A 56,387-nucleotide genomic window follows, 5' to 3' on the forward strand; every position below is an offset into this window, starting at 1 on the left:
CGTCCGGCAACGCGCCGCCCGTCTCGATCCGCGCGCCCGCCGCTACCGCACGTTCGACCATGGCGTGAATCGAGCGGCGTGACGCGTCGTTCACAAGCGGTCCCATCCGATCGGGGTGCTCTGCGCGGTCGCCGGATTTTGCTGCGCTCATGTGCTGCTTGAGCAGCGCAAGGAAGCGGTCATGCACGCTTTCATGCACGTAGACGCGTTCGATCGCCGTGCACAACTGGCCGCAATGCGTGGTCTTCGAAGCGACCAGATCACGGGCGGCTTTCTCGAGGTCGGCATCCGGCTCGATGATCGCGGGCGTTTTACCGCCCAGTTCGAGCGACGGCTTGGCGATGTTCGCCTTGCAGTATTCGAGCACCTTGCGGCCGGCGCCGACGCTACCCGTCAACGTAATCATGCCGACCGCCGGATGCGTGCAGACCGTTTCCGCGACGGCGTGGCTCATCGTCAGAATGTTCACCACGCCTGCCGGCAAACCGGCTTGCTCGACCGCCCTTGCGATTTCGAACGCGGAAGTGGGAGTGTTATTGCTCGGCCGCACCACCACCGTGTTACCGGAAATCAGCGCGGGCGCAATCTTGCGCATGAGCGTGTAGACTGGAAAGTTGAACGGAATCAGGCACGCCACGACGCCGATCGGTTCGCGGTGCAGCACCAGATTTTCGTCGGGGCTGTCGCTTGGAATCACTTCGCCTTCGATACGGCGCGCCCATTCCGCGTGATAACGCGTGATCTGGCCGGCGTAGATGGCTTCGTTGGTGGCGTCCGACACGCTCTTGCCCGACTCCAGCGCGAGCGCCGCGCCGATCGCCGGCGCGCATTCGCTCAACGCGTCAGCCAGCCTGTGCATATAGACCGCGCGTTCGGCGGACGGCAGTTTGCGCCAGCCTTTCTGCGCGGCTGCGGCGGCATTGACCGCGGCCACCGCGTCTTCCTTCGATGCACCCGCGACGTGGGCAATCAGGGCCTCGGTGGCGGGGTTGTAGACGGGGATGCGTTCGTCGGTGGAGGGTTCGACGAATTGGCCGTTAACAAAATTCCGATCGAGTCGCATGGTCCTTACCTGGTGGCGTAGTGCGAAAAACGCATTGCCGACGGCTATGGATTCCATGCCACCGGAGCATGGGCAGGATTCTTCTCCGCACCGCAAGGGGCAGCAAGCGACTATTTTGAGAACCAAACATGCAAAAAACTCATGTTTAGTCATGGAGGACGGGGAACAGGTTCGGTACGGGGCCTAGCGGCCGATTCGCAGCAAGGACGCCTGACTTTCAAGCAGGATCTGCAATTCGGCGGCATCGGGCTGCGTGCCCCAGTTGCGGGCGCCAGCCACCGAGACAACCGCGATCCACGAATTAGGCGGAAACCATTCGCGCATGACCGAGGCGCCGTGCAGGATCCGCAGCCGGCCGGTTTGCCCACAATAATCGGCACGTAGTTCCGTGCCGTCCAGTTGGGCGGTCACAAGGGGGTGATGCATTCGCTGCATTGATATCTCCCGCAAATTGAAGCTCGGATTGCCGGTCTGCGACGGGTGATGCAGGTAGTGACGGCAGTCTAGGGACGGCGCTCAATTACAGGTGAAACGCGCATGAGAGATTGGTAACGCGAGGTTACGGCGATGACGTAATGAGCAAACGAGGACACCGTTTAGCTGCTTCGCGCTAATGGCACTGCATCCAGCGCGGTCATCAACCCGTATATGAAGCAATGCGACGCAACTCCTGCATCGCTTACCGGGAGATCGAAATGAACAAGGCAATTCTGACCTTCATAATGACGGGCGTGGCTGCAGTTTCGTTAAGCGTGGCGAGTGCGGCGTTTGCCGGCGGCAACGGCAATGGCGGCGCAGGTAATGCGCATGGTGCGGCGACGGCTGGAATGACCTACGGTGGCGACCCGATCGACAGCCCGTGGGTCACCAAGCCCGCCGGCATGACGACGGATCACAGCAACGCGACCATGCCCTCGTCCAGCGACACCTCCAATGCGCCGACGACGCAAGCCAAGATGGATCCGCAATAAGGCGCCGCGCAATTCATCAGTATGACTAAGAATACGAGCGCGCTTTATGATTGCGTCATCCCGCGTAGCCGTCGTCGCCGGCATCTTCTGCCAGCGACGGCTCCCGCCTGCTTTCAGCCGCTTGCAAGCCTGATCAAGCGCCGATCGTCTGGTTGTCAGCACCAACGTGCAGCATGCGTTCAAGCTCCGCCGGCGGTTGCGGACGGCACAGGAAAAAGCCTTGTACGAAGTCGCATTGAACGTCGCGCAGAATGTCGAGTTGCTGCTGTTCCTCGACGCCTTCCGCCACGACCTTGATGCCCAGCTTGCGCGACAGGTCCACGATGCCTTCCACGATGGTCTGGGTTGCCGGATCGCTGACCAGTTTTGACGTGAACGAGCGGTCGATCTTGAGTGTGTCGGGGGCGAAATCGGCCAGATACTTGAGCGTCGAATAGCCGGTGCCGAAGTCGTCGATGGCAATGCGCACGCCCAAAGCCTTCAGCGCGGCAATAATCTTTTGCGCGTGATACGGGTTTTCCATCAAAGCCGTTTCGGTCAATTCGATTTCAAGCTGCGCCGGCGGAACGCCGAATTTCAGCAGCGCACGCTCGACTTCCCAGACGATGCCATCGCCGCGAAGCTGGCGAGCCGAGACATTCACCGACATCCCCAGATTGGCCGCCCCAAGGCCCCGCCACTGCGCCAGTTGACTGAGCGCGCTATTCAGCACCCATGCGCCGACATCGGCGATAAAACCCGTCTCTTCGAGAATCGGCACGAATACGCCAGGCGGAATCAGACCGCGGCGCGGATGCTGCCATCGGATCAGGGCCTCGGCACTGTGGACGGTCAACGTGCGCGGTTCGTGAATGGTCTGGTAATGCAGCAGGAACTGGTCCGAGGCCAGCGCCTCGGGCACGTCGCGTTCCAGCTCGAAATCGCCGATGGTTTCCGCCGCCTCCTTACCCGCGAACATGAAGCAATTGCGCCCAGCCTTTTTCGCGGCATACATGGCGACGTCCGCGCTCGTCAAAAGCGCTTCATGGTTCGCACCGTGTTCGGGATAAAGCGAAATGCCGATCGATGCCGTGACGAACGTGCCCGCGCCGTCGTCGCGGCCGCTGCGTGAGAGATCGACCAGCAAGGCATCCGCCACCGCTTCCAGACCGGTTTTCTCCGCCATACTGCCGATCAGGACAGCAAACTCGTCGCCGCCGAGCCGCGCGATATAGGCATCGGGCGGCAAGGCGTCCTTGATCACGTCGCCAATGCCCTTGAGCAGACGGTCTGCCGCGACATGTCCGAGCGTATCGTTCAGCACCTTGAAGCGGTCGAGGTCGACAAACATCAAACCGAACGGCGTGTGCGCGGCACAGCGTGCTTCGATCTCGCGAAACAGCGCCGCGCGGTTCGCGAGTCCGGTCAAGGAATCGGTGAACGCCGCCCGGTCGAGGGTGGCGATGCGCTCCTGCTCGGCGGTGATGTCTTCCGTGATGCCGATGATACGCAGTACCGTACCGGCTTCATCCTGCACCGGATAACCGGTGCTGCGCAGCCAGCGGATCGAGCCATCGGCTTTCCTGATGCGATATTCGACGCGCCCGTCCACCGAGTGACTGACAATCCGGTCCATCTCGCCGCGCACGAGCGGAAGGTCCTCTTCGAGCACCATCTCCATCCATGCGGACGGATGCTGCAGCAATTGAGCGGGTTCGAGTCCGAACACCTTGAAACAGCCGGCGCTAACGTGGTGAAACGATTTGAAGTCTGCGCCGTAGGAGTAAAACACCAGCGGCACATGAGCTTCCATCTCGGACATGAGCTCGTTCTTCGCTTGCAGTTGCGCCAGCAGATCCGAATGGCTGGTCACATCGAGCGAGGCGCCGGTGACTGCGATCACGCGGCCTTTCTCGTCCTTGATCGGGGTCAGCCGGGTATCCCATCGCTTCGGCCTGCCAGTGGCCGTAGGAGCAAATCCACTAAACGCCGTCCGGCGCCCGGCTAGCGCACCGGCAAAAGCCGTCCTGGCGGCCGCGCCATCCTCGCCGCGCCAGAACGAAAGCCATGGTGCGCCGGCGAGTTGCGCGGGCGATTCGGCATCCATCAGACCGGCGCCGTACTCGGAAATGCGCAGCATGTTGCCGTCGAGATCGATCAGCTTCATGCATTCGCGATTCGCGTCCAGCAACGCGCTAGCTAATTCCGTCGCCGCGGCCTGTTTGGCGCGCTCGTTGGCGAGCGTGCGATAAATCAAGGCAGTAAGCACCGCCCCTGCCGCGCACGCAATGCCTATGACCTTGCCTTGCGGCGCGCCGCTCGCGAGTTGCAGCCATCGAGGTATCAGCAGGCACAGGGAGAGTGCACCGAATCCGGCGCATATCGCCACGCAGGCACAGCGGACGTCGACACGCCGGTGACGCCGGTACCACGTGAAGAAATACGACAGGAAGAGCTGGTTCTGCGGCGCCAAGTTGTCGCTGCTGGCAGCGGACTTGTGCGCACCGCGCGGGGTAGTCGAACTATGGGCGCACGACGAATTCAATTGAAAGCCTGGTCGGTTACGAGTCTTGTGCCGTATGTCGTGAGAGGCGGTGCTGAATCACACCACGTGATTCCGTTAACGGCAAGCGGGTGCGGAAATTGAGGCGCGAGCGGTCCGCCTCCTTTGGATCGCGTCAGATCGCGTAGGAGAACAGAATACTCTGGGAACTCGCGTGGGTCTTAAGCAACCGCGGGCCTGAGGCTTCAAATGCATTCACGGGGCCGGCGTATACGGGACGTAGGGATATCCCTGGGTCCGGCGAGAAGGAAGGGTAAACCATTGTGCGCCGCGCGCAACGGCCGGGTCGATGCGACACGCAGCTTACAACGAGCTGCTATAGCTCCGGATTGGCCAGGTCGGCAGCGACGATGTGTTCGCCGTAAACCTGCGCGGCCGCGAGCGCCTCGACTTTGGTCGGATACGGTCCCAGCTCGGGCGCGCCGTCGAACGGAAACAATAACCGGCCGTCCGTCTTGCGCACCACGTTCAGAACGCCGAAAAAGCGCCGGTAGCCAGCCAGTCGCGAGGACGCCGAGACTTCGAAATCGCTCTCCGAGCGGGCCGGAACGCTGGGGATGAATGCAGACTTGCTCATACGCTAAAACGGGTTCGAGGGAGATACGGGGCGCCGAACGCGCACTGCGTCGGCAGCCCCGGGAAAGCAGCCAGGCCGCCGGTCAGTACGCTTCCCTTTGCCACGGGCCCCAAGCGGCGCCATCGGCCTTCACGCGCGTGTAGGTGGCGCTTTGTCCGGTCGGGATGTCCGAAGTATCGCCGAGCAGCTTTACGTCAGTGGTATGCAGCGCGAACGCCTGCCGTTCATCCGTGTTCACGGTGACCCGCCCAATGGGCTCCAGAGCGTCGCTTTGTGCAGACTCCAACAGCGCGAGATAAGGGGTCAAACGGCCCCAGAACGATGTCAACTCTTCCTGCAAGTAGTGTTTCATGAATTTCCTGGGAGAGTGTGACACGCAGTTTACCCTACCGGAACATTACGTTTACCCAACAGCAATTTGCCTACCATTTTGTCGTTTAGAACACACCTGTGAAACTTGATGATTGGCAGGTTTGATATCAGCGTGGTACAAAGTCATTCTTCGCGTTCGGTCGCGGGGCGAAGACGCGGCAAACGCGAACGCGACATTTAAATTGAATGGATTAAAAAATGGCAACCGGTATTGTGAAGTGGTTCAATGATGCAAAGGGTTTTGGTTTCATTACGCCTGACGGCGGCGGCGAAGATCTGTTCGCACATTTCTCGGAAGTCCAGGGAAGCGGCTTCAAATCGCTGCAGGAAAACCAGAAGGTCAGCTTCGAAGTGAAGCAGGGCCCGAAGGGTAAGCAAGCGGCAAACATCACGCCGCTGTAACAGGCCGGAACTCACGTTCCTCCCTGCTGCAAATGGCCCGCCTCGGCGGGCCATTTGCTTTTGTAGCGGGGGTTTGAGGCGAATCGGGCAGCGTTCGGCCGCTGCGCCGTTCGCCCCGAAAAACCCGCTCACAACTCCAGCAAAGCTGTCTTCATCCAGTCATGCACGGCGTGGCTCAGGTCCTGCTGCGAGGTCTCACGCGATGAAAACTCCGGGCCGACCACCACCCGGATGTGCCCCTTGTCCACCGGCCAGCCCTTCGCCGGCCAGACTTTTCCTGCGTTGTGCACCACCGGCACCACCGGCGCGCCGGTCGCGCATGCAAGGCGAATCCCGCCCGAGGTCAGCCGCAGCGGCGCGTTGTGCGGCACGCGCGTGCCTTCGGGAAAGATCACCACCACGTCGCCCTTGGCGAGCCGTTCGGCACATTCCTTCGTCACGGCCTGATGCGCCTGGCGCGGTGAGCCGCGATTCAGGCTGACCATATCCAGGCCACGCAGCACCCAGCCGAAGAACGGAATGCGCAATAGATCTTCCTTGAACACGAAACTGATGCGCCGCGGAAATAGCGCGAGAAACGCCAGCGTCTCCCACGTGGATTCATGCCGGCACAGGATGATGGACGGCCCCTGCGGCAGATGCTCGAGTCCCTCCACCGAACAGGTGACGCCCGGTGACAAGCGCATCCATGCAACCATTGCACGGCACCATTGCGCCGCGAGCCAATAGCGTCCGGCTCGTCCAACGAAAGGAAACAGCAGCAAAATCAACGCGGAATAGAGCATGCCGCTGCCGAGCAGGCCGAAGATGAAAAAGCATTTGAAGAACTTGGTGCGCATGAAAAGCCGAGTGAAAAAAAGTGGGACCGGGAGATTTCGCGGCGCCATGCGTCGTAGTTGCACGCGAGGCGCGATATTCGTGCGGAGATGTCGCTGCTGGACGACCCGCGTCATGCGACATGACGATGCGACACCAATCTAGTCTGACACAAATAAATTTTTCGCTGCGTCTCGCCGGAAATAATTCCCGCCTCGCACGCGTCCGGAAACGCCCTTAGCCGATTAAAAATCTCTTCACTTTGATGCTCACGTTGCGATAGGCCCACCTCTCTATTCTGTTCCTTACCGAGACGCACATCGCGTAAGGCGCGACAGCCCGGCCCCATCCCTATCGCCTGAAGGAGCAATCATGAAAGCACTGAAAATCGCAGCCCTGCTGAGCATTCTCGCCACCGGCACGGCATTCGCTCAAAGCAATCCGGCCAATGCATCCACTACGGCCGACAATTCCACGGACACCGTGACCATGTCGAACGTGACGCCACAAAACGGCACATGGGTTCCGCCTAACGGCCAGGCCATCGCGCCGAAAACCCGCGCCGAAGTCTATGGCGAACTCGTGCAGGCAGAAAAGGACGGCCAGCTCGCTTACCTGAACAGCACGCTCTACGCGCATCCGTAATGCACTCCGGCTTCATCTCCATCTGACATTGAGGAATCCACCATGAAAACCATCATGCTGGCAGCGCTCATCGGCCTCGCGGCAAGCAGCACTGCATTTGCGCAGACCGACACGGGATCGAACGACCCGCATCAGGGATCGAATTCCAGCTTCACCACCGCCGCGATGACCGACCAAGGCGGGCAATGGGTCGCCCCCTATGGCCAGCCGGTGGCGGGCAGAACACGTGCGCAGGTGTATCAGAGACTCGTCACGGCGAAGGAGGATGGACAACTGTCGTATCTGGACCGCACTGTGTACGCGCATCATTGATGGATTGGCCAGCAGTGCGCACACCGCTAACCAGGTGCACGCGATTTAATTTAGCATTCCTGCCAATTTATCCAGAAGAGCCGCGGCGATAGGGCAAGATGCCCTATCGCCGCTGTCACCGGCCACGAAAAATATTGCATTGCGGGCCGGCCGGGCATTGCGGACTGCCCGCCTCGCTACCGGAACCCGACGTGCCGCCATACGAAGCGTTCGTGATGGAACGCGCGGTCAGCGTACCGGCCGGTCCGGTTTCGCTGTATGACATATCCGTCGCATCCTGCGCGGATTGATTCGCGCTCTGTTCGAGGAAGGCACGGCCGCGTGGTTGCATATCCGTGCCCCTGTCCTGCCCGTTTGCCATGCCGGCCGCCAGCAACAGCCCCGCACTGGTCAACGGCAATACGAAAAGTGATTTCATCTCGATACCCCTTGCATCGGCCACCCATTACTGAGTCCGTTGCCCGGCAGTCCATCATCTGAATGCAGGCTCCTACCTGCCTTGCTACCTAAGTAACGACTCCAATCTCCGGCCTTCGCCGCCAGCCGCCATCCCCGCGGCGCAGCAAAAGCCCCTTCCGACCCGGCTGCGGCGAATCTGACTGCACAGATGGGCCACGCCGCCACTCCGTTATAGATCAAGTTCGCAGGACGTCAACGACCCAGCGACGCCGGCAACGCCAGCGGACACGCCCCGCCGCGTGGGGACAGAAATGCCACCGGACGGCGCACCAGGGTTCATACGCGCGAACACGGCACAATGCGTGCTGAGGTTATATTTCGACATGGCGCGTTCCCCGATCAAATTGGTTCGCTCATCGCGTCAGACTGCCGGAGAGGTAGATGGAGCACGCGTATCTTCACCTGTTGCACCTACTCGGCGGCCACGCACAATGGACGCTGGCGGTCGTATTTCTTGCCGCATTCCTGGAATCGGTCGCTGTCATCGGCACTTTCGTGCCGGGCAGCACGGCGATGTTTCTTGCCGGCGCCTTGGTAGGAACGGGCGCGCTGAACCTCGGTTGGCTGTTTGCCTGCGCCCTGGCAGGCGCCGTCGCCGGCGACGGTCTCAGCTACTGGCTCGGTCGCCGTCACCGCGACAAGCTCGTGCAGCTATGGCCCTTCTGCACGCATCCGCAGATTCTGCAAGCCGGCCACCAGTATTTCGCCTCGCACGGCGCGCGTAGCGTCGTGTTTGCCCGTTTCATTGCGCCATTGCGGGCGATCGTACCGGTCATCGCCGGCATGCTGGGCATGAGTCCGGTTCGTTTCTATGCGATGAATGTGCTGTCCGCGCTGTTGTGGGCGCCTGCGCATATCCTGCCTGGGGTCGTGTTCGGCGCATCGCTGCAACTGGCCGGCGCGGTTTCGTTTCGTCTCGTCGCGGTCATCGCGATTCTGGCGGCCATCGGCTGGCTCAGTTTCCGCGCGATGGAACTGGTCGTCTCGCGCGCCCAGGCGTGGACCAACGCGTCGCGTCTCGAGCTCATAGCCTGGGCGCGCTGTCACCATGGACGAAGGGCCGCTTTCCTCCTGCAAGTGTTGAACCCCGAGCGGCCGGCAATGGGGATCGTTGCCGTCATCTCCGTGCTGGTGCTGCTGTTCGCGGGCCTCTTCTTCGGCTTGTTGAAGGGCGTCGCCAATGGCGACCCGCTGGTTCAGGTGGATCTGTCCGTCTACCGCTTCCTGCAGTCGATCCACTCCACCTGGGCCGACTCCCTGATATCGGGCCTCAGCACCTTGGGCAGTGTCCCGACGCTCGGCGCCGTCGTCGTGACCGTCATCATCTGGATGACGTATGAGCGGCGCTGGCTCGCGATCGCATACTGGCTGGCCGCAGTGGCTTTTTCGCAATTGCTGATCTTCGCGATTCAACTGGCCGTGCGGCGTGCGCCGCCGGGCTATGGCGGTTTCGACGTCTACGCGTTCCCGAGCAATCACGTGGCGGCCAGCGCGATCGTTTACGGCTTCCTCGCATTTCTGCTGGCGCGCCGCGTCGGCAAAATCCAGGGAATCCTAACGACTACGCTTAGCACCGTGATTGTCGTAGCCGTCGCCTTCGCGGGCCTCTACTTCGGACGTTTTTCGTTCTCCGATGCAGTGGGCGGCGCGGCCTTCGCGGCGATCTGGGTCGCCGTCGTCTCGTTGACGGCTGTCTGGCGCAACCCGGCCACGCCTTCGTCGCGCGAGTTCATGCCTGCCGTGATGCTGCTTGTGATCTGCGCGAGCGCCGCGCCGCAAGTGGTGCTGAGCCGCTCGACCAGCGAATCGTCCAACGTCGCGCGCCGTCCCGTGGTCGTGGTCAGCGAAGCACAATGGACCGATACACTCTGGAAGACCTTCGCGTGCTACCGCTCCGACATGTCGGGCGACCGGCGCGAGCCGATCACGGTGCAATGGGCAGCCAGCCGTGAGCAGATCGAAGCGCAGTTGAGCCGTCGCGGCTGGATCGAAGGCACGCAATTTTCAGCGAGGGCGTTGCTTTCGCTCGTGGCGCCCGACCCCGACGCCACCGCCCTGCCGGTTCTGCCCAAGCTCAACAACGGCGAACCCTCCGCCTTGGTGTTCACGCGCGGCCGCGAGGCGCGCGACGAACGCGACGTGCTGCGTTTCTGGTCCACGGACTACGCCGTGCAACGCAAAAGCGACATGCCTGCAGCGCCAATCTGGCTAGGCTCGCTCGTGCACGAGCACATGCGGCGTCCGTCGTGGCCGTTCAATGTGCTGCGTCCGGACCGGCAGATCGATCCGCTTATTTCCGTGCAAGGCGAAGCGAGTGGTTGGCGCGAACTCGAAGTATCGAGTAGCGCCGGATGCGAAGGCGTGCGGGTCACGCTGGTCGATTCGAACGTTAAATGATTTCATGCTAAGGTCTGTCGCGATCTTCGGATCGCACTCGCCGCGCTTCACGCACGCAGGCAATGCCCACGTTCGTGACCTCAGGAGTACTGCAATTGATAGAGTTTCCGCAATCGGAAATTTCGACCTGGGGTGGCGGGGTCGTTTTTCTCAACGTCCTTCTTACCCGCCTGGGCGTACCCATACCCGCTGTACCGGTCCTCCTGTTCGCCGGCTCCGCGATTGCCAGCGGAACGCTGTCGTTCTGGTACGTGTTGCCCGCGGCCGTGCTCGGCGCCTTGATCGGCGACGGCATCTGGTTTACTGCGGGACGCCTGTACGGCCAGCGGTTGATCAACGCGCTCTCGCGGCTCTCGATGTCCGCGGCCGGACATGTGCGCAGCGCCCGTTCGATGTTCGAGCGCTTCGGAGCGCCGATCGTCTCGGTGTCGAAATTCGTTCCTGGACTCGGTCTCGCCACCCCACCTTTGATGGGCACGACACGGGTCGACCCGCGCATCTTCCTCGCCTGGGACCTGTTAGGCGCATTAGTGTGGGCCACTTTCTGGCTGCTCGGCGGCGCCGTTTTTGAAAAGCAGCTTAGCCAGTTCATCCAGACCGTGCGCGCGCATGGCGCAACGGTGATCGACCTCGTGCTCGCCGTTTCGCTGCTTTATTTCCTCTATCGCTGTATCCAGCGTTGGCGTTTCAGGCGCTGGCTGAAGCGGGTCCAGATTACCCGGGAACAGCTCGAAGCAACGCTGCGCACCGAATCGCCGCCCATCATTCTGGACGCACGTCCCGAGTCCGCGCTGCAGGACGCGACGCATCGGATTCCCGGCGCGCAGCGGCTTGATGCCACCTCGCAAGCGGATATCGAGGAAGCGCTGCCGCAGCGCAATCGAGTGGTGTATTGCGTCTGTCACGACGAAGCTACGGCCATGCGAATCACGCAGCAGATGCGCCGCAAAGGGTTTACGCGGATTCGCGCGCTAAAAGGCGGACTCGACGCGTGGGCGCGCCGCGGCTATGCCTTTGACCCGTTCCCGTCACCCGCAAGGGCCGCCGCCCTCGCAGCGCGCGTCAAAAGCCTGCGCGCCGAGACCGAAGCGGTCACATTGCGCGGGGTCGCGCCCAGACATGGTGCATCCGGCGAGAAACGGTAGCGACCCTGGTTGTAATTTGTCATTTTCCTGTGGTACAAAGAAGTGCCGCGTCTTGCCGGTCTTGGCAAAGCGGCACTAACACAACACGTCTTTTTTGGAAAAATCAGGAAAATGGCAACAGGTACAGTGAAGTGGTTTAACGATGCAAAGGGCTTTGGTTTCATTACGCCGGACGGCGGCGGTGAAGACCTGTTCGCGCATTTTTCTGAAGTCCAGGGAAGTGGCTTCAAATCGCTGCAAGAAAACCAGAAGGTCAGCTTCGAAGTGAAGCAAGGCCCGAAGGGTAAGCAAGCGGCCAACATTACGCCGCTGTAAAACGCCGGAACTCAGGTTCCCGCAAACACATTGGCCCGCCTTGGCGGGCCAATGTCGTTTCTGGCGGCCGATTCATTCGGCCAATTCATGCGGCCCGGGCCTCTTGGCCCGAGCCTTGGGCCGATCCGTTACGCGGCGGCGCCCGGCGCTGCCGTTTTGGCAACGGCTTTTCGAACGTAAGCGCGCTTGGCCGTCGGGGCCTTGCTCGCAGCAGTCTTGCTGGCGGCTGCTTTCTTTGCAGTGACTTTCTTTGCAGTGACTTTCTTTGCCGCAACCTTCTTCGCGGCGGTTTTCTTTGTCGCAATCTTTCGACTTGCAGCGGTCTTCGTCGCCGTCTTTTTAGCAACGACTTTCTTCGCCGCGGCTTTCCTGCCAGTTGCTTTCTTTGCCGCAGCCTTACCGCTTGCCGTCGTTTTCTTGCTAACGCCGCTGCCGTTCAGCGCAACTGCCGCAGCGCCATCAATCAGAAAACGCGTGCGGTCTTTAACGTCTTTGATCCATGCAGGCGGGCGCGCATGACCGCTCCACGTTGCACCCGTTTTAGGATCGCGGTACTTGGGCGGCATCTTGCCTTTAGCGCCGGTCGCAAGTTTGGCCGAGCCGTTTGAAAGACGACGCCCACCAAACTTCGCATCGCGTCTTGCCTTTGCGCGTGCCTCGATATCGGCGGTGGTCAGTCCATGTTTGATCATCAGTTCGCGGATCTGATCGACGGCTGCCTGAGCACGTTTGGCAAGCAAGGTTTCTGCTTGCGCCTGGAGTTTCTTCATACGCGCCTGAATTTGTTCGAGCGTGGCCATTAATGCCTCCTTATGTGTGGACAATGCTCGAACTATGCCATGAGCCCATCACAAAGCGCTATGGTTTCGCGTGTAACGAAGTAAGACACAAGGCGCTTCAATGCGCTTAAGCGGGATCTTTAGATGCGCTTAAGGTGACCTTGAATTGAATCGTCATGCGTGCCTCGATCTATCAAACGTCAATTGAATCAAACACTAAAGCGCGCTTGTAGTGCTTATGTGACGGCCTTGCGCAAAAACGCTATCGCATGCGAACGGCCCGCAAAAGGTCGTCGCTAAATGTTTGAAGATCATCCTGCGGACGTCCTTGATGACTCGCGCTCATGGGGCTGATTACTGTTTCATTAATACAACTGACTATGTGACGGCTTGTGTCCGCAAAGGCAATTGAGGCCGCCAACTTCTCCCGATGGAGTCGCGCCAAAGCCCTCGTCGAGGTACCGGCTTCACACGCTATGGCTTCCAAAAAGCGGCTCCATCCAGTCCCGCGACCGACCCGTGGCACAAATAATGCTGACGAGTGCGGGACAAGTACAACATAACTGCGTCCGACGCCCGCCGTGGCGCGCGAACGCAGACGCAAACCACAAGGAACGACCGTGCCAACCGAACCGTTCGAGCCTGAACTCATCGTTGAAGACGTAGCGGGACGCTCCTGGGCAAGGCGGCTAGGACCGGGTCTCGTCAAAGGCGCGGCCGCCGACGACCCGAGCGGTATCGCAACCTACTCGCAAGCGGGCGCGCAATTTGGTTTTGGTCTGTTATGGACCGTCGTACTCACCTATCCGTTGATGGTGGCAATTCAATCGATCAGCTCGCGCATGGGGAGAGTGACCGGCAGTGGGCTAACTGCCAATCTGCGGCGCCATTACCCTTCGCAGGTTCTTTACGCCGCCGTCATGATCCTGCTGATCGCCAACACGATCAACATTGCCGCGGACCTGGCCGCCATGGGTGCGGCCGTGCAACTTGTGATTGGCGGTCCGGTGCAGATTTACATCGTGCTGCTAGGCACCGTTTCGCTGTTGCTGCAGGTCTTCGTTCCGTATGAGCGTTACGCGCGCTACTTCAAATGGTTGCCGCTCGCCCTGCTCGCCTATGTGGCAATTCCATTTGTCGTGCCGATGCACTGGAAAGCCGTCGGCCTCGGTCTCGTCAAGCCGCCCATACCGTTCGCCGGCCACTTTCTGATCACCGTGGTCGCCGTGCTGGGGACTACCATCAGCCCTTATTTGTTCTTCTGGCACGCGTCGCAAGAGGTCGATGAGATTCGCTCGGAGCCGTCGCAAGCGCCTTTATTGCGCGAACCGCAACAGGCAGGCGGACAATTGCGCCGCATTAACATTGACACGTGGGCCGGCATGGCGATGTCGAACGGGGTAGCGTTCTTCATCATTCTTGCGACTGCGGCGACTTTGCATGTGCATCATACGGGCCTCGCCACATTCGCCGACGCCGCGAGCGCGCTTAAGCCCGTCGCGGGTCCATTCGCTTTTCTGCTGTTCAGTCTCGCCGTGATCGGCACCGGCTTTCTGGCTCTTCCGGTGCTGGCCGGGTCTGCTGCTTATGCGGCCGCCGGCGCGATGGACTGGCGCAATCGCGTGGCCTTGCAGGTCAACGTCACCAAGCAGTTTTACGTGGTGATCGCGGTGGCGATTTTCGGCGGCGTCACGCTTACCTTTGCGCATTTCGATCCCATCGACGCCTTATATTGGGCCGCCGTCGTCAATGGTCTCGCAGCCGTGCCGATCATGGTGCTGGTAATGCTCATGTCGACACGCCGTGAAATCATGGGCGATTTCGTCGTAACAGGCGCATTGCGCTGGGTGGGTTGGATCGCGACCGCCATCATGGCGCTCGCGGCCTTGGGCATGTTCTGGCCGGCGTAAAACGCCACGCCTAACCGCCACGCCTAACGCCATGCCTGACGCGTCATGTGTGAGAGTCCGGATCCGCCGCAGCGTCTTCAGCGACAAAAGTTTGATTGCGGCCGCGCCGTTTGGCTTCATAAAGCGCGCGATCTGCAGCCGCCACCAGACTGGCTGCGTCAAAATCCGGACGCGGCTGCCGGGCGGCGACGCCAAGGCTCACCGTCACCACGCCCATATCGCTGGCGTGGTGCGGCACCTGCAGTCCTTCAACCGCCTGGCGTATGCGCTCCGCCACCACGAGCGCGCCGGCGCTGTCGGTCTCCCTGAGGATCAAGGCAAATTCCTCGCCGCCATAGCGCGCCACGATATCCGTCGGACGCCGCGCCGATAGCGCGATGGTCTGTGCAATCGTGCGCAGGCAGTCGTCGCCCCGTTGATGACCGTAGTGATCGTTATAGCTTTTGTATGCGTCGATATCGATCATCACGACTGCCGTCACGGCGGAACCCCCGCTTTGTGCGAGTTGCGTCCACTGGTTTTCCAGTTCGAGGTCGAAATAACGCCGGTTGTAGAGTCCCGTCAGGCCATCGCGAAACGCCAGGCCCTGCAGTTCCAGGCGCTCGTCGGCCAGACGCTGCTCAGCCGTTTTGCGCGCCGTGATGTCGCGCGTCGTCGCGGTAAGCGCTTCCGGCTGCCCCGAAAACGGATCGATCACGGGGCGAAGGTAAGTTTCGAGCCACAGGATCTGACCGTCCGGCCGCCGGTAGCGATTGACCTGGGAGACTTCGCTCGCGCCGATCGCGACGTTTTCGATGGCGGCGGCCAATGCATCGCGATCGTCGGCAATCACCAGATCGGGCAGATACGCGCCGATCACATCATCCGGATTGCGTCGCATGACGGTTTGAGCACGCGGCGAAACATAGGTCAGCGTGCCCTCAAGCGTCATGCTCATGACGATGTCCGTCGCATTCTCCGCGAGAATCCGGTAACGCCGCTCACCCTCGCGCAGAAGTCCGACAAGCAGTCCACGCGACACCTGGGTCGCACTGATCGGCAACGCAATGCTCAAGGCAGCCAGCAAAAAAAGCTGTAGCGAGAAAATACGCGCTTCCATATTCGGATACGGAAACATCCACAACGGTCCGACGCCGCGCATGGTGCACACCACCGCAATGGCGAGGCATAACAGCAGTCCCATCATGACACCTGCCAGGTCCGCCTGAAACGCCAGCAGCACGATTGGCAACAGTGCCCAATAAAGCAGTGGAAATTGGCTTTGTGCAAAGACACCGGTTGAGACCGCGCATACCAGCAGCAGCAGACCGACGTTTTTCAAGCGCCGGTCCGCGCGCAAAAGATCCGCGGCTTCGCCATTCCAGATCACGATCGCGGCGGGCGTGAAGATCACGAGACTCAGCGCATCCGAGACGATCCAGTTGGCAAGATCGGGCAACAGATGGCCGATCAATTGGCCACGCAGCAAAGCAGTAGCAACGAGTCCAGATAAAACCGGTGCGACGGCCACGCTGCCGGACAAAAATCTTACCAGCGCCTTGGGACGCAGCAGTTCCGAAACGGTGCTCACACGCGGCGCAAAGCTGAATGCGACCAGCACTTCAAGCGTGTCGGCCAGCGAGTAGGAGAGCGACACCGCCAGCGTTTCGCCAAACAGATTGGCCACCACGTTGCCGGCAATGCCACCCGCCAGCACCCAGTAGCGTTGCCTCGGCGCCGCGACCATCATCTGGCCGAGCAGCACCGCATTTGCCAGCCAGATGGCCGCGATTTCGCCCGCCATGTTCTTGAGTGCGCCGCTCAACATGCAGGCGAGCATCGTCACCACGAATGCCAGTAGCACACTTGTGCGGGTCGATAGATTGCGCGGCAAACGCGCCGCACCCGGAAATGCTTGCGACTCTCCGACTGGTCCTTCGGACGGCTTCCCCATACGCTCGCTCTCAGTTCTTCTTCTCGGCGTCGGCTCGCGCGGCACGGAAAAGCCTTCCTCGCCGCACGGCCAATACCTCGTTCTTCAAGACGACTTGATGCTTCGTCCTCGTGGGCTGAGTGTATCGATACTGGGACGAATCAGGGAAGCGATGTTCTTCGCAAAACGTGCAGAACACCGCATAAAACAAGAGGTTTTATTCGGATCGATCGCTTGCGGCGACCTGAACGACGGTGCATGTTTGGATCGTGAGTGAGATGCCACGGTGCAAGGCTTGCCGGTTGCAGCGTGCCGTTCAGGTCACTCGTTAGGTGACCTTATGCATTGCGGGTAGAGCGCGCTCCATGAAATGCGGCAGCGCTTCAGGTTTCCTGTTGGCATCTCAGTGTCCGCTGATCAGCCGTTCCGGTGACGACGCCGAAGGCTCGAGATTGCGTTCGGTCGACCACACTTCATGTTGCAGCCAGTCGCGAAACAGGGCGAGTTGCGGCAGATCGCCCTGCTCCGGGCGCGTCACCAGCCAGTACGACTGATGGCCGTCGACATGCACGTTCAGCACCTGCACGAGTTCACCGGTTGCCAGTTCGCGGGCGATCATATGACGGTCGGCAATCGTGATGCCGAGACCGTCGACGGCGGCGCGAATCGCCAGATCGAGCAGATCGAATTCGTAGCCGCCGCTGGTATCCACACCGACGATCCCGGCCGCTTTCAGCCAGTGCTGCCACGTGAGGTAGCGCTGATCGTCGCTTGCGAGAACATGCAGCAGGGTGAACTGATTCAGGTCGATATCCTGCTGTCCCGAATGACGCGCGAGCAACGCCGGCGAGCAGACGGCCACGTGCCGTTCGCTCATCAGCAAACGGTTGTCGAAACCTTCCCACTCGCCATCGCCAAAGCGGATCGCGCAATCGAGCACGCCCGATTCGGCAAGCTTGTCCTCGACGCGCGTCGACAGGCTCAGTTCGAGTTCCGGATGCGCGTCACGCAGACGTGTGAGACGCGGCATCAGCCAGCGGCTGGTGAAAGTGGGCGGCGCGTTGATGCGCAGGCGGTTCAGATGGGTCTTTTCCTGAATGCTGCGCACGGTCAGTTCGATCTTGTCGAACGACTGCTGCAAGGCTTGCAGCAGCAGGCGGCCGGCCGCCGAGAGTTCGAGATGGTGATGACGGCGTTGCAGCAAAGCCTCGCCGAGTTGTTCTTCCAGCTGACGCACCTGCCGGCTAACCGCACTTTGCGTGACGTTGAGCAGCTCGGCGGCGCGGGTGAAGCTGCCGGTGCGGCCAGCTACTTCAAAGGCTTTAAGCGCGTTGAGCGCGGGCATTTTTCGTTTCAAGGGCGTCTCTGATCGGATGCGGCAAACCGGACGGACATTTTACGCGTTCGTCGTCAAAGGCCTTCTGGTTGATCTTCCGCGACGGCGTTTGATTTATTCACACGAATGCGCGCGAAATTTCAACGCCGGAGCGCATCGCCACCATTGCCGCAATTGAAATAGTAGTCACGGCCCGTATGCGTCATCCAAATGACACAGGCCCGCCAGATAAGGCGCAAGCCTACAATGCACATACAAAGGGTCCGAAAGACACATATTCGTCACGAAGTCGACACATTGATGAACCAGCATGAAACGTTGACGCGACTACCTTTGGGACCACGCCATGCCGGAACTTTCGTACCCGCAGACGACCACCACCAATGCCCGAAGCCGCGGCATTGGTCTGATGATCTTTCTCGCTGTAATCGCTCTCGGTGCGGTGTACTGTGCCGTGCATCTGGTGAGTGATCTGCAGTCCGTACAATCCCTCAGTTTTCTGCCTTATCTGTTGCTTGGGGTCGCGTTGCTGATCGCGCTCGGCTTCGAGTTCGTCAATGGCTTTCACGACACCGCGAATGCCGTCGCAACGGTGATCTACACGCACTCCCTCTCGCCCAATCTCGCGGTGATGTGGTCCGGCACGTGGAACTTCCTCGGCGTGCTGACTTCGAGCGGCGCGGTGGCGTTCGGCGTGCTGCAACTTCTGCCGGTCGAACTGATTCTGCAGGTCGGCAACAGCGCCGGCTTCGCAATGGTGTTCGCCCTGCTGATCGCGGCCATCATCTGGAATCTCGGCACGTGGTACTTCGGCTTGCCGTCGTCGAGTTCGCACACGCTGGTGGGTTCGATCATCGGCGTGGGCTTGATGAATCAACTGGTGCACGGCGCGAGCGGCACCAGCGGCGTGGACTGGAATCAGGCGCTGGGCGTCGGCAAATCGCTGGTGTTCTCGCCGATCGTCGGCTTCCTGCTTTCGGGCTTGCTGCTGCTCGTGCTGAAAGCAGTGGTTCGTGTGCCGGCGCTATATGCCGAACCGAAGGGCAGCGAGCCGCCGCCGTTCTGGATCCGCTGCCTGCTGATCCTGACCTGCACGGGCGTTTCGTTCGCACACGGTTCAAATGACGGCCAGAAGGGTATGGGCCTCATCATGCTGATCCTGATCGGCACCGTGCCCACGGCCTATGCGTTGAACAAGGCGGTGACACCCGGCGAAACCCAGACCTTCGTTGCGGTCGCGGAGCAGGCATCGGCGACGTTCGGCAGGTACACCAATGGCGCACCGCCGTCGGCGCATCCGCGTGCCGATGTCGAGGCTTATGTGCGGACCCGTCAGCTGTCGCCCGAGACGCTGCCCGCGCTCCAGCAACTGACCGATCAGATCGGCAAGCAGGTCGGCGCGTCGGGCTCGCTGGCGAGCGTGCCGCAAGACATCGTCGATAACGTGCGCAACAACATGTATGTCGCCTCCGAGGCGATCCGTCTGATCGACAAGTCCAGGCAACCGGCCTTCAGCCCGCAAGACGGCAAGTCGATCGACAACTTCAAGTCGCAGGTCGATCACGCCACCAAATTCATCCCGACGTGGGTCAAGGTCGCGGTGGCCATCGCATTGGGGCTGGGGACGATGGTCGGCTGGAAGCGCATTGTCGTGACGGTCGGCGAGAAAATCGGCAAGCAACATCTGACCTATGGGCAGGGCGCCTCGGCGGAACTGGTGGCGATGCTGACGATCGGCGCGGCCGACGCCTACGGCCTGCCGGTATCGACGACGCACGTGTTGTCGTCCGGCGTGGCGGGTACGATGGCCGCCAACGGTTCCGGCTTGCAGTGGAGCACGGTGCGCAGCCTGCTGATGGCCTGGGTGCTGACGCTGCCGGTTTCGATTGCGCTGGCAGCGGGCCTGTATTGGCTGTTCCTGCACGTGTTTTAAGGGCGCTGCCTGCCGTCTGTCAGGCGGCAAGCAGTCGCCGCCTCAGCCGCCAGCAGGCGCGGCCCATAAAAAAGCGCGGCCCGCGAGCCGCGCTTTTTCATTGCCTCAGATCCCGCAATCGCCCGGATCCTTCAATAAATCTCCGGCACGATCATGCTCGCCGGCACCGGCTGACGGATGTACTCGTTGTTGTAGACGCGCTCGGGCAGCGTAATCACCGGATGCTCGACCTCGTGATACGGCACCTGGCTCAGCAGATGGTGAATGCAGTTCAGCCGCGCGCGCTTCTTGTCGACGGCCTGCACCACCCACCACGGCGCCTCGGGAATATGCGAGCGCTGCAGCATCACTTCCTTCGCGTGCGTGTAGGCCTCCCAACGACGGCGGCTCTCGAGGTCCATTGGGCTCAGCTTCCACTGCTTGAGCGGGTCGTGGATACGCGTCTGGAAGCGGATTTCCTGCTCTTCATCCGTAATCGAAAACCAGTACTTCAGAATCTGTACGCCGCTGCGCGCCAGCATCTTTTCGAACTCCGGCACCGAGCGGAAAAACTCCTCGTACTCGTTGTCCGTGCAGAAGTTCATCACGCGCTCGACACCGGCGCGGTTGTACCAGCTACGGTCGAACAGCACCATTTCGCCGCCGGCCGGCAAATGCGACACATAGCGCTGGAAGTACCACTGCGTGCGTTCGCGGTTGTTAGGCGCCGGCAATGCCGCTACCCGGCACACGCGCGGATTCAGACGCTGCGTGATGCGTTTGATCGCGCCGCCCTTGCCCGCCGCATCGCGGCCTTCGAAGATCACCACGAGACGGTGGCCGGTGGCGACGATCCAGTCCTGCAGCTTGACCAACTCGCCCTGCAGACGGAACAGCTCGCGGAAGTAGCGCTTGCGGGCCTCGCGATGTTCGGCCGAGAAGGACGCGTCGCCGTCGCTGATGCGGTCGTCCACTTCCATTTCGAGCTCTTCGTCGTATGCGTCGATGAGATCCTCTTCAAAACGGCGTTGCCGTTCGACCATCGTGGCCATATCGGCTCTTGGATCCTGCTCTTTCATCGCGACTCTCCTGGAAACGGGAATGGTAAGCACACACGCCGGACGCAGCGGCGACCGCCCGATTATCGACGGTCGAGGTGTCACTGTTGTTACCGGGGCGCCATGGATACGGCTCGCGTCCGCCGGACCAGAACGCACATGACAGCCCGGTCTCACAAGCCATCATAGCGGGATTTACGCGCCGGGAAATTCGCCTGAGATGACGACGCGGCGACGCGGCGACGCGGCGGCTTCGCGAATCCGTCCGGGAGATTGCCTCGCAGAATCTGGCGTCGGGTGCGCCCGGCTCGAACGGATCGTCAAGGCTGCCCGTCACTCCATCTTGAAATTGCCTCCTTAGTCCCGCAATTAGGCTCCCATTCTGTCCGGAGCTTCGTCATGGGAAGCCGTCCCCGTTTTATCGATGACCTGTCGCGCGCCGCGTCCGAGCCCGAGTCCGATACGCCGGCCGGCGCCGCCGCGGCCGTCACCCCGTCCGCGCTGGACGACGACGTCCTGCTCGACGCCTACTCGCGCACCGTGATCGGCGCGCTGGAGCGGGTGCAGCAGGCAGTCGTGTTCATTGCCGTCGAGCACCGCACGCACGCCAATCCCCAAGGCCGTGGCACGCGCGGCGGCACCGGTTCGGGCTTCCTGTTCACGCCGGATGGCTACCTGTTGACCAACAGCCACGTCGTACACGGCGCCACGCAGATTCGCGTGACCCTCGCCGACGGCAGTCAGTTCGACGCCGATCTGGTCGGCGACGACCCCGGCAGCGATCTCGCCGTGCTGCGGATCGGCTCGGCCGAACCGCTGCCGCACGTCGAACTCGGCGAATCGGGACGAGTGCGCGTCGGTCAGATTGCGATTGCGGTCGGCAACCCGCTCGGTCTGCAGCAGACCGTCACCACCGGCGTGGTGTCCGCGCTCGGCCGCTCGTTGCGCTCGAACTCGGGGCGCATGATCTACGACGTGATCCAGACCGACGCGGCCCTGAATCCGGGCAATTCGGGCGGTCCGCTGATCAATTCCGCGGGCCAGGTGATTGGCGTGAACACCGCGATCATCCCCGGCGCCCAGGCCATCTGCTTTGCCACGGCTATCGATACCGCCAAATGGGTCATCATGCAGATCTTCGCGCATGGGCGGGTAAGGCGCGCGTATATCGGCGTGGCGGGCACCACCACGCCGCTGTCACGGCGCGTGCAGCGCTATTTCGGCCTGAGCTCGCAGACCGGCGTGCGCGTGATGGAGATCGTCAAGGGCAGCCCGGCCGCGCTCGGCGGACTGCGCACGGACGACACGATCGTCGCCATCGATGCCTTGGCCGTCGATGGCGTCGACAGCCTGCAGCGCGTGCTCGATGCGTCGCGGATCGATCGTCCGGTCATAGTGGCCGTGCTGCGCGGCGCGCAACGGGTCGAATTGACACTGACGCCGGTTGAACAGGCCGGTTGAAAAAAACCGCAGAAACCCAGCAGTGTCACGGCGATTTTCTATACTGAGGGAACCGACCCTCGGATTGCGGTAACCATGGGAGAGACCGAATTGCCAGGCAACTATCAGGTGCGAGTCACGCGCGACCCCGCCGGCCAGGATGAGGCGGGCGTGCCGCGTATCGCCAGAGCGCCCGCACGGGTGGAGATCGCCGCTTCGCGGCGCGAACTGGTGTTTGCCGATTACGACGCCTTGCAGCAGTTTATCGACGCCTGCATCAAGGCTCGTGAGGAGGCGTTCGGCGTGACATCCAACCCGGGGGTCTCCGAGGCCGACAAGGAGGCGTGGGCGCGCTTCTTCGGGCGGTTTACGGAGTTGTAAGCGCGAGCGCGGCGCGCTTGCCAATTTGCTTGCCGACTCGCCTGCCGCGAAATATTACGGTGCAGGCGTCACGCACATCACAGCGCCCGCACCGCTACGACTTCTTCAAGCCCTCACTGAACCACTCGCGTCACACCGCGGCCGCGCGGATCGGCTACGGGCTCGGGTGTATCGCCATCCACCTTGATTGCCTGGATGTCGCCGCTGAAATCCTGGCCCTTCAACGTATAACCCTTCGCCTCGATCTGCTGCGCGAGTTCGCCGTCGATCGGCTTGTACGGCTCCCAGAAAATCGTGTTCGGCGGCAACAACTGATGGTGGAAGCGCATCGCGGCCACCGCGTCGGGCAACGGCATGTTGAAATCGTAGACGTTGTTGATGACCTGGAAGATCGACGTAAAGATGCGCGATCCGCCCGGCGTGCCGATCACCAGCGACACCTTGCCGTCCTTCGTCAGAATGGTCGGCGTCATCGACGAAAGGGGCCGCTTGCTCGGCGCGATCGCGTTTGCATCGCTGCCCACCACGCCGAACATGTTCGCCACGCCCGGCTTGGCCGAGAAGTCGTCCATTTCATCGTTGAGCACGATGCCCGTGCCGTCCACCACCACGCCCGAACCGAAGTAACCGTTGATGGTGTACGTGTTCGAGACCGCGTTACCCCACTTGTCGATCACCGAGAAATGCGTGGTCTCGGCCTTCTCCGGCATCGAGGTGCCGAGCCCCGGCTGCACGCTCCTGGTATCCGACGGCGCGTTCGGATTGACGTCCGCCGCGCGCTTGGCGAGGTAGCCGTCGTCGATCAGTTGCGCGATCGGCACCTTGTAGAAATCCGGATCGCCCAGGTACTGCGCGCGGTCGGCGAACACACGCTTTTCGATTTCCGCGATCAGATGCACGTACTGCGCGGAATTGAGCGGGACGTCCTTGAAGTCAGGCGCGATGTCCGCTTTCATCTTCAGCAATTGCACGAGGCCGATGCCGCCCGAGCTCGGCGGCGGCGCGGTGATCACGTGATAGCCGTTCCAGTCCGCCTCCACCGGCTGACGCCACACGGCCTTATAGTCGTGCAGATCCTGCTTCGTGATCAGACCGTGTCCGCGCATCGAAGCCGCGATCAGGTCGGCTGTCTTGCCGTCGTAGAAGTCTTTGGCGCCGTCGTTGGCAATCCGCGTCAGGACCGCCGCGAGATCGGGCTGCTTGAAGTTGACACCCTGCTTCAGATTGCCGAAGTAGGTATCGAAGTTGGTCTTGCCCGCGAAATCTTTAGCGGAGGCATCGCGGCGCTCCTGCAATTGCTGGCTGACTTCGAAGCCGTCAGTGGCGTACTTGATGGCCGGTGCCAGCACCTGCTTCCACTTCAGCTTGCCGAACCGGCGTTGCGCTTCCCACATGCCTTCAACCGTGCCCGGCACGCCTACTGCGCGATAACCGAACAGGCTCATGCCCTTGACGACCTCGCCTTTGTCGTCGAGATACATATTGCGTGTCGCGGACAGCGGCGCCTTCTCGCGATAGTCGAGGAAGTAAGGTTTGCCGTTCACATAAAGCGTCATGAAACCGCCGCCGCCAATATTGCCGGCTTCCGGATACGTCACGGCAAGCGTGAAGGCAATCGCGACGGCAGCATCCACGGCGTTGCCGCCTTCCCTGAAAATCTGCTCAGCAGCGTCCGCACTGAACTTGTCCGCCACCGCAATGGCCGAGGCGTTGAGGACGGCGGGTTGAGCGGCAGTCTTCGCATACGCGGGCGCGGTTTCGACGAAACCGCTGGACACCGCCACGAGTGCTGCGACAGCAACCGCGCTTGCGGACAACTTTAGTTTGTGCAATGACATTGACTCTCCTCCAGGACCATTCTTAGCGGTGAAGAAAACAACTGCTTTTCGCTTATAGCATGCGAATCGGTGTTTTGCGAAGCGGCCGGCGGCAGTCCTAAATGGCTGCGGATCTGCTCCCGCGCAGCGAATTCACGCGGCCTGAAATGGCTACGTGCTTCGCGGGCGACTCATAGCGCCTCATAAGCGCCGCCTAAATCGCTTCCTAAGCGCGCCCGCGGCCGCCCCTGGCGATTTCATCGCCGCTGCCCTGCGGCAAGCGTGCGGTCACCGGAATCGAGCCCAGTGAGAACATCCCCACCACCAGAAACGCGGGCCAGAAATCGGACCATACAATCGACGAATGCCCCTGCAGATGATGCGAAATCTGCAGGACGAGACCGCCTATCGTCACGCCCAGTCCCAGCGAAATCTGCTGGATCACGCTGGCGACGCTGGTGGCGCGGCCAATATCGCGGCTGGGGATATCCGCATAAGCGAGCGTGTTTAACGACGTAAATTGCAGAGACGGAAAGAAGCCGCCGAACAGTACGATGCACCAGATCGCCCAATGCGGCATGCCGGGAAAAAACATTCCGTAGATGGCGATAGCCAGACCCGCGAAGCACGCATTGACCATCAACACCTTGCGGAATCCGAAGCGCCCGAGCACCCGCGAGGCCACCGTCTTCATGAAGATCGAGCCGAAGGCCGACGCACAGGTGATCGAGCCCGACACGAAGGCCGTCATGCCGAGCCCTTCCTGCAATGCCAGCGGCAGCAGGAAAGGCACGGCGCCCAGACCGATGCGAAATAGCGAACCGCCCAGCACGCTCGCGTGAAAGCTCGGGATGCGCAGCAGCCGCAGATCGAGCACGGGCAATTCGACCCGGCTCGCATACAGCCAATAAATCGCCAGCAAGGCCGCGCCGAGCACCGTCATGCCGAGCGACAGCCTGTTCGACACCAGTTCCCCGCCGATCAGCGACATGCCGAGCATAAACAGCGAAGCCCCGCCGGCCGACAGCACGAAGCCGGCCCAATCGAGCCGCCCTGGATGCTCCTCATGCATGTTCGCGATGTGCCGGTTGGCCAGCCAGATGCCGAGCACGCCAATCGGGATGTTGATGAAGAAAATCAGCCGCCAGTGCAGGTAGGTCGTGATGAAGCCGCCGAGCGGCGGCCCAAGCACCGGCCCGAGCAAGGCCGGCACCGTGAGATAGTTGACCGCGCGAATAAATTGCGACTTCGGCAACGAGCGGAAAATGATGATGCGTCCCACCGGCACCATCAGCGCGCCGCCAAGGCCTTGCACGAAGCGGGCAAACACAAACGTGCCGAGCGAGGTGGACGCCGCGCACATCAGCGAGCCGGCCATGAAAATGCCGATGGCCGTGCGAAATACCGTGCGCGAGCCGAATCGGTCGGCCACCCAGCCGCAGATAGGAATGAACACGCCGAGACCGATCACATAACTCGTGATAGCCAGCTTGAGGGTGATGGGACTCTGACCGAGATCGCGCGCCAGAACGGGCAGCGACGTCACGATGACGGTACCGTCCACGTTTTCCATGAACATCGCACACGCGACGATCAACGGGACGATGAATGTACCGAGAGCAAGAGGCATTGGCAGGACGACGGATGGCAAAGCCGTCGGCAGAAAGCCTCGATTATGGCATCGACGCGGCAACAGATGTTGTCAGATTGGCTTAAAGCGGCAGCATCAAGTGCTGCCCGAGAGGTGGCCTGTCTGCGCAAATGTATGCCTGGACTTACGCAGACAGGCCGTGTGGATGCTCGACTCTCGACGCGCGGTGCTTACGGAAAACAGGCAGGTGCGTCGCGTCGATCATCGCATTCAGCCGGCGAGGTCCGCCGGCAACTTTCCGCCATTCGCGGCCAGGGCGGCCATGACCTGCTTGTGCAACCAGATGTTCATGCTGGCGGAATCGTTCATGTCGCCGCTGTATTTCAGTTCCGTGGCGAGTTGCTTGCGATGGTCGAGACTGCTGTCGATGCCAAGGGCCTTCATCGTATCGACAATCGAAACGCGCCAGTTCAGGGTCTGTCCGCTTTCGCTCACGAACTGGTCGAGGATGGCGGCGACGTCCACATCCGCCAGCGGCGCGGGCGCCGGTGCAGCGGCGGGCGCGGCGGCTTGCGCTGCCGCTTGCGCGACGGCGGGATCCGGCGTGGGCTCCACTGCGGGGGGCGCCTGGTCCGGTTTCGCTTTGCCGAACAACTTGTTCACAATCGTGCCAAAAATACTCATATCGAAACCTCCAAGGGGTAAATGGCGAGCGGCAAGACCACCGCTGCGCAGTGCATGCTTTCAGTATGCTAGGAGAAATTTACCCGGCGCACGCGGCCAATTGGTCAAGAAAGGTCAAGGTTTCGATGAATGTCCGGCAAGCACTGAGGATGGCGTTTAAGGCTTGGTTTTTAAACGTTTTGCGTAGTGTTGTGCGATTGTTGTGCGATTTGCGCGCCGCCGTGTCGAGGCTTTGGCGACACGCATGCTGATATGCACGCAAGAAAATCTTTGCTCGGGCAAGGCTTGATATTTAGTTAGTTTTACCAGGCAATTTGCGGCGACTGCGACATGCGCGCGTCGCAGCCGCCGCATGTGCCGTCACAACGGCACATGCGCATCACATCAGGAGCAAAAGCGGGGAATCAGCGCGGTGCGGTGACCAGCGGCTGCAACTGCGGCAGGATCTCGGCGCGGGCGCGCACGACATCGTTCGGGAAGTCGATTTCGATCCACGGCGAGCCGGTCACGTCTGCCGTATCGAACACCTGGCTGCGTTCCAGCAACAGGTCGCGCACGGCTTCTTCGTGCGGCAGGTTCGAACGGCCACTATCGATGTAGCCCGCCACGATCTGCGCGAAGCGCTGCGCGGTTTCCTCGCGGAAGCGGAAGAAGCCAACCGATTCGCCGATCGTGTCGTATTCGAGGTTCACGGCGAGCTGCTTGCGCAGTTCGACCGGCACGCCGTCTTTCAGGCACAGCTTGACGGGCTCGTCGCCCGCCTCGAAATCGCGGTCGATCAGCAGGCGGTTAGCCGTCTCGCCGGCCACCAGCGCGTTCAGGATGCGCTCGTCGTACAGCACGTCGGCGTCCATCAGCAGGATGTCGCCGCCGCGCGTCAGCGCATCGGCCACGGTGTGCACCGTCAGCACGCTGCCCAGGTCGAAACGCGGGTTGATCACAATCTCAACCGGGTGCGGCCAGTTGATGCGTTTCAGCTCGGCTTCGACCAGCCCAGGCTGAAAACCGAGCGCCAGTACGACGTCCGTGACGCCGGCAGTTTCGAGCATCTGCAGATGCCGTTCGAGCAGGCTCACGCCGTCGAATTGCAGCAGACACTTCGGAAACTGTTCCCCCGGCGGGAGCTGGAGTCGCAGGCCAAGGCCCGCAGCGAGAATAATGGCACGCATGCGTGGTCCCTTTCTAAAAAGTAGGGTTAATCGACAGCCGGCACACGCGTCGCGCGCCGACGCTGCCAGTTTCTTTCACTGAAATGCAGGTACAACAGGCCCGGCAGGCCGAGCAGAAGCTCGCGGGCGCGTTTGGCGAGCGAAAGCGCCAGCGCGGCATCCGGAGGCAGGCCGACGAGCGGCGCGAGCAGCAGATAGCCGCCCTCCTGCACGCCGAGCGAGCCGGGAATCGCAAACGCCGCGCCGCGAATCGCCTGACCGAGGCTTTCGAGCAGCAACGCGTCGATCCAGCCGACCGGATGGCCGAGAAAGCGCAGCGCGAGCCACACCTCCCCCGTGCCGACGATCCAGCCCGCGAGGCTCAGCGCAAAATTCGCCAACACCCGCCCGCGCTCGCGGTAAAGCGCCTGCACGGCGCCGTCGACGGCATCGGCACGCATGGTCAGGACAGACCAGTCGCGCTTGCCGAATACCTTCGAGACCACCCGCAGGAGCCGCCCGAACAGACCGCGCCGCTGGGCGAAGAAGAACAGGACGATCATGCCGGCGAGTATAGCGGTGGCAATAAAAGTGGCGGTGCGCAGGTCGTGCAGCGAGCCTTGCGCCGCGTAAGCGCCGAACAGCAGCAGGCCAAGCACCGCAAAGACGATCTGCGCGAGCGCCTGCATCGTCGTGCTGACCGTAATTGCGGCCGCCGCGTCGCGCATGCGCATGCCGCGCTGCGAGAGCTGCCGCACGATCACCACCGGACCGCCGATCTGACCGGCCGGCAACAGGCTGTTGACCGATTCGCCCACCCAGCGCGCCAGCAAGGCGTCATGGGCGGCGACCTTGTCACGGCGCCGGTCGATCAGCACCGCAATGGCCGCCGAATCCAGCACCAGCGGCACCACATGGAATGCGGCCACGAGCGCAAGGCCCCAGCCGGCGGTCATCAGCGTGGAGGTGACCGAGCCGAGTCCCTGCCAGGCGAGCAGCGCGACGAACAGCGCAACGCCGATCGACAGCAGGATCATGGCCGCGCGAGTCATTTGCGGGCCCCTTTGCCCTGGGTCATCTGACGGAACACCTGGCGAAAGCCGAAATATGCGATCGCGTCTTTCATGTTCGAGATGAAACGGCGCCACGGGCGCATGTTCGGATCGGTGACGTATTCGAACGTCAGCGAGACGCGAAATTCGTTGGCGCCGGCGGGCGTGACGCGGTGACGCAGCTTGTCGCCGTCGAAAAACACCAGCCCGCCGGGCGGGATCTGCACGGAGCCGGGTACGTCGGCGACGTCCGGGTTGCGGGTATGCAACTCGTAGTCGAGACGGCACGACGAGTCATCGATCACGCCAAGCAGCAGCGTATAGCGGCGGCCGTCGTAGTACGACGTGTCGTAATGCCAGCCGATATGGTCACCGGGACGCGTGTAGTAGTACAGCGCGTAAGCGTGCGGGTCGTCGGGCGGGGACAGCATCAGTTTGTCGCCGCTCAACCGCTCCAGCCAGCCGATCAGCTCTTTCGAGCGATACAGCTCGGCAATGAACGGCGCGAGACGGTCGATCGTATGACGGCTCACGCTGCCGCCCTGCTTGTGTCCCGGCAGATAGTTGCGATTCACCTCGTCGAGCAGCGCGCGGGCGCTATGCACGAGTTGCGCGGTGACTTCGGGCGCGAGGAAATCCTCCATGTAGAGGAAGGCGCCCTGCCCGGCAAAGTCTTTGGCAAGGCGCGCCACGTCGAATTCACGCGTGCGGGCGGCCACGGCACGGTCGGCCTCGGGGGCGGGACCTGGCGCCTCTGCGGGCGCTGGCGCGGCGGATAAGGGGTCGGACGAGGCTTGAGCCATCAAATCATCTTCGGCCTGCGTACTCATGGACTAACCTGCATGGGACTGGTTTCGGCGGCCGGCAGCGCCGTGCGGCGCTGCGCCCGGCGGAAGTCCACGATCACCCAAAGGGCAAAGAGCGGCGCGCCGATCGACGCGGTCACCACAAACGGTGCGACGATGCCGGCCAGGGTGACGATAGGCAGCAGATAGAGCACGTCCTCGGTCTCGAAACCTGCCACGGAGGCCTGTTTGGTGCCCGCCTTGCCTTCCATGTCCTCGATCCGCATGCGCAGGAAGAAGATCACCGCGACCGCGACGCCAGCGAGGCCGCCGAGGAGCACACCCGGCACGACCCGGTCGCCCAGATGCGCGGCGCCCATGCCGAGTCCCATACCCACGAACAGCGAGATCGTTACGATGGCATCGCACGCCAGGTCGTAAAAATGACCGATCCGGCTTGACTTGCCGCTGATGCGCGCGAGCTCGCCATCGGTATGGTCGACGAAGTTCGACAGGACGATCAGCAGCGCCCCCGCATTGGACCAGGCAAATCCGCCGCGAGCCAGACACAGCGCGCCTGCGAGGCCGATCAGGAGGCGCAGTGTAGTGAGCTGATTGGGTGTCACAAACGTGTCCACGAGCGGCGTCACAAGGCGGCGAGCGAGCCTTGCGTCCCATGTTTTCGGGACCGGAACGTTTTTTAAAGATGATGGTCGAGAATTCATAACCCGGAAATATATACGGTTACGGGAATCCTTGCTGTTTTCCGAGCTAATTTCCCCGTCAATCCTTGACAGAAACCGTGTGAAGCAAAAATCTTCGAACGTTGGTAAAGTGCGTGTCCAGTTACGGCGTAACGCCGTGTAACAGGATCTGCACACTGGCGTCGAGGGCATCTGCCGCGCCCATCTTTTTGTCCAACTCCGTTGCGAACTTGCCACTGCGCTCGCGTGACCTGAAGCTTATGAAGCACGTTTTTTCGTCCGTTCTCCTCGCCCTCTGCGCGGCGGCTGTGCCGCTCGCCTGCCACGCGGCCGCGCTCGATGCTCCGCTTGCCTGCAACGAGTCCGGCCACCAGTTCATCGCGGATCTCGCCGAACAGCAATTGATCGAGCCCACGCCGATGCGCGTCGAAAGCAATTCGATCAACGCATTCCGCCCCGCCAAGGGTGCAGATCTGAGCGCCTTCGGCTTCCACGTATTCGCCGTGGTCGGCTTCGAGAAGGACGATCCGATGTTCCGCACCGGCGACGGCGAACCGCTCGCCAATTCGGCCTACGGCGCCGTGGTGTTCGGCAGCGATTCGAGCGTGCAGGACGCCGTCACCCAGGCCGGCAGCGCGGCGATCGTGCATCACGTCGGGCCGCATATCACCGCGATTTTCTGCAAGCGGAACTGACGCAGCCCGGTGCGAGCCGCCCCGAACGGCAGCGGTTCACCCAGGCTGGCCGCTGACCGCGCGCGATTTGGGTTTGAGTCTGGATAGCGCGAGCCCGCCACCACGCCCATACCTGGTCTCAGTTAGGCCGGCGAAAGCCGTTTTCAACCCAGGCGGCAGCGCTCGCCCTGGCTAACTTGAAGTTGGGCGCCACCTTCACCTGCGCAAGCTGCTCGCCGAAAGCGTCGAAAGCCGTCAATAGCGCGTAGGGGTCGTCCTCGCTCGGCACGATGTCGAGCGTGATCTGCAGTTCGCCGTCGCCCGAGGGCGAATCCACCGCCACGCGTTTGTGCAGTTGCGCGTGCAGTTGCTGCTCGTGACGGCGCAGCACTTCCGATGCGGTCTTCACCAGTGTGTTGAAAGCGCCCGTATCGAGAGGCTTCGGATTCTTCTTGTCGCGGCCCATGGTCCACGGACCGACCAGGGCGGGCTCCGGCTCGCCGTCCTTGATCATTTCCACCGCCCAGCCGTCGTCGTCCTCGTTCTTGATGACACGCGCGGTCCAGCCGTCGTCGCGCCACAAACGCGGGTCGTGCTGGACTTCGGGCGCCTCGGGGAGGTCTTCCGTCGCACGGTCGGCAGCGGAATCGGGCGGAGGAAGGGGGGTATCGGTCATTACAGGTCGCTCAGGTCGGGACAGCTTCATCAGCACAAGGGCTGGATTCTACCCGCCCCGGCAGCGCCAGGGTACGGCCTACGCCGAACGGCCAGGACCGGAGATTATTGCGGTTCCTAGAAAAATATTTTTCGCAATCAGTTGGAACTTATAATCAAACTTAATACAGAATAAAAAAACGCGGCCCGAAGGCCGCGTATAAACAGATGAAAAAAAGACACCCTTGGTCAAGGGGCAGACGAATTGTAAAGCCAGTAACCTCAAGTAATCACAACGCGCTTCGGAATAGTCTCTTTCGCAAATCCGAACAATATAAGACCGCTTGTTACATTTGTAATTCGTAAGGCGCTCAGCCGCGCCGGACGGGCGTCGCGCAGGTGCAACACGAAAAAGGTTGACAGCGTCTTCAGGCATTTTCCGCCATCCATAAAATCGCTTTATTTACTTGCACTTAGGAAAATAAATTCCGGCATTCCTGATTCAGGAAAGTACTGTTGCGCGGGATGACGCCAATCAATTCATCAGGGGGAATACACTTCGCTCGAATCCTCAGGCGGCCAGTGGCATCGGCATTAAGTCCTGCAAGGTGATTCTCTACAGACTGTCTCGGAGTTTATAAAGCATGAAAAAAACCCTCATCATCGCGGGCGTCATGGGCGCGTTCGCCATCAATGCTCACGCACAAAGCAGCGTCACGCTGTACGGCACGCTGGACGCAGGTCTCGTCTATTCGAACAACCAGGGCGGCCACAATAACTGGCAGCAAGGTAGCGGCTCGGTGTCGGATACGTACTTCGGCCTGCGCGGCAGCGAAGACCTCGGCGGCGGTCTGCATGCCATCTTCACGTTGGAAAGCGGCTTCAACATCAATAGCGGCAAGTTCACCGAAAGCAACACGCTGTTCAACCGCCAGGCTTTCGTCGGCCTGCAGAGCGACCAGTACGGTACGGTGACTCTGGGCCGTCAGTATGACTCCGTGGTCGACTATCTCGGCCCGCTGTCGCAAGCCGGTTCGGGCTACGGCAACAACCTCGCCGCTCACCCGTTCGACAACGACAACCTCGACAATTCGTACTCGATCAAGAACGCGGTCAAGTACCAGAGCGCGAACTACTCGGGCTTCCGTTTCGGCGGCCTGTATGGCTTCAGCAATGACGCTGGCGGCTTCGCGAACAACCGTGCATACAGTGCGGGCGCTTCGTACACCAACGGTCCGTTCAACGTTGCAGCTGCTTACCTGCAACTGAACAACTCGCTGAACAACGCGAACACGGGCGGCGCGGTTTCGGCTGGCGACGGCAACAACGCCAACCTGACGGCAGCCCTGCAGCGCACGTATGGCGTGGGCGCGAACTACTCCTACGGTCCGGCTACGGTTGGCCTGCTGTGGACGCATACGCAGGACAACAACCTGATCGCCGGTTCGCAGGGCGGCGTGGGCTTCACGGTTCCGACGGGTACGAATCTGCACCTCGACAACTATGAAATCAACGGCAAGTACGCTCTGACGCCGGCTCTGAGCCTGAATGGCGCGTACACGTTCACGGACGGCAAGGCAACGGGCGGCACGACTTCGGGCGATCCGAAGTGGCATACCGTTTCGCTGCAAGCCGACTACTCGCTCAGCAAGCGCACCGACGTTTACGTGGAAGGCGTGTACCAGCACGCTTCGGGTGAACTCGGCGATGGCAGCGCGAACGTCGCGATGATCAACACGCTGGCTCCGTCGTCGACGGGCAACCAGGTGGCAGCGACGGTGGGTCTGCGTCACCGCTTCTAAAGAAGCTGCGGGGCCGGATCGCACGATCCGGTCTGTCGACAACGCGCGCGTGACAGTGTCACGCGCGCGTTTTTTTATGCGCCGATTTTTATGCGCAAATCGTCTTCGCATGACTCGAATATGCGGCATGCGTGCAGGTATACTTGGCCGGCCGTCGTCTGCGCCGCGATTTCATCATGAACTCGTCGCGGCTGAACGGCGGTTTCGTCGCGGAGCACCCTGTTCCGCCCGTGCCCCTGTTCCCGCAAAAGACCGGGAACACCGACGATCCGATCATGAAAAAACTTCTTCTGCTCGCTCCCGCTGCTCTCGCGCTCGCCGCGTGCGGCTCGTCCGGTCCTACGCGCGATGCTTCGCAGCCGCTCGTGTACGTGACCTCACAGCGCACGGCGTCTTACATCACCGAATGCCTTGAAAGCCGTCTGTCACGCGTGCAGGCGTCGTCGGTGGGCGGTTCGACTGAACTGGCCGTCGGCTCGGGTTCGGACACGGCCTACTTCGTGACCTTGACGCCCGTCAGCGCCGGCGCGGTGATCAAGGTCATGCGACCGGCCAACGCGCCGGACGACCCGCCGGAGCCGGAAATGCGCTTCGACATTGCGCGTTGCGCGACTTAACGACAGGCGAGGGTGACGAGGCGGCAGGTATTGCAGGTTCAGGCGCTGTCTTTTTGCGCGGGCATCTGCGAACATAGCCGCCCTTTGTATTCAGTCGGCGCGCGCGGCGCCGCGCACTATCGATGGCATCGAACAAAGCACATCACGCCACCGGCTTCGCGGCCGGCGTCATCGCGGCGGCAATTGTCGCGCGCAGCGGTGCGGGCGGTCCGTTTCATCTGTGGGTATTGCTGAGCTTCATCGCGGCGGTGGCGGGCGGCACGGCGCCGGACTGGATGGAAGTAGCGTGGTGGTCACGCAGACGGCGTCTGTGGATCACGCATCGCACCGTCACGCATTGGGGAATCGGCTGGATCGCACTGCTGCTGTTTTCTTATCGCGAACTGGCACACCATCAGCCGCTCGCCGCGCTCGCGTTCGGTTTTGCCTGTGGCGGGTTAATGCATCTGCTCGCCGACTGGCCCAACCCGATGGGCGTGCCGTGGATCGCAGGACGTCACTCGCTCAACTGGTGGAATAGCGGCCACTGCGATTTGCTGGTCGTGGGCGCTTCGTGGATCGCTGCCTGGTTCGTGGCCGGACATGGCTGGCTGCATGAGGCGCATGGCTTTGCCTGGTTGCAGCACTTGCGAATGGGATAGACAGGCCTAAACCACGTTCTTCTCGACAATGGGCCGGTTCTCCAGCACGCGCTGGAAGTTCAGCGAGGACAGATCCAGCGTCGTGTAGCGGCCATGCAGGATCAATTCGCTGATGCCGCGACCCGTGGCCGGTCCTTGTTGCAGCCCATGCCCACTAAAGCCATTGGCGAAAATGCAGTTATCGACATCCGGGTGATAGCCGATGATCGCGTTTTGATCCAGCACGTTGTATTCGTAATACCCCGACCAGCAGTTCTGCACCCGCAACGCTTCGAATTGCGGCACGCGATGCGCCAGCGTCGGCCAGATCACCTCGTCGAACAGCGCGTGATCGACTTCATCGAGCGGCAGGTCGTCCGGGTCGTTGTTGGCGGCAGGCGAGGTGCCGCAAATGAACGACTTGCCCTCCGGGCGAAAATAGACGCCGCCTGGATCGATCAATAACGGGCAGCCTTCGAGTTGCGCGGGCGAACTGACGTTGAAAATGCTGCGGCGGCGCGCAAACACCGGAATGTCGACACCGATCATCTGCGCGAGCTTGCGCGACCACGCGCCGGCGGCGTTCACCAACACGTCGCAGGCGATGGTTTCGCCGCCTGCGGTCACCACCTGCGTGACACGCCTGCCGTCGCGGTGCAGCGCCACCACGTCAGCGGCCGCGTAGCGCGCGCCGAGCGCCTGCGCTTTCTTGCGCAAAGCCTGCACGAGACCATAGCCGTCGAACCAGCCCTCGCCGCTCTCGCCATAGGCGCCTGCCGCGAGGTCCTCGGTATTGAGCCAGGGGAAGCGCGCCTGCAAGGCGGCTTTGTCGAGCAGACTGATGTCGGCGCCAAGGCTCTTCTGCAATGCATGATTTTCGCGCAGGGTCGACTCGCCGGCGGGAGTGGCGAGAAACAGATAGCCGCCTTCGTGCAGATCGATGGAGGGTTTGGCGCCGTCGATCTCAAGCCGCTCGCCGATCGAACGCAAAAACTCGATGCCGAACAGCGACATCTGGATCGACAGCGGCGTCGAGAATTGCTGACGGATCGAGGCCGCCGACAATGCCGACGACGAACGCGCGTAGGTCGGATCGCGCTCGATCACGGTGACATTGATCGTGGGATCTGCCGCCCGCAAAAAGTACGCAATCGAACTGCCGATCACACCACCGCCGACGATGACGACTTTCGAATTCACGACTTGCTCCACCTAAGGCAGGCGCTAGCCGCATCAACAGACGGCCAGTCGAACACGGGTTGACAGCTACTGAATGACGCTGTGGCGGCTCGCTGAACGTGACGAGCGCGCTCGACTGACCCCGGGGCAGTTGAGCGGGCCACGTCCCGCAGATACTTAGCCGATATTGAAGTCGATACCCTGCGCCAACGGCAATGCCGACGAATAGTTGACCGTGTTGGTCGCGCGGCGCATGTAGGCCTTCCACGCATCCGAACCCGACTCGCGGCCGCCGCCCGTTTCCTTCTCGCCGCCGAATGCGCCGCCGATTTCCGCGCCGCTCGGCCCAATATTGACGTTGGCGATGCCGCAGTCGCTGCCCGCCGCCGACAGGAACCGTTCCGCTTCCCGCAGATCCGTGGTGAACACGCACGACGACAAGCCATGCAGCGCGGCGTTGTTCGCCTCGATCGCCTCGGCGAAATCCTGATAACGCAGCACGTAGAGGATCGGCGCGAAGGTTTCCTTCAACACCACGGCTGTTTGCGACGGCATTTCCACCAGCGCCGGACGCACATAGTGACCGCCTTCATAACCCTGCACTTCGACGCGCTCGCCGCCGAACACCTTGCCGCCTTCCGCAACCGCCTGTTGCAGCGCTTCCTGCATGCGGGCGAACGATTGCTTGTCGATCAGCGGCCCCATCAGCGTACCCTTTTCGAGCGGGTTGCCGATCGGCACCTTGCTGTAGAGCTGCTTCAGGCGCTCGACGGTCTGGTCATACACGCTCTCATGCACAAACAGGCGGCGCAGCGACGTGCACCGCTGACCCGCCGTGCCCACCGCCGAGAACAGGATGCCGCGCAACGCGAGTTCGGGGTCCGCGCTCTGCGCGACGATGCCGGCATTGTTGCCACCGAGTTCGAGCAGCGAGCGGCCAAAGCGCTTCGCCACTTCGACGCCAACGGTGCGACCCATTTCGGTGCTGCCGGTTGCGCTGACGATCGACGCACGCGGATCGGCGACGAGTTTCGCGCCCACCTCGCGGCCACCGTTGATCAGCGCCGTCAGGCCAGCGGGCGCGTCACCAAATTCCTTCAGCGCGTCGCTTAAGATCTGATTGACGGCCAGGGCGGTGAGCGGGGTTTTTTCGGATGGCTTCCAGATCACGGCGTTACCGCACACCAGCGCGAGCGCGGCATTCCATGACCAGACAGCCGCCGGAAAGTTGAACGCCGAGATCACCACGCAGGTGCCCATGGGATGCCACGATTCGGCCATGCGGTGACCGGGACGCTCGGAGGCAATCGTCAGGCCGTACAACTGACGCGACAGGCCGACCGCGAAGTCGCAAATGTCGATCATTTCCTGCACTTCGCCCAACCCTTCCTGGAGGATCTTGCCCGTTTCGAGCGTGATGATGCTGCCAAGCGCCTGCTTCTTCTCACGCAGCCGATTACCAAGCAGACGCACCAGTTCGCCACGACGCGGCGCCGGCACGTTACGCCATGCGCCGAACGCCTGTTTCGCATTGGCGAGCGCCGTGTCGACCTCAGCCGCGGTGTTGCTGGCCACACGGCCGATGAGTTCACCGGAGATGGGCGAATGAACCGCAATGTCGCCGGCTTGCGCCGCCTGAGCGATGCCGAGATCGGCAAGGATGGTCGAAGCGTTCATATGCAAAATCCCTTTTATTTCCAATGCGAAACAAGAGTAAGTTCGGAAACTATACACGTGGGGTTTTATGGGAGCAAGCGCAATCGCGGCTGTACGGCCGCGGCGAACGGGGCGTTTTGCCTTCTATTTCAAGCCGCATTTGGCGGCTCGAAGCGCATGGAGAAACTGCAATCTCGGCCGCCGCCAGCCGCCGCGGACCACGCCCCGATCGCCAGCATGCATGTTTCTTATTGGAAAATTTTTCCCTCAGCCGTCTACCATTAACCGATCGACCAGCGCGCGGGCGAAGGGCGGCAGATCCTTGACGCTGCGCACGCAGATCTTCAGCTTACGCTCGGCCCAGCCGTCGTTCAGACGCACGAGGGCGATCTGCATGGTCTTTGCGTGACGCAGCGCAACCGACTCCGGTACGATGCCGATGCCCACTCCCGCCTCGATCATCCGGCACGCGGCCTCGAAGTTGCCGACCTGGATGCGCAGTTTGAGCCGCACGCCGAGGGTGTCGGCGGCGCTCGTGACGAACGCATGAATCGCGCTCGAGGTTGGCAAGCCGACGAAGTTATCCTCAAGCGTCTGCGCGAAGTCGACCGAAACCTCGTGCGCCAGCGCATGATCCTTCGACGTGACGAGAATCAGCCGGTCGTCGCGATAAGGCAGCATCTCCAGATGCTCGGCATGCACGTTGCCCGCGACGATGCCGATGTCGGTCGCGCTATCCGCCACGCCCTTGACGATCTCGCCGCTCAACACTTCGCGCAGATCGATATTGACGTCGGGATGGTCGCGCAGGAAGTGGCTCAGCACGGTCGGCAGGAATTCGCTGATCGCCGTGGTGTTGGCCCAGATGCGCACGTGGCCCTTAATACCCTCGCCGTACTCCTGCATGTCGCCCGCCAGATGCTCGACACGTTCGAGCACGAGGCGTGCGTGATGGACGAACGCCTCGCCGGCCGGCGTGGGCGTCACCCCCTGGCTGGTTCGATACAGCAATTTGAAGCCCAGTTGCTCCTCGAGATTCTTGATCCGGTTGCTCGCGGCGGGCGCAGAGAGATGAGAGCGCTCCGCGGCGCGCGCAAGGTTCTTCGTGTCGGCGATGTTGACGATCAGCCGCAGGTCTACAAAATCAAAATGCATTGGATGGAAACCGAAGAAGTGAGCGCTGGCAAACGGCAATCTTAACCGGGCATGAAGCAAGCGTTCGGAATAGCCGAATTCGCCGTTCGGTCTGCTCTGTCAGACTGCCGAAGGCACGCCCATCGAAAATGGCCAGAGGTATTCAGTCGTTCTGCCGCTTGTTCAAACAAACGCCAGCAACTTCTCCGCCAAAGCACCCGGCGCGCTCACCATGGCATCGTGTCCCGTCGCGATTTCATCCCACGCCCAACCCTGCTGCGATTTGACGAAGTCGCGGCTGCTTTGCAGCGGCGCGTAGACAGGATCGACGCATTGGATATACACCTTCGGCAATGCGCCGCCGGGCGGTCCCTTTAGTGCGATGGGGTCGTTGAAGGCCTTCAAAGGATGGGGCGTGCAGTGACGCTCAAGGAGAGCGACCTGTTCGGCCTCGAACACGCCGAAGGCATTGGCAGGCGGCACAGGAATGGTGAGGCCGCCGCTGGTTTCCAGCGCCTGTTTCGTGCGCGCGGCAACGATCTCCGGCGCAAGCCGCGAGAATACCGTCTCTCCATCAGACAGCACGACGGCGTCGAGAAACACCAGTTGACGGATGCGCTGCGGCACACGGTCGGCCGCGCCCGCCAGCGTCAAGCCGCCAAAGCTATGCCCAACGAGAATCACTTCGGACAGATTTTGCGCTTCGAGTACGTCGACGACGTCTTCGATGAACACATCAAGGCCGATCTGTGGCGAGAGCAAATGGGCACGGTCACCGAGCCCGCTAAGCGTCGGCGTAAAAACCCGATGGCCTTGCGCACGCAGGATCTGCGCGACCGCGCCCCAGCACCAGCCACCATGCCAGGCACCGTGGACCAGAACATAGGTGCTGGGTTTTCCGCCGCTTGTAGGTCCGCTTGTAGGTCCGCTTGTAGGTCCGCTTGTAGGTCCGCTTGTTGGTCCGCTTGTTGGTCCGCTTGTTGGTCCACTTGCGGGTCCGCATTTTGACCCGCTTGTCGGTCCGTTCATTGCGCCATTCGTCAAAGCGCATGGTTGATGAGACATAGCCAGATTTCCCTCCCTCACGACACACCGTGCGTGTCTGGAAACCCCAGCATATCTCTGCGGCGGCGAGGCGGAAAGTCGGCCGAATGGCCTATAGCCCTGCTTTATCCCGGCAGTTACACTGCTCCGCTCCCCAGCACTTCGCCCGGGTTCGCCTCGGACGCGCTGATGTCTGGCGAAATCTCTTCAAGCGTCTGCTGACTGGTTTCGATACGTAGCGCAAGAATCGCCACGCTAAGCAGCAGGAGTACACCACCCACCATTGCCACCACACCCGTCACGCCGAAGTGCGTGTACAAGACAAGCGCCACGTAAGGCGTCGTCATTGACGCAGCGCGGCCGCAAGTGCCGGCAATACCGGTGCCACGCAGCCGGTGCGCGGTCGGGAACAACTCCGGGATATAACCGAACAGGCCCAGTGTGCACACCGTATAGATGGTCGTAACCAGCGCAAAGCCCATGATGGAAATTGCCACGGGTGCGCGCATCTGTACGTAGATGAAGCCGAGCACGATGGTCAGCAGCGAGAACAGCACGATGCCGTTGCGGCGCCCGATGCGATCCGTCACCAGGTAGCCGACCACCGCCCCCATCGGCGCACCGAACGACATCAACAGCACGAAACCCAGCGATTGCACGATGGTCAGCCCTTCCTTGACGAAGAAGGTGGGCAGCCACGCGACGAAACCGTACAGCGACATATTGATCGCCATGCAGGTAAGCGCGGCCACCAGAGTACGGCCGATCATCCCGCGCGCGAAAAGCGCCGAAAGCGGCGCGGCCGGCACTTCGTGGCTGACCACGCGCGCCACCGGTGGCAGCTTGCCGACGCGCGCCTCGACCTGCCGCTCGATGGCCGCGACCGTTGCCTCTGCTTCGTCCAGACGGCCAACCGTTTCGAGCCAGCGCGGCGATTCTGGCATCCGATGCCGTAAAAACCAGACGATCAGCGCGCCGACACCGGCAATGGCAAACATGTAGCGCCAGCCCAGATGCGGAATCACCCAGTAACCGACGGCGGTGGCGCCGAGCAAGCCCGAGTTGATGATGAGCGCCAGCAACGAGGTCCAGCGGCCGCGCGTGGCAGGCGGCACGAACTCGCACAAGGTGCCGGCCGCCACCACCAGTTCGGCGCCGAGCCCAATGCCCATCAGGAAGCGCAACAGGATGAGCCAGTAAATATTCGGTGCAAAGCACGCAGCCAGCGAGGCGAGCCCGAAGATCGCCAGGTTTGCCTGATACGAATAGCGCCGCCCGAAGCGGTCGCCCAGATAGCCTGATAAGCCCGCGCCGATCATCATGCCCATGAAGGTGGCGGAAATGAAAAACGAGCCGAGCCGCAGGTCGGTAAAGCCGGCTTTGACCATTGCCGCGAGCGAGCCGTTGGCCAGGTAGATGTCGAAGGCGTCGAGGAACGCACCTGCGCCGATCAGGCCAAGAATTTGCCAGTGAAAACGACTGATAGGCAGGCGGTCGAGCCGCGCGCCGGAATTGACGGTTGCCAAGCTGTGTCTCCTGATCGTGCAAACGCGGACGGGGCCGCGATCAACGGGACTTGCTGGCCGTCTTGGATGGCACGGCGGCTCTGGCGCAAGTTCCTGGGCGGCGCGGCTTCGGGTGGCCCTCGCCTGAACAGGCTAAGATTGCAGCAGCCCGCGCGGCGTGGGAATTGGCATTATTGGAAGCCGGTGTTTTGCTGGCGTTAACTCTGCTCCACGATCCGCCGTGCCTTCAGGATCACGGGCAAATCCACCATCTTGCCGTCGACGGCCACCGCGGCACCCCGGCTCGCGTCCACCGCCTCCAGCACGCGCGCGGCCCAAGCCTGCTCGGCGGCACTCCACGCGTAAGCGCGGTGTACTGCGTCGATCTGCTTCGGATGGATGCACAGCTTGCCGCCAAAGCCAAAACGGCGTCCGCGCCGCGCGTCGGCTTCGATCGCCGCCGCGTCGGTGATGGTGGTCGAGACGCCGTCGACCGGCGCGCCGATACCCGCCAGCCGCGACGCCAGCACGATCTGCGAGCGAAACTGGTGCAATTCCTCGCCATCGCCGTCGATGCCGAGATCAATCTGGAAATCGAGCGTCCCGAACACGATGCGGCTCACGCGCGGCGCGGCGCACAACGCCGTCAGACCGGCAAAGCCGCGCGCCGTCTCGACGATCGGCAACACGCCGAGCGCGGTATGCGCGTGCGCCAGCACGGCGGCGACATGCTCCGGCGTCTCCGCCTTCGGCAACACGATGCCCGCGACGCCGGGATGGCCCGCCAGCGCGGCGATGTCGTCGGCAAACCACTCGGTCTCGGAACTGTTGATCCGTACCCACGCCGGGCGAGCTGCGTCCGCCGCTGCCAGGATGGAGGCGCGCGCGGTCGGCTTTTCGTCGGGCTGCACCGCGTCCTCAAGATCGAGGATGACCGCATCCGCGCCCGCCGCACGTGCTTTCTCGAAGCGCTCCGGCCGGTTGCCCGGCACGAACAGGTAGGAACGGGGCAGCGCGGCAGTCATGCGGTGACCTCGGCCGCATCGAACACGGATTCGACGCGCGCTTGCGAGGCAATCTGCCAGGCGCTCCCCAGCAGGCGGGAGGCATCTTCCTGCGAAGCCGCGCCGGAAAATGCCGCGAGCCGCTGAAACTTGGTTTCGATTTCATCGCGCGACAGCGTGTTGCCCGGATCGCCCTTCGGCTCGTCGACGCGGCCGTGCAGCGTGCGGCCGTCGCGGGTCAGGACGGTGACCTTGCCGATCCAGCGGGCCGGGTAGGCGCTGTCCACTTCGGTGTCGAAGGCCATCTCCACCTTGTCGCGGAAGGCGGCAATCGCGGCGGCGTCAAAGCCCTGCTCGAACTCGGTAACCCCCGCATAGCCGTGATGCGCGACCAGCCCGAGCACGGTACCCATGTTGAATTTCGCCTGATGCACGGTGCGCGGTGTCACGACGGCGCCCAATACGTCGATGGCGCCCTGATGCACGTGGGCCGTCACTTTCGCGATGTCCTGCGGCGCAAGATGGTGCTGCTGGATCACGGCCAGCAACGCGTCCGCCGCCGGATGCGTATGGCGGCACGCCGCGTGGTACTTGAACGAAGTCTCGGCAATCGCCCAACGGCTGCCTAGCCGGTGGACCAGACGCGCGGGGTCGGCGTCGCTCGACATGCCCGCCGCCATGCCCTGGGCACCTTCGAGGATATGGGTCGCGCCCTTGAAGCCTGCGCTGGCGAGTTGAGCGGACATCAGACCATTCGCGGCGGCCATGGCGGTGTGCAGTTGCTTCGAATCCGCAGCGTCACGCAGGAATTCCCACAGACCGCTCGCCTGGGTGCCCGCCGAGCCGAACGCGTCCAGCATCTGCGTGGGTGTGAGGCCGAGCAGCCGCCCGGCGGTGGCCGTAGCGGCCACGGTGCCAGCGGTGCCGGTGGTGTGGAACACCTTGTAGTGCGAGCGGCCGAGAAATTCGCCGATGCGGATGCCCACCTCATAACCCGCCACCGCCGCCGCGATGAACTCGCGGCCCGACGCGCCACGGGCTTGCGCCAACGCCAGCGCCACCGGGAACACCACCGTGGCCGGATGGAACACCGAACCGTTGTGTACGTCGTCCTGCTCGGCGAAGTGCGACGCGGCGCCGTTCACCATTGCGGCGAAATAAGGCGTCGCGCGGCTGCGGTCGATCAGGATTTCGCAAGGCGCGTCCGACGCGTCGCCACCCGCCTGACGCGCAAACTGCGCAATCGTCTCCACCGGACGTGCGCCTTTGCCGGCCAGCGCCGAACCCAGCCAGTCCACATACAGATTGACGGTGCGTTCGACAACCGCTGCCGGGATGGCGTCGAACTTCAGTTGCGCGGCGAAGGTCGCCAGCGTGAGGCTTGGGTGATCGGTCATGATGGAATCGGCTCGCGTAGGGTTCGTAGAAGGTTGCCGCCAATGCCACGCAGCGGGCACAGCAGCAACACGGACAAATTCAGATCGCGCCGGCGGCGCGCAACGCTTCGATCTGCGCACCGTCGTAACCAAGTTCGCGCAGGATGGCCTCGGTATGCTCGCCAAGCGCCGGCACCGGATCCATACGCGGCTCGAAGTTCGCCGGCAGACCCGGCGGCAACAAGGCTGGGATCCTCCCGGCCGGCGTGCCCACCTCCTGCCACCGCTCACGCGCCGCCAGTTGCGGATGCACCCACACGTCGTTGAGCGTATTCATTTGCGCGTTGGCGATGCCGGCCGCCTCGAGCCGCTCGATCACCTGGGTCGCCGTCAACGGTGCAAACGCTTCGACGATCACGGCGCGCAGTGCGTCGCGTGCCGACGTTCGTTTCGAGTTCGACGCAAAGCGCGGGTCCGTGGCGAGTTCGGGTTGCACGAGCACCTGATCGCAAAACAATTTCCATTCGCGCTCGTTTTGCAGGCCCAGCATGATCGTCTTGCCGTCCCCTGCGGGGAACGGACCGTAAGGGTAGATCGTCGCGTGCGCGGCGCCGGAAAGTGCCGGCGGCGCCTGGCCGTCGATCGCATAGTAAAGCGGATACCCCATCCATTCGACCATGCTCTCGAGCATCGACACGTCGATCCGGCAGCCACGCCCGGTGCGCGGCCGCAACAGCAGCGCGCTCAGGATGTTCGAATACGCGTACATTCCCGCCGCGATATCCGCGATCGAGCAACCCGCCTTGGCCGGCTCGCCGGGCGAACCCGTAATGGACAAAAAACCGGATTCGCTTTGAATCAACAGGTCGTAGGCTTTCTTGTCGCGATACGGGCCGTCCGCGCCATAACCGGAAATGTCGCAAACAATCAGTTGCGGATATTTCTCGCTCAACTTCTCATAGCTCAGACCGAGGCGGTCCGCCGCGCCAGGCGCAAGGTTCTGCACCAGCACGTCGGCATCCGCGACCAGCGCCTCGAGAATCTTTGTGGCCTCCGGCTGCTTCAGATCGAGCGCGAGACTCTCCTTCGAGCGGTTGGTCCAGACGAAATGCGACGACAGGCCATGCACGCGCTCATCGTAGCCGCGCGCGAAATCACCGACGCCTGGACGCTCCACCTTGATCACCCGCGCACCGAGATCCGCAAGTTGACGCGTACAGAACGGCGCCGCAATGGCGTGTTCGAGTGTGACGACCTTGATACCGTCGAGAGGTCTCATTGATGCTTCCTTCGCCTTCACAAGCAGAACAACTCAGAACGAACGCGGCAAGCCGAGAATATGCTCGGCCACATACGACAGAATCAGGTTCGTCGAGATGGGCGCCACCTGGTACAGGCGCGTTTCGCGGAATTTGCGCTCTACGTCGTACTCGCAGGCAAAACCAAAACCGCCATGGAATTGCAGGCAGGCATTGGCCGCTTCCCACGACGCATCGGCGGCCAGCAGCTTCGCCATGTTCGCCTGCGCGCCACACGGCTCATGCGCGTCGAAGCGGCGCGCGGCTTCGAAACGCATCAGGCTGGCGGCTTCGACGTTGATAAAGGAACGTGCAATCGGAAACTGCACGCCCTGGTTCTGCCCAATGGGGCGGCCGAACACGACGCGTTCTTTCACATACGCGGACACCTTGTCGACAAACCAGTAACCGTCGCCGATGCACTCCGCGGCGATCAGCGTGCGCTCGGCGTTCAAGCCGTCGAGGATGTACCTGAAGCCCTGCCCCTGCTCGCCGATCAGATTTTCCGCGGGGATTTCGAGGTTGTCGAAGAACAGTTCGTTGGTCTCGTGATTGACCATATTCAGGATGGGCTGCACGGTCAGGCCGTGACCAATCGCCTCACGCAGATCGACGATGAAAATCGACATGCCCTCCGACTTCTTTTTCACGTCAGCAAGCGGCGTGGTTCGCGCCAGCAGGATCATCAGATCCGAATGCTGCACGCGTGAAATCCACACCTTCTGGCCATTGATCACGTAACGGTCGCCGCGCCGCTCGGCGGTGGTCTTGATCTTCGTTGTGTCTGTGCCGGTGGTGGGCTCGGTCACGCCCATCGACTGCAGCCGCAACTCGCCGCTGGCGATCTTCGGCAGATACCTGCGCTTCTGCTCGGCGGAACCGTGGCGCAACAGCGTGCCCATGTTGTACATCTGCCCGTGGCAGGCACCGGAATTTCCGCCCGCACGGTTGATTTCCTCCATGATGACCGATGCTTCGGTCAGACCCAACCCCGAGCCGCCGTACTCCTGCGGGATCAGCGCGGCGAGCCAGCCGGCTTTGGTCAGCGCGTCGACGAAGGCTTCGGGATAGCCGCGCGCTTCATCAATCTTGCGAAAGTATTCGCCGGAAAACTGCTCGCATAGATCGCGGACGGCTTCACGAATGTCCTGGAAAGAATCCTGTTGCGTCGTTTGCATGGAAATCGGCTTGGAAGATGAGCTTGGAATGGGGTTAGAAATGAGCGGTGAAGGGCGACGGTTCCGTCAGACGGCTATCCGGCTTCAGGCCATTGCCGGTTTCAGGCCAGTGCAGCCGTGGCGCGCATGGTCAGAAAACCTTCGTGGTCTTTGGCCCACAGGTCGATGGTCTTGCCATCGTCAGACGGCTTGCCGCACACCGTGAGGGGCCGGTTGGCGAAGGTAGGACGCAAGGCCTTGAACGCGAAGCTCTGCAGCGCGGCGTCGGGCCGTTCGCGGCGTACCAGGTCTACCAGCAGCGTCGCGATCAGCGGGCCATGCACGATCAGGTCGGGATAGCCCTCCACCCCGGTCACGTAGGGATAGTCGTAGTGAATGCGATGGGCGTTGAAAGTGAGCGCCGAATAGCGGAACAGCAAGACGGGGTCGGCATGGAGGGTGCGCCGCCACGCTTCGCCTTCCGGCGCGGGCGCCGCCTTCGGCGGGGGGGCATCGGGATGCGGCGCATCACGATAGACGATGTCGTGCTCTTCCTCGATCTTCACCTCACCGGCCACTTCAATGCTGTGCTGCACGGTGACAAACACGAGACGGCCTGAACGGCCGGTTTTGTCTTCGATATTCACTATCGTCGAAGTGCGCACCGCACGCTCGCCCACCTTCAGCGGCTCATGAAACGTGAGACGCCCGCCGGCCCACATGCGGCGCGGCAACGGCACCGGCGGCAGAAAATCTCCGCGCCGGGGATGGCCATCCGGTCCTGCCTCAGCCAGCGGCGAAACGGGTAGAAAGTACAGCCAGTGCCACAGCGGCGGCACGCTATTGCCCGTTTCGATCCGATCCAGCGTGGCCGCCATTGCCTGCAACGGAAACGCCGTGATGTCGTCTTTGGCAACGGCCTGCTTTTCGAGCCAGGCGTCGAGATTCTCGGCTAAGGCAGACATGCGCGGGTCTCCGGATTGGCTTAATAGGGTCTAACTATGAACCTTGCGGGACGTCCCGCGAAGTTCGCATTTCTGAACCGGGCGTTTGGCTTTGGTTAAGACGGCGGCCTGACACCTTCCAGACTGGAAGGCCAGGGCGGAGTTCCGTCGAATGGGAGAGCAAGACCCGGGATGTCTGGCGCCGTGCGCTTTCTTACACTGCACCTGATCTATTGAAGCAGATTTCGGAGCCGAGCATGAATACCTTACTAAAGCCACTTTCCAGCCGCCCGCACCTCGCGGATGCAAAAGGCGCTTCCCTTGGAGCGCCTGTCACGGACGCGAACCTGACGCAGCGCGTCGACGCCGTCGATTGGCGCGACGTCGAGCACGATCTGGATCAGCACGGCAGCGCGATACTGCGCAATCTGCTGTCACCACAGGAATGCGGCGCGCTTGCTGCGCTGTATGCCCGCGACGAGTTGTATCGCAGCCGCGTCGTGATGGCGCGCCACGGCTTTGGCCGCGGCGAATACAAGTACTTCAGCTATCCGCTGCCGGATCCGGTCGATGCATTGCGCGCATCCATCTATCCGCATCTCGTGCCAATCGCGAACCGGTGGAACGAGATCATGCGCATCGACGTGCGCTATCCCGCCCAGCACGCCGAATTCATCCGGCGTTGTCACGACGCCGGCCAGTTCCGGCCCACGCCGCTAATGCTGCAATACGTCCAGGATGACTACAACTGTCTGCACCAGGATCTCTATGGCGAGCATGTGTTCCCGTTGCAGATCGTGGTTCTGCTGTCGGAGCCGGAAAAGGACTTCACCGGCGGCGAGTTCGTGATGACCGAGCAAAGGCCACGCATGCAGTCACGTGCCGAGGTGGTGCCGCTAAACCAGGGCGACGCCGCGGTGTTCGCAGTTCATCACCGGCCTGTACAGGGCGCACGCGGCAGCTATCGCGTCAATTTACGTCACGGTGTAAGCCGCCTGCGCTCGGGACAGCGGCATACGCTCGGCATCATTTTTCATGATGCATTGTGAATGAGCGTGTGTCTGGCGGAAGGCCGCAGCGGCGATTTCTCGCACGGACCCGCCCGGAGAGTGGCGCAAAAAAACTCGGCACAAAACCGAAATGCAATGTATACCAACGTATGCATCCTTTATGCGATGTGATCGAGTTTTGAGCCATGAGTTTTATGGCGCTCCGCGGGGCGACCCATTATTCTGGTGCGTGAAAATCCGGACGGTGGTGAAACCCGCCATCTCCATACAAATACTTCACTACCAGGCCGCCTCCATGTTCTGCATGTAGAAACCTAGTGCCTTTCAGACAGTCCTGGCGTAAACAACCTTGTTCTACTTAACAATCAACAGGTGAAACTATGAACTCGAGAAAATGGCTTGCCGGTATCGCGATCACGGCCCTGCTGTCGACCGCCGCTTACGCACAAACGGCTGCATCCGGTGCGGACACCGACGCCGCGACGACTTCTCAAGCCCCCACCAGCAAAAAAGACGCACGCGCCGCAAACCGGGCTCTCTCGAAGCGGGTCAAGCAAACCCTTTATAAGACCAAAGGCTTGCAAACCGCGGACATCGTGGTTTTCGGCAAAGCAGCGACGGGCCAGGTGACATTGGCCGGATTCATCGAAACTGAAGATCAGGAAAAGATTGCAACGGCTGCGGCCGCGAAGGTTCAAGGCGTTACTTCGGTGACCAGCAAGCTCACGTTGCAGGAACAGGGCGGCTAAGCGGCACACGCGTCTAGCCGAATACCGGCGCCCGTCGCATCGCACGCCCGTGCAATGCGCGCTGCGCCGGACCTGCCGCGCTTAGATTCCGCGCTTACATTCCCCGTTTGACGCGGATATATGACGGCTCCGGCAGGTACACCAGGACTCACCACGCCTAGAGGCCGATAAGACGCCCTCTCCAACAATCATCTTTTTTTACATTAATTTGCTTAACTAACAAATGATCTTCTCCGTGAGCGTCGATCGTCTAGCCCTCTAGCCGGCGTATCGCTCGCTAACGAGAAAGCATAAAAAAAAGCTCATCAGGTATCTCGCGATACACGATGAGCCAATAAGACATCACGTCACACGCCCCCCGTCACGTGATGCCGCGTGGTCGCGCAAAAAATCAGAACTGGTGGCGCAGGGCAATCCGGACTACGGTCTGGCTTGAGCTCGACGACGGTGCGTCGGTACCGAGCACGAAACCATCGTCCAGCACCGAGTGGGTCTTGTCGCCGGAGACGTTCTGGTACACGCCCTGGATGTAGACGTCGGTGCGTTTCGAGAGGTTGTAATCAGCCATCAGGCCGGCCGTTTGAATCTTCGGCTTCAGGTTGCCTGCCGACGATTCGAAGTTTTCAATCGTGTAGACGTATTCCGCGCCCACGTAGAACGTCGGCGTGATCTGATACTTGCCGTTCAGTTCGATGTTCTGGAACTTCAGCGCATTCAGCGTCGAACCCGTCACGAGAGGCGCGGTCGTGCTGATGTAGCCATTTGCCGTCGGGTTCTTGTAGTTCGAGTTGCTGTACGACAGGCCCACGGTCGCCGGACCGAATGTGTAGTTGGCGCCGGCGCCCCACACGCGCATGCGTTCGGCGATAAAGCTCGCGTCATTGGTAGTGATCGCGCCGCCTGTCGTCACGCCCGGATTGTCGGCTTGCATATACGCCGCCGCTACCAGCAGGCCGCCATTGGTGTACTGGCCACCCAAGCTATAAGCGCGGTCGTTGGCGAAATTCGTGTCGTTGCTGAACGCATACGCGCCGCCGAACTGGAAGCCGCCAAAGCTCGGGCTGGCGTATTTGATCGCATTGTCCAGACGGAACGAGTTGTCGGTGTTGTCGTTATCGTATGGGTGGGCAAACAGGTAACCGGCCCAGTTGCCGTTCGCAGTGGTTTGCGCAAAGTAGTCGACCACCGAATCGTACTGGCGGCCAAGCGTGACCGTGCCATACGTGTTGTCCGCAATACCCACATAGGCCTGACGGCCGAACAGACGGCCACCTTCGGCCAGCGTGCCGCTGTTGGCGTTGAAACCGTTTTCCAGCTGGAAAATGGCCTTCATGCCGCCACCCAGATCTTCCGAACCCTTCAGACCCCAACGGCTACCCTGCGCGTAGCCGCTGACCATTTCGAACTCTTTGCCGCCGTGGACGTTGCTGGTGTAGTTAATGCCTTCGTCGACCACGCCGTACAACGTGACGCTGCTCTGCGCGAATACGGGGGCGGCAAATGCTGCGGATACGGCCAGTGCAATGAGCTGCTTCTTCATCAAGATCTCCAAGCGTTAGAATTTTCAAACGATGCGTTTTTTTCGAACTTTTATTGAGCATTCGATGACGCATTCGTCGGCAGTTTTCGGGTTCGGAAACACACAACGGGACGGATGCTTGCACGCCGACACCGGGGCGTCCATTGGGAGTGGACGTCAAGTCGAAAAAACGTTGTGAAATGCCAACCTGGAGAGAGGCAATACTGAGGATTGACCTTACGAAAAGGCCTTGAATGCAGTCATTTCTGCGCTTTGCCACCGTTGTGGAAAGCGTGATTTCTGGGACCAGGCGCGCGTAGTTATCCGACGCGTTCGCGCATGAAATCACTTGATTTGGAAACTCAATCCGGCATGCAATCAGGCACCGTCATTTGCTTAGGAAAACGTATTAAACAAAAGACTGGAACGAGGAAATTCCGGTTCGGCGATTTGCTGTGCGTAGAAGGCGAAATCCTCAAGGCCGCCACCCGCGAGTTCGCGTTTCGGCTGCTTTCAGGCGGCGTTGCGAACGGCCTTGCGTGTCCCACAACCGGCGCCGTGGTCGCCCATTCCTTTCAAATTCCATACGCGACGCATAGAGAAATTAATTTGCACGACTGGACAACGCGAATTTTGACCACGTATGATTCGGGAAAACCCGAACATGCCGCCGCTCCGCAGGTGTCTTTCGCTGCGGCCGATGCGGTCATGCGCGGGTCATGAAGTTCGTCGTCGAACGGGTGGTGAGCCGGTGATCCCGGCTCACCACCCAGCTCGGCGATCTGAAGCAGGCGGGTTTCATGCCCGCCCTGTCGCAGTCGGCCAAAAGCCGGTCTCGACTTATTCGCCTGGATATCATCGATCATGATTGCTGTCGCGTTTTCACGCGTCGCCGGCCGCCTGTTGGTTGCGGACCCGGGACTCGTGCGCCTCCACACTGCCTTGCGCGTTACGCTTGCCTGCCTTTTGAGCGGCATTGCCAGCGTCGCATGGACGGCCGGTCATCACCTGCCCATCACCCTTGCCGCCCTCGGTGTTCTGTTCAGCATGATCGCGCCGCTGTTCGTGCGCGACGCACGCCGCACCGCGTGGTTCGTCACCCTGTTCTACCTTTATCTGTGCGCCTGCGCGAATTTCGCCGTGGCCGCCATGTTGAGCCGCTATCCGCTCGCGGGCGACGCCGGCTTTCTGCTCGTCATGTTTATCGGCATGCTATGCCAGGCCTGTGGGCCGCGTGCGCTTGGCTGCGCGATGATCGGCGTCGTCACGTTTTATCTCGGGCTTTATCTGCACCCGACGGCGGTCGAGGCCGCGCAAGCCATTGCCTTGTCGATGCTCGGTCCCGTGGCGATCGCGCTGGTGGGGCGCGTGCTTGTCCCCGTGCGGGCGGCGCGGACTTTGCGGCTGGCGGTTCATACCGTGACGCTGCGAGCGGAGCGCGTGCTGGCTGCCACCCGCCAAGCGCGCACGCACGATGTGGCCACGGCGGCCCGCGTCTCCGAGCTGAACGAAGCCGCGCTCGCGCTCGAGGAACAACTCGCGCTGCTGAACTCGCCTGATACGGCCGCACTGCGTGAATGCCTCGTCGAACTGGAAGTGGCGGCTGGCCAGCTGACATTCGGCTCGGCGTCCGTTGAAGTTACCGGTACTGAAGCGTTACGCCGTGCAATCGAACGCCTCAAGCAGGCAGCGAAGCCGCAAAGCGCCTCGCCGACACTACCCGCAGCACACATCACGAAAAGCGCCGCCGCATGGCTCGCCGACATCCGCACGAGGCTCGCCTGGTTACCGGCGGCACGCGCCACCACGGCAGCGTTGCTCGCCATGGTGATCGGCCATTCACTCTCGCCGGAGCGCTGGTTCTGGGCCGTGATCACGACCTACGTGGTGTTCCTCGGCACGCGCTCGCGGGCGGATACCGTCTACCGCGGCGCGCAACGGCTGGCCGGCACACTCGCGGGCGCGCTCGCCAGCATGGTGCTGGCAACCACGCTGCACGATGCGCCGTTGCTGATGATCGCGGCCATGCTGGTGTGCGTTTTCGGCTGGGCCTATTACATCCTGAATGCGTATGCCCCGGGCGTGTTTTTTATCACGGTGCTGGTCGGTCTCGTCTATGGTCAGCTGGGCTTTGCGATGGGGCCGCTCGTGCAGTTGCGCATCGAGGAAGTGCTGGTGGGCTGCGTCGTGTCGTTTGCCGTCGCCATTCTGATGATGCCGCTTGCGGCCACGCGCCACGTCGAAGCACGGATCGCCGCCGTGCTCGCGGCGCTCCGGCAAGTAGTGCGGCTGACGACGGAAACGGATGCTCGACATCCATCGGGCGCGGCGGCGGGCACGTCAATGCGCGCGCTGGATCGAAGCTGGCATGACCTGCGGATCGCCTTACGGCCGTTGCAGACGCAACGGGTGTTCGTGTGGAATCCGGGCGTCGAACTCGCCACCGGTTCGTTGCTCAGTTGTCTGCATTGGGCGCGGGTGCTGAGCCGTCAGAACGGTGGGGACACGGCGGTAACGCCGGCAGACGGTCACGCCGCGCTCCCCGACACCGCCTCCGCTCACGCTGCATCGATTCTCGCGCGACTCGATACAATGATCGCCCGCTATGACGAAGCAGCGGCCTCCTCCATGACCCGCCAGCTGCCAACGAGCGCGGCCGATACATCCAAGGTAACGGCTTCCTATCGTCGAGACCAGGCCCAGACATTGGCGCAACTGGACGGCGCCGTGGCTCAGCTCGCCGAACGCCTCGCCCATCCGAACGCCAGCATGCAGAAACGCCTGAACTGGGCGCTCAGAACCCGTAGCGCGTAATTCAATCCGCATTCAACTCGACGCGCGGAAGGCCAGCCGGTTTTGCAATCGGCGAGGCCTGCGCGCGCACCCATCAGACAATCCATCCAGACAGCCCCGCGCGAAATCGGCGGGTTTCGTCTCAGGCCCGCGGCGGCCTTAACAACCGGCCTGGCGGCGGCCTCCGTCGCATCTGTCACGCATTAATCCCCGCTCCCTGCTACCCTTCACGTCTTATGACGCCTCGGGTGCGATATGCTGTTGCCGGGCGTCCATTGCCACCCTCCCTGACCTGCCAGCCCTGAAAGGCCGAAGCGATGTCCGATACTCCGATCCCTGCTGCTGTCACCCACGAACCGCAAGCCGTGTCCGTGCAGGTAACGCCCAGTGCCATCTTCATTGTTGCGACCATCAACCCGGATCCCGCCAGCCGGGCAACCGTGCGCGCGTGGTGCGCCGATATCGCCGCACTGGTGCGCTCGGTCGGCAAGCGCGTACCGGCCGGCGGACTGTCCTGTGTGTGCGGTTTCGGCTCGGATGCATGGGACGCGCTGTTCGGCGCGCCGCGTCCGGCCAATCTGCACGCGTTCCGCGAATTCGGCTCCGGCGAACGGCTCGCAGTCGCGACACCCGGCGATATCCTGCTGCACATTCGCGCCAATCAGATGGACCTGTGCTTCGAACTGGCCACGCAACTGATGGGCCGATTGAGCGGCGCCGTCACCACCGTCGATGAAATCCATGGCTTTCGCAATTTCGACCAGCGCGCCATGATCGGCTTCGTCGACGGCACCGAGAATCCGACTGGTCGCGAGGCGGTTGTGTTCACCGTGGTTGGCGAGGAAGATCCGGAGTTTGCCGGCGGCAGCTACGTGCTCACGCAAAAGTATCTGCATGACATGACGGGCTGGAATGGGCTGTCGGTGGAGACGCAGGAGCGCATCATCGGCCGCACCAAACTCGCGGATATCGAACTGGACGAAGCGGTGAAGCCCACCAACTCGCACAGTTCGCTCACGACGATCGACGACAACGGCGAAGAGGTCAAGATCCTGCGCGACAACATGCCGTTCGGCCGGCCTGGCTTCGGCGAATTCGGCACCTACTTTATCGGCTACGCGCGCTCGCCGGCGCCGATCGAACAGATGCTGGAGAACATGTTCGTGGGCCGGCCGCCGGGCAATTACGACCGTCTGCTCGACTATAGCCGCGCGGTCACCGGTGGTCTGTTCTTCGTGCCGTCGGCGCCGCTGCTCGAAGCGCTGGCCGATCGCGATCCCGCTGCGGTTGCGGATACACCCCCCGCCCCCGAATCCCTACCGTCTGCCGAATCCGTCAGCGATGGTTCGCTGAACATCGGCTCTCTCAAAGGAGCACCTCAACATGAATAACCTGCACCGCGAACTCGCCCCAATCTCCGCTGCCGCCTGGTCGGAGATCGAGGAAGAAGTCGCCCGGACCTTCAAGCGCTCTGTTGCGGGCCGCCGCGTGGTGGATCTGCAAGGCCCGGGTGGCGCGAGTTTGTCTGCCGTGGGCACGGGTCATCAGTCGGCTATTGCGCCGCCGCTAGCCGGCATCAGCGCGCGTCAACGGGAAGTGAAAGCGCTGGTGGAATTGCGTGTGCCGTTCGAACTGACGCGCGAAGCGATCGACGATGTGGAACGCGGCGCGGAAGATTCGGACTGGCAGCCGGCCAAAGACGCCGCGCAGCAACTGGCCTATGCGGAAGACCGGGCCATTTTCGATGGCTATAAGGCTGCGAATATCGTCGGGATTCGCGAGGGGTCGTCCAATCCCAAACTGAGCTTGCCGGCTGACGTGGCCAACTATCCGGCTGTGATCGCGAAGGCGCTCGAACAGTTGCGCCTTGCTGGGGTGGATGGTCCGTATTCGGTGTTGCTAGGGGCCGATGCTTATACCGCTCTGAGCGAAGCCAGCGATCAGGGGTATCCGGTGCTCGAGCATATCAAGCGGCTCATCAACGGCGAGATCATCTGGGCGCCAGCGATCGACGGCGGCAGTGTGCTCTCCACGCGCGGCGGGGATTTTGACCTGCATATTGGCCAGGATCTTTCCATCGGCTATTTGAGCCATACCGATCAGGTGGTGCGGCTTTATCTGCAGGAGACGCTGACGTTTCTGATGTTGACGAGCGAGGCTTCGGTGGCGGTTTTGCCGGAGTAAAGGGCGAATCGAAAAAGAGCCCGTGTGCCGGATGGCATCACGGGCTCTTCTGCACCTGCGGGGTGACGCTTTAACGCACCCACCGGCACACGCGGTGATGATGATGGTCGTAGTGACATACCTTGTGCGAATGCGCTTCGGCCAGCGCCGGGGCAAGGACGACAAACGCGACGGCTGTGGCAGCCAGAATCTTTGCAACGATTTTCATTACTTCTTCCGTTAATCAACTTGCGGCCAACCATTTGGCCGCTGCTGTATTAACGCGTACACCCGGTGTCAGGTGGACAACAGGTACATTACGCATCGCAAGCAATGTAACGGTGTGTTACCGGAGTGGGTCTATGCGTTACCGCACCAGACAAAGTTTTCCACAGCTTCAGTTCATAAATCTGTGGATAACCCCCCAACAACCACACCAACCCATTGAAGCAGCGAGCTTCCACCCCGCTGCTTCGGAAGCGCCACAAACAGCCGGGCTGACGCCTCACTTGCCAGACACCACCAGCTTGAGCTTGCTCGCCCCCGCCGTCGTCGCCATGATCTGCGTGCGCTGACCGCGCGAGCCGATATAAAAATGCTGACGACCCGGCGTATTCAGATCATGCGTCGCCGCAGGCAAACACGACGCGATATCCGCGGCAACCGACTGCAGAGCATCAGCGCTAGACCCCGCATCATGATGTGGTGTCCACAGGCACTGATAGCTGTCATGGCTCGCGCTGCATTGCGCATCGTCACCGTAAGGCTGGGCAACACCGCTCACTTCCGCCGGACTCAAGCCCGTGAAACCATCCGGCGCGGCCGCGACGATGCGCTTCAGCGCAGCACATGGCGACGGCGCATCATCGGCGCGCGCCATTATTGGCGAGAAGGCGCTTAGCGCCACCACGGCCGTCACGATTCGTAAAACCCGCTCAGTGGGACATTTCATTAGTACAACTCC

General features: G+C 61.8%; 53 protein-coding genes (1 of these 53 cut by a window edge). 21 read left to right on the plus strand and 32 right to left on the minus strand.

The window, feature by feature from the left end:
* Window positions 1–1,063 carry the 5' portion of an aldehyde dehydrogenase gene (aldA, locus tag FQ755_RS34275; protein WP_144161984.1) on the minus strand. The gene continues 362 nt to the left of window position 1, outside the view, so only the first 1,063 of its 1,425 coding nucleotides appear in the window; it begins with the start codon at window positions 1,061–1,063; its stop codon lies beyond the left edge, outside the window.
* Between the two features lie 183 nt (window positions 1,064–1,246).
* Entirely contained in the window at window positions 1,247–1,489 is a 243-nt protein-coding gene (locus FQ755_RS34280) for a hypothetical protein (protein ID WP_260859011.1), read from the minus strand.
* A gap of 269 nt (window positions 1,490–1,758) precedes the next feature.
* On the opposite strand from FQ755_RS34280, the gene FQ755_RS34285 reads away from it, so the two are divergent.
* Window positions 1,759–2,034 carry a hypothetical protein gene (locus tag FQ755_RS34285; RefSeq protein ID WP_144161991.1) on the plus strand — a complete coding sequence of 92 codons (276 nt, stop codon included), beginning with the start codon at window positions 1,759–1,761 and terminating at the stop codon, window positions 2,032–2,034.
* Between the two features lie 133 nt (window positions 2,035–2,167).
* Here FQ755_RS34285 and FQ755_RS34290 read toward each other — a convergent pair whose 3' ends face one another.
* The 3 genes from FQ755_RS34290 to FQ755_RS34300 form a co-directional block, all read right to left on the minus strand.
* Window positions 2,168–4,486 carry a putative bifunctional diguanylate cyclase/phosphodiesterase gene (locus FQ755_RS34290; RefSeq protein ID WP_260859012.1) on the minus strand — a complete coding sequence of 773 codons (2,319 nt, stop codon included), beginning with the start codon at window positions 4,484–4,486 and terminating at the stop codon, window positions 2,168–2,170.
* 406 nt (window positions 4,487–4,892) lie between these two features.
* Window positions 4,893–5,153: a DUF6723 family protein gene (locus tag FQ755_RS34295; protein WP_144161994.1), complete on the minus strand. Its 261-nt coding sequence runs from the start codon at window positions 5,151–5,153 to the stop codon at window positions 4,893–4,895.
* A gap of 82 nt (window positions 5,154–5,235) precedes the next feature.
* On the minus strand, window positions 5,236–5,505 hold the full coding sequence (locus FQ755_RS34300; RefSeq protein ID WP_144161997.1) for a hypothetical protein: 270 nt from the start codon (window positions 5,503–5,505) through the stop codon (window positions 5,236–5,238).
* A 218-nt stretch (window positions 5,506–5,723) separates the two neighbouring features.
* Here FQ755_RS34300 and FQ755_RS34305 point away from each other — a divergent pair, with 218 nt between their 5' ends.
* Window positions 5,724–5,927 (plus strand): cold-shock protein, encoded by a 204-nt coding sequence (locus FQ755_RS34305; RefSeq protein WP_074266313.1) that lies wholly within the window; start codon window positions 5,724–5,726, stop codon window positions 5,925–5,927.
* A 128-nt stretch (window positions 5,928–6,055) separates the two neighbouring features.
* Here FQ755_RS34305 and FQ755_RS34310 read toward each other — a convergent pair whose 3' ends face one another.
* A complete protein-coding gene (locus FQ755_RS34310; protein ID WP_144162000.1) occupies window positions 6,056–6,766 on the minus strand; it encodes a lysophospholipid acyltransferase family protein in 711 nt (236 codons plus the stop codon).
* Between the two features lie 349 nt (window positions 6,767–7,115).
* On the opposite strand from FQ755_RS34310, the gene FQ755_RS34315 reads away from it, so the two are divergent.
* Entirely contained in the window at window positions 7,116–7,388 is a 273-nt protein-coding gene (locus FQ755_RS34315; RefSeq protein ID WP_144162003.1) for a DUF4148 domain-containing protein, read from the plus strand.
* 42 nt (window positions 7,389–7,430) lie between these two features.
* The gene (locus tag FQ755_RS34320; protein WP_144162006.1) at window positions 7,431–7,700 is read left to right on the plus strand and encodes a DUF4148 domain-containing protein; all 270 of its coding nucleotides are present in this window, start codon (window positions 7,431–7,433) and stop codon (window positions 7,698–7,700) included.
* A 115-nt stretch (window positions 7,701–7,815) separates the two neighbouring features.
* Here FQ755_RS34320 and FQ755_RS34325 read toward each other — a convergent pair whose 3' ends face one another.
* A complete protein-coding gene (locus tag FQ755_RS34325) occupies window positions 7,816–8,118 on the minus strand; it encodes a hypothetical protein (protein WP_144162009.1) in 303 nt (100 codons plus the stop codon).
* Window positions 8,119–8,540: 422 nt separating this feature from the next.
* On the opposite strand from FQ755_RS34325, the gene FQ755_RS34330 reads away from it, so the two are divergent.
* The 3 genes from FQ755_RS34330 (at window position 8,541) to FQ755_RS34340 (ending at window position 12,016) form a co-directional block, all read left to right on the plus strand.
* Entirely contained in the window at window positions 8,541–10,556 is a 2,016-nt protein-coding gene (locus FQ755_RS34330; protein ID WP_144162012.1) for a bifunctional DedA family/phosphatase PAP2 family protein, read from the plus strand.
* 62 nt (window positions 10,557–10,618) lie between these two features.
* Window positions 10,619–11,701: a VTT domain-containing protein gene (locus FQ755_RS34335; RefSeq protein WP_260859013.1), complete on the plus strand. Its 1,083-nt coding sequence runs from the start codon at window positions 10,619–10,621 to the stop codon at window positions 11,699–11,701.
* A 111-nt stretch (window positions 11,702–11,812) separates the two neighbouring features.
* A complete protein-coding gene (locus FQ755_RS34340) occupies window positions 11,813–12,016 on the plus strand; it encodes a cold-shock protein (protein WP_074266324.1) in 204 nt (67 codons plus the stop codon).
* A 128-nt stretch (window positions 12,017–12,144) separates the two neighbouring features.
* On the opposite strand, the gene FQ755_RS34345 is transcribed toward FQ755_RS34340, so the two are convergent.
* Window positions 12,145–12,816, minus strand: coding sequence for an H-NS histone family protein (locus FQ755_RS34345; RefSeq protein WP_144162015.1), 672 nt, complete (start codon window positions 12,814–12,816; stop codon window positions 12,145–12,147).
* Between the two features lie 599 nt (window positions 12,817–13,415).
* Between FQ755_RS34345 and FQ755_RS34350 the strand changes: the two genes are divergently transcribed.
* A complete protein-coding gene (locus tag FQ755_RS34350) occupies window positions 13,416–14,705 on the plus strand; it encodes an Nramp family divalent metal transporter (RefSeq protein WP_144162018.1) in 1,290 nt (429 codons plus the stop codon).
* A 43-nt stretch (window positions 14,706–14,748) separates the two neighbouring features.
* Here the strand turns inward: FQ755_RS34350 and FQ755_RS34355 are convergent, their stop codons facing one another.
* On the minus strand, window positions 14,749–16,638 hold the full coding sequence (locus FQ755_RS34355; protein ID WP_144162021.1) for a GGDEF domain-containing protein: 1,890 nt from the start codon (window positions 16,636–16,638) through the stop codon (window positions 14,749–14,751).
* Window positions 16,639–17,020: 382 nt separating this feature from the next.
* Window positions 17,021–17,962: a LysR substrate-binding domain-containing protein gene (locus tag FQ755_RS34360; RefSeq protein ID WP_144162024.1), complete on the minus strand. Its 942-nt coding sequence runs from the start codon at window positions 17,960–17,962 to the stop codon at window positions 17,021–17,023.
* A 337-nt stretch (window positions 17,963–18,299) separates the two neighbouring features.
* On the opposite strand from FQ755_RS34360, the gene FQ755_RS34365 reads away from it, so the two are divergent.
* On the plus strand, window positions 18,300–19,886 hold the full coding sequence (locus FQ755_RS34365; protein WP_144162027.1) for an inorganic phosphate transporter: 1,587 nt from the start codon (window positions 18,300–18,302) through the stop codon (window positions 19,884–19,886).
* 131 nt (window positions 19,887–20,017) lie between these two features.
* Here the strand turns inward: FQ755_RS34365 and ppk2 are convergent, their stop codons facing one another.
* Window positions 20,018–20,944, minus strand: a complete 927-nt coding sequence (gene ppk2, locus FQ755_RS34370; protein WP_144162030.1) for a polyphosphate kinase 2 — start codon at window positions 20,942–20,944, stop codon at window positions 20,018–20,020.
* A gap of 378 nt (window positions 20,945–21,322) precedes the next feature.
* On the opposite strand from ppk2, the gene FQ755_RS34375 reads away from it, so the two are divergent.
* Together FQ755_RS34375 and FQ755_RS34380 are read left to right on the plus strand one after the other, a co-directional pair.
* Entirely contained in the window at window positions 21,323–22,384 is a 1,062-nt protein-coding gene (locus tag FQ755_RS34375; protein WP_144162033.1) for a S1C family serine protease, read from the plus strand.
* A 75-nt stretch (window positions 22,385–22,459) separates the two neighbouring features.
* Window positions 22,460–22,744, plus strand: coding sequence for a hypothetical protein (locus FQ755_RS34380; RefSeq protein ID WP_144162036.1), 285 nt, complete (start codon window positions 22,460–22,462; stop codon window positions 22,742–22,744).
* 113 nt (window positions 22,745–22,857) lie between these two features.
* On the opposite strand, the gene ggt is transcribed toward FQ755_RS34380, so the two are convergent.
* The 7 genes from ggt to FQ755_RS34415 form a co-directional block, all read right to left on the minus strand.
* The gene (gene ggt / locus FQ755_RS34385; RefSeq protein ID WP_144162039.1) at window positions 22,858–24,582 is read right to left on the minus strand and encodes a gamma-glutamyltransferase; all 1,725 of its coding nucleotides are present in this window, start codon (window positions 24,580–24,582) and stop codon (window positions 22,858–22,860) included.
* Window positions 24,583–24,787: 205 nt separating this feature from the next.
* Entirely contained in the window at window positions 24,788–26,191 is a 1,404-nt protein-coding gene (locus FQ755_RS34390; RefSeq protein WP_144162042.1) for an MFS transporter, read from the minus strand.
* A 231-nt stretch (window positions 26,192–26,422) separates the two neighbouring features.
* A complete protein-coding gene (locus FQ755_RS34395; RefSeq protein ID WP_144162045.1) occupies window positions 26,423–26,836 on the minus strand; it encodes a DUF3597 domain-containing protein in 414 nt (137 codons plus the stop codon).
* A 404-nt stretch (window positions 26,837–27,240) separates the two neighbouring features.
* Window positions 27,241–28,005 carry an NTP transferase domain-containing protein gene (locus tag FQ755_RS34400; protein ID WP_144162047.1) on the minus strand — a complete coding sequence of 255 codons (765 nt, stop codon included), beginning with the start codon at window positions 28,003–28,005 and terminating at the stop codon, window positions 27,241–27,243.
* 26 nt (window positions 28,006–28,031) lie between these two features.
* Complete coding sequence (locus FQ755_RS34405) at window positions 28,032–29,036, minus strand: flippase-like domain-containing protein (RefSeq protein WP_144162050.1); 1,005 nt, start codon at window positions 29,034–29,036, stop codon at window positions 28,032–28,034.
* Complete coding sequence (locus tag FQ755_RS34410) at window positions 29,033–29,866, minus strand: 2OG-Fe(II) oxygenase family protein (RefSeq protein ID WP_144162053.1); 834 nt, start codon at window positions 29,864–29,866, stop codon at window positions 29,033–29,035. The genes FQ755_RS34405 and FQ755_RS34410 overlap by 4 nt, the downstream gene beginning before the upstream one ends.
* On the minus strand, window positions 29,863–30,546 hold the full coding sequence (locus FQ755_RS34415) for a CDP-alcohol phosphatidyltransferase family protein (RefSeq protein WP_144162226.1): 684 nt from the start codon (window positions 30,544–30,546) through the stop codon (window positions 29,863–29,865). Before FQ755_RS34415 ends, FQ755_RS34410 begins: the two co-directional genes overlap by 4 nt.
* Window positions 30,547–30,785: 239 nt before the next feature.
* On the opposite strand from FQ755_RS34415, the gene FQ755_RS34420 reads away from it, so the two are divergent.
* Complete coding sequence (locus FQ755_RS34420; protein WP_144162056.1) at window positions 30,786–31,220, plus strand: hypothetical protein; 435 nt, start codon at window positions 30,786–30,788, stop codon at window positions 31,218–31,220.
* A 118-nt stretch (window positions 31,221–31,338) separates the two neighbouring features.
* On the opposite strand, the gene FQ755_RS34425 is transcribed toward FQ755_RS34420, so the two are convergent.
* Window positions 31,339–31,875 carry a hypothetical protein gene (locus FQ755_RS34425; RefSeq protein ID WP_144162059.1) on the minus strand — a complete coding sequence of 179 codons (537 nt, stop codon included), beginning with the start codon at window positions 31,873–31,875 and terminating at the stop codon, window positions 31,339–31,341.
* Window positions 31,876–32,497: 622 nt separating this feature from the next.
* Between FQ755_RS34425 and FQ755_RS34430 the strand changes: the two genes are divergently transcribed.
* The 3 genes from FQ755_RS34430 to FQ755_RS34440 all read left to right on the plus strand — a co-directional run bounded on the left by FQ755_RS34430 (window position 32,498) and on the right by FQ755_RS34440 (window position 34,913).
* Complete coding sequence (locus FQ755_RS34430; RefSeq protein ID WP_144162062.1) at window positions 32,498–33,655, plus strand: porin; 1,158 nt, start codon at window positions 32,498–32,500, stop codon at window positions 33,653–33,655.
* Window positions 33,656–33,930: 275 nt separating this feature from the next.
* A complete protein-coding gene (locus FQ755_RS34435; RefSeq protein ID WP_144162065.1) occupies window positions 33,931–34,272 on the plus strand; it encodes a sugar ABC transporter ATPase in 342 nt (113 codons plus the stop codon).
* Between the two features lie 122 nt (window positions 34,273–34,394).
* Window positions 34,395–34,913, plus strand: coding sequence for a metal-dependent hydrolase (locus FQ755_RS34440; protein ID WP_144162068.1), 519 nt, complete (start codon window positions 34,395–34,397; stop codon window positions 34,911–34,913).
* A 6-nt stretch (window positions 34,914–34,919) separates the two neighbouring features.
* On the opposite strand, the gene FQ755_RS34445 is transcribed toward FQ755_RS34440, so the two are convergent.
* The 10 genes from FQ755_RS34445 to FQ755_RS34490 all read right to left on the minus strand — a co-directional run bounded on the left by FQ755_RS34445 (window position 34,920) and on the right by FQ755_RS34490 (window position 47,210).
* A complete protein-coding gene (locus FQ755_RS34445; protein WP_144162071.1) occupies window positions 34,920–36,092 on the minus strand; it encodes an NAD(P)/FAD-dependent oxidoreductase in 1,173 nt (390 codons plus the stop codon).
* A gap of 156 nt (window positions 36,093–36,248) precedes the next feature.
* A complete protein-coding gene (locus tag FQ755_RS34450; RefSeq protein ID WP_144162074.1) occupies window positions 36,249–37,748 on the minus strand; it encodes an aldehyde dehydrogenase family protein in 1,500 nt (499 codons plus the stop codon).
* 246 nt (window positions 37,749–37,994) lie between these two features.
* Window positions 37,995–38,882, minus strand: coding sequence for a LysR family transcriptional regulator (locus tag FQ755_RS34455; RefSeq protein WP_144162077.1), 888 nt, complete (start codon window positions 38,880–38,882; stop codon window positions 37,995–37,997).
* Between the two features lie 162 nt (window positions 38,883–39,044).
* Window positions 39,045–39,926 (minus strand): alpha/beta fold hydrolase, encoded by an 882-nt coding sequence (locus FQ755_RS34460; protein WP_313957490.1) that lies wholly within the window; start codon window positions 39,924–39,926, stop codon window positions 39,045–39,047.
* Between the two features lie 116 nt (window positions 39,927–40,042).
* Window positions 40,043–41,431 (minus strand): MFS transporter, encoded by a 1,389-nt coding sequence (locus tag FQ755_RS34465; protein WP_144162080.1) that lies wholly within the window; start codon window positions 41,429–41,431, stop codon window positions 40,043–40,045.
* A 197-nt stretch (window positions 41,432–41,628) separates the two neighbouring features.
* Window positions 41,629–42,435: an HpcH/HpaI aldolase/citrate lyase family protein gene (locus tag FQ755_RS34470; protein ID WP_144162084.1), complete on the minus strand. Its 807-nt coding sequence runs from the start codon at window positions 42,433–42,435 to the stop codon at window positions 41,629–41,631.
* The gene (locus FQ755_RS34475; RefSeq protein WP_144162087.1) at window positions 42,432–43,811 is read right to left on the minus strand and encodes an MmgE/PrpD family protein; all 1,380 of its coding nucleotides are present in this window, start codon (window positions 43,809–43,811) and stop codon (window positions 42,432–42,434) included. The genes FQ755_RS34470 and FQ755_RS34475 overlap by 4 nt, the downstream gene beginning before the upstream one ends.
* A gap of 79 nt (window positions 43,812–43,890) precedes the next feature.
* Entirely contained in the window at window positions 43,891–45,069 is a 1,179-nt protein-coding gene (locus FQ755_RS34480) for a CaiB/BaiF CoA transferase family protein (RefSeq protein ID WP_144162090.1), read from the minus strand.
* 33 nt (window positions 45,070–45,102) lie between these two features.
* Window positions 45,103–46,266: an acyl-CoA dehydrogenase family protein gene (locus FQ755_RS34485; RefSeq protein WP_144162093.1), complete on the minus strand. Its 1,164-nt coding sequence runs from the start codon at window positions 46,264–46,266 to the stop codon at window positions 45,103–45,105.
* Between the two features lie 101 nt (window positions 46,267–46,367).
* A complete protein-coding gene (locus tag FQ755_RS34490; RefSeq protein ID WP_144162096.1) occupies window positions 46,368–47,210 on the minus strand; it encodes a MaoC family dehydratase N-terminal domain-containing protein in 843 nt (280 codons plus the stop codon).
* Between the two features lie 236 nt (window positions 47,211–47,446).
* On the opposite strand from FQ755_RS34490, the gene FQ755_RS34495 reads away from it, so the two are divergent.
* Both FQ755_RS34495 and FQ755_RS34500 read left to right on the plus strand, forming a co-directional pair.
* A complete protein-coding gene (locus FQ755_RS34495; RefSeq protein WP_144162099.1) occupies window positions 47,447–48,238 on the plus strand; it encodes a 2OG-Fe(II) oxygenase in 792 nt (263 codons plus the stop codon).
* Window positions 48,239–48,579: 341 nt separating this feature from the next.
* Complete coding sequence (locus FQ755_RS34500) at window positions 48,580–48,948, plus strand: BON domain-containing protein (RefSeq protein WP_144162102.1); 369 nt, start codon at window positions 48,580–48,582, stop codon at window positions 48,946–48,948.
* A gap of 391 nt (window positions 48,949–49,339) precedes the next feature.
* Here the strand turns inward: FQ755_RS34500 and FQ755_RS34505 are convergent, their stop codons facing one another.
* Window positions 49,340–50,488, minus strand: a complete 1,149-nt coding sequence (locus tag FQ755_RS34505) for a porin (RefSeq protein ID WP_144162105.1) — start codon at window positions 50,486–50,488, stop codon at window positions 49,340–49,342.
* Between the two features lie 318 nt (window positions 50,489–50,806).
* Between FQ755_RS34505 and FQ755_RS34510 the strand changes: the two genes are divergently transcribed.
* From FQ755_RS34510 to FQ755_RS34525, 4 genes are all read left to right on the plus strand, one after another.
* A complete protein-coding gene (locus FQ755_RS34510; RefSeq protein WP_144162108.1) occupies window positions 50,807–51,190 on the plus strand; it encodes a hypothetical protein in 384 nt (127 codons plus the stop codon).
* 141 nt (window positions 51,191–51,331) lie between these two features.
* Window positions 51,332–53,281 (plus strand): FUSC family protein, encoded by a 1,950-nt coding sequence (locus tag FQ755_RS34515; RefSeq protein WP_144162111.1) that lies wholly within the window; start codon window positions 51,332–51,334, stop codon window positions 53,279–53,281.
* A 296-nt stretch (window positions 53,282–53,577) separates the two neighbouring features.
* Window positions 53,578–54,651, plus strand: a complete 1,074-nt coding sequence (locus FQ755_RS34520) for a Dyp-type peroxidase (RefSeq protein WP_144162114.1) — start codon at window positions 53,578–53,580, stop codon at window positions 54,649–54,651.
* Window positions 54,644–55,444 carry a family 1 encapsulin nanocompartment shell protein gene (locus FQ755_RS34525; protein WP_144162117.1) on the plus strand — a complete coding sequence of 267 codons (801 nt, stop codon included), beginning with the start codon at window positions 54,644–54,646 and terminating at the stop codon, window positions 55,442–55,444. The genes FQ755_RS34520 and FQ755_RS34525 overlap by 8 nt, the downstream gene beginning before the upstream one ends.
* Window positions 55,445–55,514: 70 nt before the next feature.
* On the opposite strand, the gene FQ755_RS37720 is transcribed toward FQ755_RS34525, so the two are convergent.
* Together FQ755_RS37720 and FQ755_RS34530 are read right to left on the minus strand one after the other, a co-directional pair.
* Window positions 55,515–55,652 carry an HHHH-motif protein gene (locus tag FQ755_RS37720; protein WP_186308742.1) on the minus strand — a complete coding sequence of 46 codons (138 nt, stop codon included), beginning with the start codon at window positions 55,650–55,652 and terminating at the stop codon, window positions 55,515–55,517.
* A gap of 276 nt (window positions 55,653–55,928) precedes the next feature.
* Complete coding sequence (locus FQ755_RS34530) at window positions 55,929–56,375, minus strand: hypothetical protein (RefSeq protein WP_144162120.1); 447 nt, start codon at window positions 56,373–56,375, stop codon at window positions 55,929–55,931.
* Window positions 56,376–56,387: the final 12 nt, after the last annotated feature.

Origin of the sequence: Paraburkholderia sp. BCC1885 (genome assembly GCF_900996235.1) — a bacterium.
Lineage (GTDB): Bacteria > Pseudomonadota > Gammaproteobacteria > Burkholderiales > Burkholderiaceae > Paraburkholderia.

Coding starts and splice junctions, on each gene's coding strand:
- FQ755_RS34415 (WP_144162226.1), bottom strand. CDS start 30,546: ATGAATTCTCGACCATCATCTTTAAAAAACGTTCCGGTCCCGAAAACA.
- FQ755_RS34435 (WP_144162065.1), top strand. CDS start 33,931: ATGAAAAAACTTCTTCTGCTCGCTCCCGCTGCTCTCGCGCTCGCCGCG.
- FQ755_RS34360 (WP_144162024.1), bottom strand. CDS start 17,962: ATGCCCGCGCTCAACGCGCTTAAAGCCTTTGAAGTAGCTGGCCGCACC.
- FQ755_RS34460 (WP_313957490.1), bottom strand. CDS start 39,926: ATGTCTCATCAACCATGCGCTTTGACGAATGGCGCAATGAACGGACCG.
- FQ755_RS34320 (WP_144162006.1), top strand. CDS start 7,431: ATGAAAACCATCATGCTGGCAGCGCTCATCGGCCTCGCGGCAAGCAGC.
- FQ755_RS34525 (WP_144162117.1), top strand. CDS start 54,644: ATGAATAACCTGCACCGCGAACTCGCCCCAATCTCCGCTGCCGCCTGG.
- FQ755_RS34400 (WP_144162047.1), bottom strand. CDS start 28,005: ATGCGTGCCATTATTCTCGCTGCGGGCCTTGGCCTGCGACTCCAGCTC.
- FQ755_RS34300 (WP_144161997.1), bottom strand. CDS start 5,505: ATGAAACACTACTTGCAGGAAGAGTTGACATCGTTCTGGGGCCGTTTG.
- FQ755_RS34405 (WP_144162050.1), bottom strand. CDS start 29,036: ATGACTCGCGCGGCCATGATCCTGCTGTCGATCGGCGTTGCGCTGTTC.
- FQ755_RS34295 (WP_144161994.1), bottom strand. CDS start 5,153: ATGAGCAAGTCTGCATTCATCCCCAGCGTTCCGGCCCGCTCGGAGAGC.
- FQ755_RS34355 (WP_144162021.1), bottom strand. CDS start 16,638: ATGGGGAAGCCGTCCGAAGGACCAGTCGGAGAGTCGCAAGCATTTCCG.
- FQ755_RS34515 (WP_144162111.1), top strand. CDS start 51,332: ATGATTGCTGTCGCGTTTTCACGCGTCGCCGGCCGCCTGTTGGTTGCG.
- FQ755_RS34365 (WP_144162027.1), top strand. CDS start 18,300: ATGCCGGAACTTTCGTACCCGCAGACGACCACCACCAATGCCCGAAGC.
- FQ755_RS34485 (WP_144162093.1), bottom strand. CDS start 46,266: ATGCAAACGACGCAACAGGATTCTTTCCAGGACATTCGTGAAGCCGTC.
- FQ755_RS34505 (WP_144162105.1), bottom strand. CDS start 50,488: ATGAAGAAGCAGCTCATTGCACTGGCCGTATCCGCAGCATTTGCCGCC.
- FQ755_RS34310 (WP_144162000.1), bottom strand. CDS start 6,766: ATGCGCACCAAGTTCTTCAAATGCTTTTTCATCTTCGGCCTGCTCGGC.
- FQ755_RS34280 (WP_260859011.1), bottom strand. CDS start 1,489: ATGCATCACCCCCTTGTGACCGCCCAACTGGACGGCACGGAACTACGT.
- ggt (WP_144162039.1), bottom strand. CDS start 24,582: ATGTCATTGCACAAACTAAAGTTGTCCGCAAGCGCGGTTGCTGTCGCA.
- FQ755_RS34510 (WP_144162108.1), top strand. CDS start 50,807: ATGAAATCACTTGATTTGGAAACTCAATCCGGCATGCAATCAGGCACC.
- FQ755_RS34475 (WP_144162087.1), bottom strand. CDS start 43,811: ATGACCGATCACCCAAGCCTCACGCTGGCGACCTTCGCCGCGCAACTG.
- FQ755_RS34425 (WP_144162059.1), bottom strand. CDS start 31,875: ATGACCGATACCCCCCTTCCTCCGCCCGATTCCGCTGCCGACCGTGCG.
- FQ755_RS34420 (WP_144162056.1), top strand. CDS start 30,786: ATGAAGCACGTTTTTTCGTCCGTTCTCCTCGCCCTCTGCGCGGCGGCT.
- FQ755_RS34520 (WP_144162114.1), top strand. CDS start 53,578: ATGTCCGATACTCCGATCCCTGCTGCTGTCACCCACGAACCGCAAGCC.
- FQ755_RS34470 (WP_144162084.1), bottom strand. CDS start 42,435: ATGACTGCCGCGCTGCCCCGTTCCTACCTGTTCGTGCCGGGCAACCGG.
- FQ755_RS34490 (WP_144162096.1), bottom strand. CDS start 47,210: ATGTCTGCCTTAGCCGAGAATCTCGACGCCTGGCTCGAAAAGCAGGCC.
- FQ755_RS34395 (WP_144162045.1), bottom strand. CDS start 26,836: ATGAGTATTTTTGGCACGATTGTGAACAAGTTGTTCGGCAAAGCGAAA.
- FQ755_RS34380 (WP_144162036.1), top strand. CDS start 22,460: ATGGGAGAGACCGAATTGCCAGGCAACTATCAGGTGCGAGTCACGCGC.
- FQ755_RS34330 (WP_144162012.1), top strand. CDS start 8,541: ATGGAGCACGCGTATCTTCACCTGTTGCACCTACTCGGCGGCCACGCA.
- FQ755_RS34480 (WP_144162090.1), bottom strand. CDS start 45,069: ATGAGACCTCTCGACGGTATCAAGGTCGTCACACTCGAACACGCCATT.
- FQ755_RS34390 (WP_144162042.1), bottom strand. CDS start 26,191: ATGCCTCTTGCTCTCGGTACATTCATCGTCCCGTTGATCGTCGCGTGT.
- FQ755_RS34325 (WP_144162009.1), bottom strand. CDS start 8,118: ATGAAATCACTTTTCGTATTGCCGTTGACCAGTGCGGGGCTGTTGCTG.
- FQ755_RS34305 (WP_074266313.1), top strand. CDS start 5,724: ATGGCAACCGGTATTGTGAAGTGGTTCAATGATGCAAAGGGTTTTGGT.
- FQ755_RS34450 (WP_144162074.1), bottom strand. CDS start 37,748: ATGAACGCTTCGACCATCCTTGCCGATCTCGGCATCGCTCAGGCGGCG.
- FQ755_RS34430 (WP_144162062.1), top strand. CDS start 32,498: ATGAAAAAAACCCTCATCATCGCGGGCGTCATGGGCGCGTTCGCCATC.
- FQ755_RS34495 (WP_144162099.1), top strand. CDS start 47,447: ATGAATACCTTACTAAAGCCACTTTCCAGCCGCCCGCACCTCGCGGAT.
- FQ755_RS34315 (WP_144162003.1), top strand. CDS start 7,116: ATGAAAGCACTGAAAATCGCAGCCCTGCTGAGCATTCTCGCCACCGGC.
- ppk2 (WP_144162030.1), bottom strand. CDS start 20,944: ATGAAAGAGCAGGATCCAAGAGCCGATATGGCCACGATGGTCGAACGG.
- FQ755_RS34500 (WP_144162102.1), top strand. CDS start 48,580: ATGAACTCGAGAAAATGGCTTGCCGGTATCGCGATCACGGCCCTGCTG.
- FQ755_RS34455 (WP_144162077.1), bottom strand. CDS start 38,882: ATGCATTTTGATTTTGTAGACCTGCGGCTGATCGTCAACATCGCCGAC.
- FQ755_RS34375 (WP_144162033.1), top strand. CDS start 21,323: ATGGGAAGCCGTCCCCGTTTTATCGATGACCTGTCGCGCGCCGCGTCC.
- FQ755_RS34285 (WP_144161991.1), top strand. CDS start 1,759: ATGAACAAGGCAATTCTGACCTTCATAATGACGGGCGTGGCTGCAGTT.
- FQ755_RS37720 (WP_186308742.1), bottom strand. CDS start 55,652: ATGAAAATCGTTGCAAAGATTCTGGCTGCCACAGCCGTCGCGTTTGTC.
- FQ755_RS34440 (WP_144162068.1), top strand. CDS start 34,395: ATGGCATCGAACAAAGCACATCACGCCACCGGCTTCGCGGCCGGCGTC.
- FQ755_RS34335 (WP_260859013.1), top strand. CDS start 10,619: ATGCCCACGTTCGTGACCTCAGGAGTACTGCAATTGATAGAGTTTCCG.
- FQ755_RS34345 (WP_144162015.1), bottom strand. CDS start 12,816: ATGGCCACGCTCGAACAAATTCAGGCGCGTATGAAGAAACTCCAGGCG.
- FQ755_RS34340 (WP_074266324.1), top strand. CDS start 11,813: ATGGCAACAGGTACAGTGAAGTGGTTTAACGATGCAAAGGGCTTTGGT.
- FQ755_RS34410 (WP_144162053.1), bottom strand. CDS start 29,866: ATGAGTACGCAGGCCGAAGATGATTTGATGGCTCAAGCCTCGTCCGAC.
- FQ755_RS34530 (WP_144162120.1), bottom strand. CDS start 56,375: ATGAAATGTCCCACTGAGCGGGTTTTACGAATCGTGACGGCCGTGGTG.